Source organism: Nonomuraea spiralis (assembly GCF_014648435.1).
Lineage (GTDB): Bacteria > Actinomycetota > Actinomycetes > Streptosporangiales > Streptosporangiaceae > Nonomuraea > Nonomuraea spiralis.
The window spans coordinates 1-43,935 of the sequence record NZ_BMRC01000053.1; the positions used below are offsets into that span (position 1 = coordinate 1).

Here is a 43,935-nt window from a genome sequence, read left to right on the forward strand (position 1 = left end):
CTTGGTTTGCGCCTTCGAAGGATCACGCGATGGCCGTCATCATTTCACGACGACACACCTGTTGACCAGGTCAAACTCGTACACCACTCCCGTGGACGCAACCGTCAGCTCCGCCGCCTGCTCGTCGCTTCCTAGCAGGGACGCGGCGTCGCTCTCCTGGCAGCCGTCCTCCGCGAGCAGCTTGGAGTATGACGCGAAGATCTCGTCCGGAACAACGCCCATCAGTAGGCGCTGTGCGTTGATCTGATTCTGCCCGTCCACTGACACCACCAGACAGAGGGTAGTGGCTCTGATGCTTAGCGTGATGGTCCTTCGTGGGCCGTGTCGAGGGTGAGTGGTTCCGCGCGATGGTGGGTTTTCACTGCCGCGTACTGCGGGCCCAGAGTCCCTCTGTGCAAGGCGTTCCCGTGACCCTGGACGCCCCGCCCCTGGTCAGTAGGCGCCGTGAGGAGTTTCAGGCTCCCCGATCCGATGCCGCGCGCGATCTGATCAGTGTGAACGCTCAAGAGCGGCAAGGGAGGCAGCATGCGACGGCAGTTCGTTAGAGAGGCGGCGAGGGCACTGGCTGGACGATCGTGGGCGATACGTAGCCTGTCTGGACCACTGGTGGCGTTCGGCCCATTCGGCTCGCGCGACCGTACGGCGCACCAACCCACCGATGCCTGCCTTGATCCAGGGGCGGTTCCCCTCCCTGCGACACCTACCGGCGGCATGGACCCGGGCCGTAGCGCCCTGAGCACTCCCGCGTCAGAACAGACCAACAGGTCAATGGCCGTTCTGCACAACCCGACGGCCGACCGTCGCGGCCTGGTCCGCCTTGTGGGCCAGTGCGCCATCGAAGGGGGCAACCGTGCGGCGGGTGGTTGGGGAACCGACACCTGGGCCCTTCTCGGTCTGCTCGCCGAGCACCGCTCCTCTCTGCTCACCAAGGCTGCTGCCGGCAACAAGCTCTGGCCCCAAGCCGAGGCGCCGAATGACCGGTTCGCCGGCCTTCTGAAGGCGACGCGCGCCAAGATGCGCGAGGCGCTTGGGATGCCCGGCAACTACGGGCGGATCGTCATCCAGTTCATAGGTGGCACCGGGTATCGGATCAACCGCGACCTTTACACCTGCGACGTCTGGCAGATCCGCGACCTTCTCGCCACCGCGGCTCGTGCCAAGGGTCCGGAGAAGGCCACCGCGCTGATCGCCGCCGCCGACCTCTATGCCGGCCCCTACCTCCCCGACGTACCGCATGGCTGGGCGCGAAACGCGGCAGATGCTCTGAACCGTGCCGTCGTCCAAGCCCTCGCCCAACTCGCCGACCTGGAGGAGCAGCCCGAAGTCGAGATCGGTTATCTCGAACGCGCCACCGAACTCGACCGCGTTGCTGAGCACCTGTACCGCAGGCGAATGGAGGTCTACGCCCGCGTTGGCAGGCCCCAAGCCATTCATTACTGCTATGACGAGCTACATGAACAGCTGCGTGCCCGAGACAGAAAGCCGTCCTCGCAAACGGAGCAGCTCTACCGCAGGATCACTGACTTCGCATGAGCAGTCGAACCTCTAAATTACTGTTGTCGACGACTTGACGAGAGCTGCTGAGGTGATTCCTTATATAGGCCGTGCGCACACGCGCACGGCCATGGTCACGCAGAACTGAAAGGGGTGCGCTCATCATGCGTTTATTACGGTTTGAGCCGACGGAATCGCGGAGGTAAGTAGTCCCGGCGGCTCTGGGGCCCTCGCTGCCTGCGTCGTTGACGGGCGCAGGCATCGGAGGGAGGCGGGCTCGCAGTCGTGTATGCCGCAGTACGCGGCTGCGAGGCCGTTCCTGGGCTGCCCGATCTGGGTGTGCACTCTGCCTGAGCCAGACCACGCCGACCTCCGCGAAGAGTGGGACCAACCGGCTGCTATCCGGCTGGTCCCACCCCCTCAGACTACGGGCAAGCCGGCCGTGAGAAGGCTCGCTTCTGGAGGCGGGAAGCCCTCGTTACGCGAACTTTGCGCTCAGTTGCTCGGGCCCGCCGGTCGGTGTGCCGATCGCCCTTCCGTTCGGCCCGCCGCCTTGACTGGCACCCCTGCGTTGGTGGGCGCGCGCAGGCGGATGGGGCTGCACGGGCTACCGGTGGCTCGCCCGACTCGCCTTACGAGTCGAGAACTCGCCATGGAGTGAACCCGGTTGTTCTGATGCTGGTAATTCAATTTGGATAATCCCCTATCGCTCCACTCCTGGCTTCTGGCTTGATAATTCATGCTCGGCGCTGCGCGCTGCCCCATTGTGCTGCGCGGCTGGGCTCAGGAGTCGTTAGCGATTCATCGCCCGATCGGGCGATCGTGAGCCTATTGTTTTTTGGCTAACACGCCGCCGGATCGGCTTGCTTTGCGTTCTAGGTCGAGAAATAGTCGTTGTGTACGAACGAATTTGGCCCAGGGTAATTCTGGGGCCGTACCACAAATCAAGGGAGAAATGAATGACGGCGACCACAGGGCCCGAGCTGACCGGCACTTCGGCCGAGTTTCGTCCTGAAGGCACAGCGGCCAAGGTATGGGCGGCCCTGACCGTCACTCCGGCGGCATCCGTCACGATGATCGCTGAGGCTGCTGGTGTCTCGCGGCCGACCGCGGCCAAAGCCCTCGCGGCGTTCGCCGAGGCAGGCCACGCCATCCGTACCCCCGGTGGGCGCTCCGAGGAAGGCCGAGCCCTACCGGACACGTGGGCTCCGATCGTCGCTGACGACGTGTGTGATCAGGATGGCATCGTCCTTCCGGAACCCGACATGGCTGCGGACCCCGAGATCCCGGCGGCCTCAGACACCACCGACTCAGCCACTCAAGGTGCTTCGACCACCGCCATGTCCCTCCCGGACGCCATGCGCATCCTTGAACAGGAGGCCGATCGCCGTGCGGCTGCTGAGGCCGAGTTGGCCCGCGCCCAGGCCGAGGAGGAAGCCCGTCGCCAGCAGGCGGCTGAGACCTTGGCCAAGGCCCGCGTGATCGAAGACACGCGGCGCGCCCTGACCGACCTTCTCAATGCCGTCACCACCACCTACGCGGCCCTCTTGTCCGACGACGGGGCGGCATTCACCACGGGCCTGGAGGCCATCTACAGCGGTACTGCAGACGTACGAAAGGCCGCTCGCACTACCCAGCCCAAGACCAGCGCTGGGTGGGGTTCCTCGCGGAGCGGTGACCGCAGCGCGTCCCGGCCCCTGCGCCCGGACGTCGCAGCCCACCTGATGAAGCACCCCAGCTTGGCATTCACCGCCAATGAGATCGCGAAGGTGCTCGGCCGTTCCTCCGGGGCAGTCGCGAACGCCCTGGACACCCTCGCCCGCAACGGCGAGGCCGAACTCGTCAGTGAGCGCCCCAACCGCTTCCGCGCAACCAATCCCCAGGACGCCTAGTCAGCGGCCCTGGCATGAAAGGAGAAATCATGTCCGATGAGATGTTCACCCTCCTGGGGTGGGCATGGGATGTAGACCTGGCCAAACGCTTGGCCCGACGCCACCCAGTACGCCCGGCTGCTATCCGGACGTTGACCGGCGTCAAGGACCTCATCCGCATCGACCCCAACCACGCCACGACGGTTGACCTGACCAAACCCATCCTGGTCGTTCCGCTGCCGTGCGCACTGCCTCCCGGCAACCGCCTGGTGATCGACGGCTGGCACCGCATACACCGCGCCCTCGACCTGGGCATGGAGAAGCTGCCCGCGATCCTTCTGGATCCGGCCGACGAGCGGACGTGCCGCCTTCGGGGTGGCGACATCTGACACACAGCGAATGGGGAGGGCGGGTTGGCCGCGGCCGACCCGCCCTCCCCATGCCTGCATCGCCACCCATGGGACGTCCCGGTCTACTCCGGCGGAGTCGTGGTTTCCCTGCTCGTCGGTGGCGGTCGTGCCGTCGCCGCCTTGCTCCGGGCCCGAGCAGCAGCCGGCGCGCAGCCCCAGCACTACTGGTGCAGGGGTGTTATTCCGACCGTGCGCTATTCCCCTCATAGTTGATCGCTTGGCTGACGGCGGGAGGTTCCCTCCGGAGCGAAGGTGAAGCCATCTGTGAAGCGTGTGCCGCCGGTGCGTATCGCCAAGAGCGCCGGTTCGGCGTGGACGGGGACCGATTCGCTGCTGGGCGGGGAAGCGAAGCCGTTCCAGAGGTGGAAGCAGATCAGCGGGTCCTCGGGACGGTCGGTGGAGTAGGCCAGAGTCTTGGGGAAGTTGGGGTTGGTGCCTCCGAAGAGGACCGACGGCGGCCCGAACGTCGTGTAGACCTCGCTGAGGAACCGATCTTGAGCGCACCAGGACTTGCTGGTGCGAAATATCTCGTCGTACTCCGCCAAGGAGAGCGTCCGATCCAGTTCCAACCAGCCCTGCCGGTGGGCGATCTCGGCATAGACCGACGACACCGCACCCTCATGATCATCGCCCCAGAGCAGTCGAAACGCTCCGCGCACCCCCGTGGAGGGGAAGCATTCTCGCGTCCGGAGTTGCTCCAGTTCTTCTCGCCAGGCCGCCTCGCGGTCGTCGGCGAAGGCCGTCGCGTCCATATAGAGCCTCAGCGCGATCTCGCCGCCATACATCCCTGGTCGGCGTAGGGCGAGGTTCAGCTGGGTCAGGAGGTAATGGTGAACCTCCTGAACTGTTCGCCTGCTTTCACGTGGCATATCGATCATCGCCCTGCTTCTTTCTGCTCGGCGGTGCGTTCGGCGAGGTAGTCAGTCCAGTCCTTGCGGGCGTAGGTGACCCAGCGGACAGCGGTGTTGATGTGAAGGCCGAGGAGGTCGGCGAGGATCGCGGCGGGCAGGTCGGAGGCGAGGGCTGCGAGGGCTCCGTTACGGGCAGGGCAAGCACTGATGCCATGGCGGTTGAGCAGGTTGGTGAGCTGATGAGGTCGATGGGCTGTCCGGGGACCCGACCGGGGAACAGCCAGCGCGGGCCGGTCGGGCAGTGGGATTGTGCTGGACGGCGGTGTCAGGGCCGGGAGGCGCCCGTAGGTTGTCCGGCGCGGCAGGGGGCGCGCCAATAGAGGCAGATGGGAAGTCGGCTCTGCGCATCCAACACCACTCGATCGCCCAGAGGCTCTCCGAGCCGAACGACGCCCTCGCCGGATTTTCCAACACCTGCGCATAGGAGCCCGCCGTCGGGAATGTGCTCATGAACCTCGATTCCGAGGACCACGACATCGGGCCGCTCGTCCGAATGCAGGCGGACGGTCAGCGGCTTCCGGCCGAGGCAAGCGCCATACTGGTAGTTCACCCGCAGCGTGCGTTCGTCGAGCACCTGGAAGCCGGTGATGTCGTAGGGCCGGTCGTCGCCGACGGCGTCCTCGATGGTGCCGAGCGTTGCCTGGTCGACCGCGAGGTGATCGATGGGGCCGGGCAGGTTCGAGAAGTACAGCCGCCACGCTGGGACGGTGGCCATGCCGCGCAGAGTCCGCAGGCGCATGGTCGTGAACGTGGCAGAGGTCATCTTGTACGCCTGATCGTCTTGGGCTGAGGCCTCGGACGGGAAGGGGGAAAGCGCGACCAGCGCCTGGCGTGCGCTGATCACAGGCACCTGCATGGTGGAGCCATCATCCCAGCCGATCCGCGCCTCCTTCGGAGTGGCGGGGAGCGGGCCGGCCACGGCGAAGCCGAACTCCTCATCCCTCGAGATCTTCTTCTTCACGTTCTGCTTCATCTGGCTCAGGTCGCCTGTCGGGACAAAGCCGTTACGCCAGATCTCCGCCGCGCCGCTGGTCCGCCAGGTCCAGACGGCGCGGGCGGCATAGTCGTCGAACGTGAGCCTTCTAGGGAGGAGGAGGTCGCCTCTGGCAAGCGCGGTCACTGCAAGTAATGTCACCAGTAATCGCAGCATCCGAAGAGCTTAGGACGTACGCGTCGAGCTCGGACGGCCATAACCGATGATGTCCTCGCGTTCGGTGTAGCGGCTGATTCGGACGCGTAGGCCGGTGCGAGGGGCCTCGATCATGTGATGTGCGTCGAGGACGAGGCCGACGTGTCCGGGGCGGTTGGGACCTCCGTCGAAGCCTTGGAAGAACACGAGGTCTCCCGAGGCCTGATGACCGGGGGGAACGTGGACGAGAGCCTGCCATTGTTCGACTGTGGTGCGCGGGATGGTGGTTCCGGCCTGATGCCAGGCGTAACGGATGAGACCCGAGCAATCGAAGCCGACCTTCGCGCCTTGTCCGAGCCCCCGGGTAGGACCGTCGAGTCCGCCGCCCCCGTACGAGTACGGGGTGCCAAGCCACCGGGACGCCGCCGCTACCGCTGCCGAGCCGCGCCCCGCTCCGCTGATTGTCAGTGGCGCGCAGGCATGGCTTGCCGCGACCGTGGCGGTCTGCTGGTGGAGATTGTCGGTGGGTGCGGACGTACCGCAGAAAGCGCTCGGAGCGTCGTAACCCGGTAGCAGGGTTGCGATAACGCTGATGAGGACGGCGATCAGGGCGAGCGCCCCGATGGCCGTGGCCGTGATGACCGGCATCACGCAGTGATGCGGTCAGTGGTGCCCCATGCGCCCCGTAGGGCGATCAGGCGGCGGCGGGGATCGGTTGATCCCGCTGGCAGCCACACGGGCCCGGCGGGGCCATCAGCGGCCGTCGGGGGCGTGTGTACGGCCGTGGCGACGGGCACGTTCGGGGCCATCAGGAGCTTGCGGAAGTTGGCTTCGCGGGTGGGGTTCGGGAGCCAGAAGAGCACGGGCGTGGTGATGCCGGTTGCTTCGGCCAGGGCGGCGTACCCGTCGAGTTTGGCCAGGACGCGGGACAGCGACTCGGTACCGGTGTCGTACTCCAGGAAGAAGTCGATCGTGTCCGGCTGGCCGGTTGAAGTGGGCTCGGTCCAGCGGCCGAAGGCGTCGGGCCGGGCGAGGTCGCCCCACAGGGCGGTGCATCGGCGTTCGGGCCACCATTCGGCGACTTCGGATTCGTCACTTTGGCGGCGGGCCGTGGCGTGCAGTTGGGCGAAGAACTCGTTCACGCCTATCTGGTGAGTCAGCCGGGACGAGAAGGCAATCGCGCCGGCCGAATCGGGGCGGTAGCGGAGCTCAGCGGGAGTAATGCCGCGCTGGGCGGCCAGATGATGGGCGCCGGTGGTGCCGAGAATCCAGTGCCAGGGGCGGCTTCCGGTGCGGGCCCAGGGGCGGAAGCGGTCCAGGGCACGAAGTTCGTAGAGGTCCAGGAGGCGGTGGCGGGCGCGGTGGATGCTGGGGAAGAAGATGGCGGTGAGTTGGTCGGTGGTGAGGACGCGGTGTTCCCAGACGGCGTCGAGGATCTCGGCATCTCGTGGGGTGAGTCGTTCGGCGAGGTCGGCGACGAGGGCCTGACTGACGCGGGTGCGCTGGTGCCGGGAAGGCAGTAGCCGGCGGGGTGAGTTCGGTCGGGTCATTGAGTGCCCTCCTCATGGGCTCGGCGTGGGTCGGTCGAGATTCGGAGCTTCGGTTTGCTCGCCGCGGTGGTCTCGGGACGGGCGAATGCGGCCCGGGAGGCGGCTCGGACGGCTTCCTGACGGCCGGGGATGAGGTCGGGGAGGGGACGGGTGCGGAAGGTGAACGCCGGTGACGGGCCTCCTTTGCCGGTGATGACTCGTCCGGCGGCTTGGTACGCGCCCAGGTGGGACAGGTCATGCGCGGTGAGTACAGGACCGACGTGGCGAGCGAGATCGTGGGCGTCTTCCGGGGAGGCGGTGAAGTAGACCTTGTTGCGCGCGTCGGCGGAGACGGCTTCGCGGAGGTCTCTGGGGAGCTGGGACAGGTGCTGGTGGGCGAGCGTGAGTGAGAAGCGGTACGCGCGTGCCTCGGCCAGGAGGTCACTCACGGAGATGGGCATGTTGAGGAAGTTCTGGGCCTCGTCGATGTAGGCGGCGGCATCTCGGCGTTTGTGCTCTGGCAGGCGGACTCGGGGAGTGATGGCCTGCCAGGTGTGGGCGAGGAGGAGTGAGCCGAAGAGGCGCGCGGCGTCCTCGCCGAGGACACCCTTGGGAAGTCGGGCGAGGACCAGGCCGCCGGTGTCCAAGGTGCGGGCCAGGTCGAATGTGGAGGTTCCGCCGGACAGGGCGTCGCGGACGAACGGGCGTAGGAGGACGGCCCGGAGTTTGTTCATGACAGGGCTGATCACCGAGGCGCGGGCGGCGGGTGACAGCTCGTCGTACGCGGACCAGAAGCCTCGCAGCAGTTCGTCGTTGAGCTGGCCGACGATCCGGGCGCGGAACGGGGTGTCGGTGAGGAGCTTGGGGACGTCGGTGAGCGTCGCGCGGTTGCGCTGTGTCCGTACGAGAGTGAGGCAGGCCGAACGCATGAGGTCGTCCAGGCGCGGTCCCCAGGACGAGGCGAAACAGCGATGGAAGATCGTGACGATGGAGTCGACGGCGAACGCCGGGTCCGGTCCGGCGAGGACGTTGAAGCAGGGCGGATTGCCGGGTTCGGCCGGGTCGAAGAGGACCGTCCGCTTGATGGCGCGTTCGGGTAGGCGGTCGAGTACGTCGTCGATCAAGTCACCTTTGGGATCGATGACGAGGGCGCCTCGGCCGGCGTGGGCGTCGGAGAGGATGAGGTTGGCCAGGAAGGTGGACTTGCCGACACCGGTCTGTCCGAGGACATGCAGGTGCTGGCGCGCCGAGGCCACGGTGACCCCCACAGGGCGCGGGTGGCCGGTCTCGGCATCACCCAGGACCCGGACGTCCTGGCCGTACGTGGGGACATCGGGCGCGGGCGGGATGGGCCGTGCTCCGGCTCGGGCGATGCCGGGGGCGGCCTGGTCGTAGGGCAGGTGGGCGAGCGCGGCCAGCTCGTCAACGGCCAGGAGGTAGCCGGAGTTCATGCGGCGGTTGGACATGCGGCCGGGGAAGTCGAGGCCTCGTAGGCGGCGCAAGTACTGGTGGCCGGAGGCATAGAGCGCGAGGGTGGCGGCGATCTCGTGGGCGCGACCACGGAGGCGGTCCCGGGCCTCGGGTCGATCACTTGTGACCGCGTAGGAGATCTGGACGGCGAAGCGCAGCTGATTCGCCTTGGCGAGGATGGCGCGGATCTCCTCGGCACGCTCGGGGAACATCCGAGACAACTCACCGGGCCGGGCACGGTTGAGGCCGCCGGGTGTGATGAGGTCGAACAAGTCAGTCCGGAGGCTGCTGGACCTGCCGTTCCTCAGCGCGGAAGCGGCGCGGTGAGCGGCTGACAGCCGCCGCCCAGTCACCGGGCGGACCAGAAGTTGGACGGCGGCGTGCTCACCTTGACGCAGCCCCGACAAAGCCCCGAGGAGTGCGCGCAGCGGATCATTGCGATGCGCGGTCGTGAGCGGATAGTGGTCGGGCCGAGCCAGCACCATCCGGCCCCGGGCAGCCGTGGCACCGCGCGGGATGGGAGGGGCAGCCGGGCGCGTGGTCGCAGTCGCGCCAGGCCAGGCCGACCGGATCGCCTTCTCCACCAGCCCAGACGGTACGAGCCCCGGAACCCACAACTGCACCCGAACGCTGGCAGCATCAGCCACGTACTCCCAGGCCAGATGAGGCTGGCCGAACAGGAGGCGCTTCCAGCGCGGCGCGGTCAGCCCCATCACCTGTGACCACCAGGCAGCCGCGCTACCGGACTCGACCTGCGGCGGTACCGCGATCTCGACCAGCCGAGCGTTACGGGCAAAGCGCGCGTTGCGCCATCGCCAGAGGATGGCTTCGGCCGTGCTGAGAGCGGCTGCACCACCGATCACGGCTCCCCAGGGCGCTGGATCAGGGATCACTCGGCCGGGTCCGTGGTAGCGAGCGCATGCTCAGATGCACTGGCGACAGCAACGAAAGCGGCACGATCTCCGACGCCCCCGCAGACCAGACCCTCACCCTGGCCGGCCGACAGCAGGAAGAGCCGTTCTCCTTCCGTGAGGTCGAAGGCATCGGCGATCTCGTCGATGGCCTGCGGGGCCTGCCGCAGCAGGACCTGCGTACTGGCGTTGGAGACGACGGCCTTGCCGAGGTCGGAGCCGAGCAGGTCGGCGGCATCCTGTGTGACGACGGCGAGGCCGGCCCAGTGCTTGCGGGCGGATTTGGCGAGTCGGTAGAGGAACCTCGCGCCTTCGTTCTCGCGCATGAGTGTCCATGCCTCGTCGACCACGACCACGCGGCGGCGCCGGTCAGCGGGGTTGGACACGCGCCGCCAGATCGTGTCGAGTGCCAGGAGCATCCCGACCGGCCGGGTTTCTTCGGGCAGGTCCCGCAGGGAGAACACGATGAGGTGGCCGTCCGGTCGAGTGGTGGTCGGACCGGCGAACAAGCTCCGGTAGGAACCGGACACGTACGGGGTGAGCCGCGCGGCCAGCTCGGACGCCTCCGGCGCGTCGGTGGCGTCCAGCATCGTCACCAGGTCAGCGAGCAGCGGCGCAGGGCGCTTCCACGTGTGCTGGTCTGAGGTGATGCCATGGGCCGCGTACGTGGCGATCACCGCCCTGTCCAATACGGCCTTCGTCGCGGCAGTGAGCGGTTCGCCGAGCATGGTCGCGACAAGGGTTTGGATGAACATCGCGCGCCGGTCGAGAGCGTCGCCTTCTGCGGAGGCGGGCAGGTCGAACGGGTTGAAGCACACGCCTGGCGTGCCAAGACCGAGGATGGTTCCTCCGACGGCGTCCGACAGGCGGCGGTATTCGTCCTCGGGATCGACGACGCATACCTCGACCTGGTGGAACAGCAGCCGCAGCACTTCCAGCTTGGTGAAGTACGACTTGCCCGCCCCCGACCGGGCGATCGTCACGGAGTTGTAGTTGTCGTGGGCGAACCGGTCCCACAGCACGACTCCAGAGGAGTAGACGTTCAGCCCGAACAACACCGGCGTCTCGCCGAGCCGGGGCCGCAGATCCGGTGAGGCGAACGGGAAGGCCGCCGCGAGCGCCGAGGTGTCGAAGGTCCGGCGCGTCTTCAGCGTGTCGGTGCCCAGTGGAAGCGTGGCGGTCCATCCCTGCATCGCCCGGAACGTCGTCGGGTGCGCGTCGAGCAAAAGCGAGGCCGCCAGCGCTTTGACGTGTTGGACCTCCGCCTCCAGCTCATCGGCATCCGCGGCGTGAACGGTGAGGTAGAGGCCGACACGGAATAGGCGTCCGTGCCCCCGCGCGAGGGAGGCGGCCAGCTCAGCGGCATCGTCGGCAGCGGCCTCAGCCGCGAAGTCCGGCGTCCGGGCGCCCGCGGAGGCGGACGCCAGGCGGGCGAGCTGTCGGCGTAGACGCTGGGCGGCGATCAGCGGAGGTACCGGCTCGATGTGCAGGGACACGTCGAGGTGACCCGGATAGCCGGTCAGCGGTTCGAGCCAGCCCGCGCCGACCTCTCGTGGGTATCCCGCGATCGCGAACGACGCGCACACCCCGTCCGTGAACTCGACCGAGCGGGCGTTGATCTTCAACGATGACGGGCCGGGCAAGGCGGGGCTGGTGGTGCGGGCCTCAGTGTCGCCGGCGAGTCGGGGGAACCTCATCGAGTCTCTTCTCCAAGGGTGATCGGCTCATCGGGGCGGGCGGTCCCGACCGGTTCCGGACGACGCGGCGACAGTGACCGTACGAGCACGTCGCGAGCGTCATCGGCGCCCATGACCGAGGCGTGAACACCGAGGCCGAGGAGGAAGCGCACGGTTTCCTCGGCGCGGCGAGTCACGATGGCCGCCGAGCTGTCTCGCCGGGACTTTCGCATCCACCTGGGTGGCTGCTCGGCGTCCTGGTGGCGAACCACGATCAGGACATCGCGGGTCAGCAGATCTCGGGTGGTGCTCAGCTCGGTGAGGAACTCGGCATGCTGGCGGGCCGCCTGCTCAAGCGCGGGATCGGCCAGACGCTCGGCCGCACCGTCGATCACGTCAGCGAGATCGGACAGGTCAACCGGACGCGCCTGCAGAAGGATCTGCACGGGCGCGTCCAGCGAGTTCAGCCACCCTGCGAACACTCCGACCAGCGCCGCTTGCTCCTCACCCGTCCGCAGCCCGAACGCCACGGTCCCGGCTCGGACGACCGCCGCGGTTCCGCCTTCGGCCAGCTCCATGACGCCGTCCTCGCGGATCGCCCGGACAGGGAGCCGCAGCGCGCCGGGCAGGCGGCCTCGGACTCGGCACCAGGCCGGCGGCGGGAAGACTCCTTCCTCGGTGGTGACCAGCTTGCGATCCCGCCGCAGGTAAGCGAAGGCGTGGAGGATGAGCCGGTCGAGACTGAGCCCATCTCGCCTGCCGAGTGCCAACGCACACCCGCAGGCGACCACCGGCAGGACGATCGCGACGAGCACCGGGACGGGTAGCCGGTCGCCGGCCATGAGGTACACCCAGGCCGCCAGCACGCCGGTCGCCGCCAGGATCGCGACTTGCCGAACCGTCAGGTTCGCGAAGAGCTTGTCCGGCATCTCCACATCGGCCGGGATCTTCGCGACCAGCCGTTCTTTACTTGCGTGGCGCACGACGTGCCGCCCTTCTTTGCAGACGAGGTGCTTGGAGCCGCAACGCGACTTGTGACAGGCGCTGAGGCGACCGAGGGGGTGCAGACGGCGCGGCACCATTCGGCGGCCGGTTGCGGCGGACGATAGGTCGGTGATGCCGTTGCGGCTGCGGATGGCCATCGGGCAGTGGGTTCCCAGCGTCCCTATCCGGCCCGTAGGGACGCGCAGGGCGCGAACGATGAACCCGCGCGTTTCCATCCCCACCCCTGCCACCCGTAGCCATCCCCGGCGGACGACGCGGATGCCGTGGCAACCCCGAACGTGGCCCGCCCGCGTTCGGCCCCCGCCTACCGGGACCACCGCCCGGACCTCCACCAGGAGGACCACTGGGCCCACCTCCACCGCTGTTGGGCGGAGCAGGCGGCTTCGGCGGCTTAGGACGACGCGTCGGGCGGACCGCACCGAACCTCCCACCGAGCAGCATGTTCAGCCCGCGATAGACGACCAGGGACTTCACCAGCCGTGAGAGCGTCCGAGGCATGCTCGCCTGCCAAATCGTCCGCGCCACCCATCCAGGGATCTTGAGCAATACGAACAGCAGACATATGGCCATGAGCAGGTCGGTCATGTCCGCCCCGCTCGGGATCCAGAACGAATCGTCGTCGGCCGGGTTGGCGGAGAACAGCAGTTGGAGCGCGGTGACCAGCACGAGCGACTGGCAGATCTGAATGGCCAGCAGCCCGGTGAACGCCCGCCACCACAGCCGAGCGAGCCCCTCGGTGACCGGCAGCGCATGCAGGATCAACGCAAGAGGCGCCGCCACGATCACGACCATGGTGAGTGCGAGCCGGAGGATGTAGGTGAACAGCACGCCGACCGCCAGGACGACCACCACAAGCGCCACGATCGCGAAGAACACGCCCTTGAGGACGATCCCCGTGAGGACCGCTCTCTTGATCGCGTCGAACACCAACGTCGGATCGATCCGGCCGGCTCCGTCGGACAGGAACGCCTGACTCAGCCCGTTCGCCAGAGTGATCGCGTACTTGATCGCGATCAGGCTCAGATTCGCGGCGAGGGACGCCCACACGAGGCGTGGCAACAGCGCCCGTGCCGAGAGCCCACCAGGCAGTGCCTGCCCGACCATGACCATCAAGCCCGCGACCGTCACGAGCAGCACGAAGCACGTGTTCGCGATCGTCCGTGACAGTTCCCACGACAGCCTGACGCGCGCCATCTCCTGGGAGTCCAGGTCCGGTGTGGCCAGCACTGTCGATTCGAGCATCTCGAAGACCGGCTTGGTCGCGGACTCCACGAGGTGCGTGAACCATTCGTCCACCGCCTGCCGGGTCTTGCACGCCACATCGATGAGGCCACAGTCCGGTGCCGGCGTAGAGGAAGGCGTTGGTACAGGTGTCGGAGGTGTGGCAACTGCGGGCCCGCTGAGCAGCGCCGAGACGAGCGCCCCACCGACAGCCAGCAGAGCGAACAACCCGAACGCTCTGAGGCGAGTGAGGGCCGCCACGTCAGGCCCCTACGATCCGCTGAAGAAGCTCCACCAGGACCGGGGCGAGCATCGCCACTCCGAACCCGAGCGCTCCGTAGCGCAGCGTCTTCTTGGCGGCCTCGACTTCCGCGGGGTCCCCGCCAGCCAGGATGTAGCGGACCCCGCCGATGGTGAAGAACAGCGTGGCCAGGCCGACGAGCAGCCCGATCACCACGTTCCTCAGGTTGGTGATGACCTGGTCGAGCGAGGCGGAGGCCAGCTTGGTCATCGCCTCGGCGACCCCCGGCACGACCACAGCGGCCGCCAGGCAGCCGACTGTCCAGAGCGCTGAAGCGGCACCCAGTCGGGCCCAGCTCGTACCTGCTGGAACCCGGAAGAAGAACAACGGACAAGGACGAGACGGCTTCATGACATGGCTCCCCGAGACGTGAGGTCCTGAGCTGGCAGCCAGTCGTGATCACAGGCCCGGAGCAGGCCGGGATGGGTGTCCTCCTTCAAAGGACGATGGGCTCGATGGGAACGGGCAACCGCCCCCCGGAACCCCGCCCCGAGCCGTGATCACGGCTGACATGGATGAATCACCGACTCAGCCAGCGAGTTTGGAGGCCAGTCCGTCACAACTGACCGAGACTTGACCCTCCTCGATCGCCCGCGCCAGCCGCGCCTCTGCCGCCCGCCGCCGCTTGTAGAGCCGATCCGCCGGCACCCCCAAGCGCCCCGCGTACGCCCGCAACGCCTGGCCCTCCAAGCGCGTCGCGTTGATCAGTTTCGCCTCGTCCGGGGTGACGACACGGCATCGGACGGCCTCAGCGAGCACCATGAACGGCTCCGTGTCCAGAGCCACTGGTTCCGGCAACTCGGCGCAGATCTGGATGGAGGCGAGCTCACGCGCCCGAGCCCGAAGCGCGCCCTTCCTCGCCCACAGCAGCAGCCGGGGCAGGATGTTCGGCCGGTCGAGATCGATCCGGCGAAGCTGCGCGACGAAGTGCGTCACCATCTCCGAGACGATGTCGTCGACCACGTGCGCCGGGCAGCCATGCGACGTCCGCGAAGCGAGGTTCTTCAGCCCCGGCATCGCCACCCCTACGCATCCGATCACCCACGCCGGACCGTCGTCTCGCGAGCGTCGTACGAGATGCGCCCAGACGCTGTCCTTCAGCTCATCGCTGGCCTGTGGCGCGAGCAGCAGCTCCTTCAGTTCGCCAAGATCGAGCAGGCACTGGGGTGCTCCATGCCCGATGAAACTGCCATCTACTGAGAGCGGATTCGGACCGATGATCAGAAGCCTGAACGCCCTATCGGCTGCGCTCAGGGCGTTCTCGTTGAAGTTCTTCGTTGTGGTGCTGCCATGTAGATCGATGGCCATGGTTTCTCCCCAGGAGGCCCGGTCGGATCGGTCGATCCAGGTCTCGATCACCAGATGGGAAGAACTCGGATCGCCAAGGGGAGAAGCGGGGGCGCCGAGGACCTACCTTGGTCGCTCCCATTTGCCAGCTGACCTGCGGCGATAGGCATTTCCTGCAGTGACGCGCAAGGAGCGTGCCAATCTCTCCAACCCGCAGATGACCTGCTGGGACGTGCTCTGGTGTACGAGCCCGTCAAAGTTCTCGCCAAGCCGTCGCACGTATGGCCGAGGTCCTGTGCAGGGAGGGCAGTCGGTGTGTCGCCGAAGTGGATCACGGTTGCGTGAGTGCGCTGTGTATCAGGTCGGCGAGCGACGCCCCCTGACCCGATCAACTCGCAGACCTGCTGCGCCACCTGCTCGAGTCGTTCGGCGACACCCCACCTCGTACGAGCTGACGGCGGGCGCCCTCAACAAGACCGCCATGTGACTTCCGGGGCCGTCGCCAACCGCTTCGACAGGCTCGCCGACAAGGACCCGTTCGAACGGCTGCCCGACGTCGGGGGTTGGCGCTCGATCCGCGTCAGGCTCACGGAACACGGCCTGACCGCGATCGACGGCGCCCCACATGGAGAACGAGGTCCGCCTGCTGATCGCACTGAGTGCGAGCGAGCCTAAATGCCGTGCGGGAGCCGAATGGCCTCACCGATCGCGGTGGCGCCTCTGGGCCCATGGGGACGAAGCGGGGTGGTTGATGCACGATCACAACGTGCAGAGAGGCTGGGGGATCGACGGCCGTTCCAATCAGCGCTGATCAAGCAGTGTTTCAGTACATGGGAACGGGTGACCGTCGCGGGTCACCGTAGATGAGCGAGAACGAAGGGTCGCGGTCGAAGGGTTCGCGGGCTGCGGAAAGGCGGTTGGTGCCGCTCTCGGTGTGGCTGTGTTCCGACACCGCACCCAGAACGTCGAAGGCCAAGGAGAGCCCGTGCGCAACCGACGCGGTATGCGGTTGGCATCATCGGGCCGTTGGGCTGGAACTGGCGCGGCATCTGATCGACGCCTGTACCCGTCCGGGTGGGGTTGTCACGGACGTCTTCACGATAAGCGAGACGGTGCTGGTGGCAGCTGCGGAGATGGGGCGGCTGGGGATTGGGTGTGTTCCGCGTCTCCCGGTTGCGCAGCACCTTGTCGGCCGTCTGCGACAGGAGCTTTCGGCTGCCCAGCGGGCGGGGGTAAGGCTGCGCCCGCACGGGCCGCACGAGCTTCGGGATGCGTTGCTCGGTTTCGCGGGCCGGGTTGAGTTGCTGATCGCGGCGCTTCCGCCCTATCCGGGCTCCGGACAGCCGGTCAATCCGGCGTTGGTTACGTGTCCGCTGTGCAGGGCGGAGCGATCGACGCTCAGCGCGCCGCAACTGGGCCGGTTCCTGGAGGACGCGCGGCACGTTCTCGCTCCGGGTGGTCACTTGGCAGTGATCACGACTGCGCGGCATGAGCGGGGCAGGCTGGTGGACCTTGCGCCAGGGATTATCCGGCGCGCAGCAGGGGCTGGCCTCGCCTATATCCAGCACGTCATCGCGGTGCGAGTCCCGGTCGAGGGAGACGCGCTCGTCGTTCAGCCTGGTCCCGCGGAGCTGGCGCAGCTCCGTCATGCTCAGTCTGCCGAGCTACCGCCGGTCGCGTCGGTGCACGCGGATGTTCTCCTGTTCACTCGCACAGGCTGAGGTGGTCCGATGAACGAGAACGTTCTGCCGTCGGTGCTGGCCACAGGCCAGTTGCAGTCGCGGGTGCAGCGGCGTGGGCGATACGTCGCGGAGTCGATGAGGCATCCGGGCAAGATGCTGCCGTCGATCGCATCTCAGGTCATCTCGGCGTTCACCGAGCCGGGGGAGCTGGTGGTGGATCCGATGTGCGGGATCGGGACCACCTTGGTAGAGGCGGTGCATCTGGGGCGACACGCGGCAGGGATGGAGTACGAATCGGACTTCGCCGGTCTCACCGCCGCCAACGTTCAGCATGCTCGTTCTCAAGGGGCTACGGGGTATGGCCGGGTGGCCTGCGGGGACGCGCGGAACATCGCGACCGTGTTCGGGGACCTACGAGGCTTGGCCGCGCTGGTCCTGACCTCTCCGCCCTACGGCGTGCGGACGCACGGCCATGTCCGCTGCGGTAGCCGCGAGGACGGCGGGCCGGTGAAGAAGTTGAACCACCGGTACTCCACGGACAAGGGCAACCTTGCTCACCAGCCGTTGCCACAGCTGATGGAGGGCTTCGGACAGATCCTCGCTGGATGTGGGGAACTACTGCGGCCCGGTGGAATCGTCGCGATCACGATCCGTCCGATCCGGGTCGGTGGGCGGCTCGTTGACCTCCCCGGTCAGGTCATCGAGACAGCAGAAGCTGCTGGCCTTCAACTCACATACCGCTTGGTGGCGCTGCTGTGTGGTCTGCGTAGTGGTCGGCTGATCAACCGGGCGTCGTTCTTCCAGATGCTGGAGGCGTGGAGGAGCCAGGAGAAAGGCCAACCGGTGTTTGCCGCGGCTCACGAGGACCTCCTCATTCTCCGCATCCGGGGGGAGCTCTCCTGCTCTCGCCCACAGTCGCCTACGCAGACCGAATAGCTGCATAAGACGCAAGGAGGCGCAGGGTGGCGGAGGTGCGCCATCACGTGTTCTCAAGCTTCATGCCGTCAAACTTGGGAGCGTTCTTTCCTTGAAAAGGAAATTCGGCCTAGGTTTGCCCTTTCGCATCCTATGTGTAGTGGGCGAAAGGCGTAATCGCGCAAGTGGTCTCGGCGAGGCGCCATGACCATAGACATGGCGGCAGTCTCACTTGACGGTGAGACCGGAGGTGCGGGTCCATGTCACGTGCCCAACAGTCTGAGACACCCGCTATTCCAAGCGATCGCCACGACTGTCGGGGCAGCAGGAGGAGTGTGCCGTCGGTCAAGCATTTTCAGGGAGGTTCCATGAATGGCGGCCGGTTCCCTCACCAAACGCCATTCCGGTACCTAATTCGCATGTAGCGATATCAAGCCATACAGCGCCTATATGTAGCGGCCCCGACCTGGCCACACATCCGCCAAGACGTTCGCCAGGCCGAGGGCCATCCCACCCCAGATCAATGGAGAGGATGGATTCATTTTGCACCACCTTGCCCGCTCCCGCGCCCCAATCGCGGTGACCGATCGCCTCGACGACCCCGTAGACGGCGGTTGCGCTGATCAGAAAACCGATGCGACGCTCTGGACCTGGGCGTATCCCTCAACGGCGGTGTCGATGACGTCGGCTTCACGACGTGCGAACTCTTTCACCGCGACGAACTCAGCCAACGATGGCGTAGCACCCACTCAGGGCGGCAACGCCTTGCGCCACTCAAGTCTCAACCAGCCTCACCGCACCAATACGCCCCGCTCTTCTTGGGGCGGTGACCGATGAGCAGGTGCGACGAACTGCTGACCGTCACTCAAGTCCTCAAGGAACTGGGCGGTGTTTCCCGCCGCACTTTCTACCGCTGGCGTCAACTCGGCCGAGCGCCGGTGTGCATCCAACTCCCCAATCTGGAACTTCGCGTCTGGCGGAGCGACCTCAAGGCCTGGATCGAGTCACGGCGGGAGGTGGCATGAAGACCACCTACGACGTGAGGCTTGGTGGCATTCAGCAGCGCTCCAACCAGGGTACGCCCGCCTACATCGCCCGATGGCGCATCGCCGGCAAGGACAAGTCGAAGAGCTTTCGGACCAGAGGTCTGGCCATTGCGTTCATGTCGGATCTGCGGCAAGCGACCAAGATAGGGGAGGAGTTCGACATCGCTACCGGCCTACCGGTATCGATGTTGGCGCGCGAGTCCACCGGCCCTTCCTTCCTGCGGTTCGCCCAGTCCTATGTCTTCCAGCGCTGGAACACATCGGCGGCTCGAACACGAGAAACGGACGCGTATGCGCTCCTGACGCTGGTCCCCGCCCTGGTGACAAATGCCCCTCGCCGTCCCGCAACCGAAGCGCTGCGAGAGGTGCTCCGGAACCACGCGCTCCTCCCACAGAACCGACGCCTGGAGCTCACCGCGGCGCAAGCCGCAACCCTGGCCTGGCTGGAACGCGCTTCTCTGCCGCTGGCAGCTCTGGGTGAGCCGCACGTTCTACGTTCAGCCCTGGAGGCAATCTCGGTCACCTTCGCCGGGTCCCCGGCGGGGGCGAATACGGTGCGTCGCAAGCGCGCCGTCCTCCATCACCTACTTGAGCACGCGGTAGAGCAGAAGGTGTTTGACAGCAATCCGATGGACGGCATCAAATGGACCGCACCCAAAGCCGTCACGCTCATCGATCCTCGAACGGTGGTTAATCCTGCCCAGGCGCGACAGCTCCTCGACGCCGTCTCCAAGGTAGGACGCAACCGGGGCGCACGACTCAAGGCACTATTCGCCTGCATCTACTACGCAGCACTCCGGCCGGAGGAGGCAGCGGACCTGCGACAGAGGAACTGCACGTTGCCCGAATCTGGCTGGGGCCTGATCGTCCTGGAGAAGGCACGGCCCCAGGGCACGAAGCGCTGGACCAACTCCGGCGAGACCCACGAATCCCGAAACCTGAAGCATCGAGCAGACAAGGAGACACGAGAGATACCGATCCCACCCGTCCTCGTCGCCATCCTTCGCGAGCACATCACCGAGTACGGCACGGCCAAGGACGGCAGGATCTTCCACACGAGCACGGGCGGCACCTACTCCAGCTCGGCGCACTCCTACGTCTGGCAGGAAGCCCGCAAACTCGTCCTCAGCGCTGAACAGACCACCTCGTCCCTGGCGGGTCGACCATACGATCTTCGGCATGCGGCGGTCTCGCTGTGGCTGAACGCAGGCGTACCTGCTGTCGAAGTCGCCAAGCGCGCCGGCCACAGCGTGGATGTCCTACTTCGGGTGTACGCGAAGTGCATAGACGGCCAGCAGGAGCACATCAACTCGAAGATCGCTGATGTGCTGATCGATTAGGTCATTGGAGCGACGACGGCCCCAGCCACGTTGGGGCCGTCTCTTCGCGCTTGGTGTTCGTCGATCGTCGGAGGCCTCTACGGCCAGCCTGCGCTAACTCGCCATCGGCGCCCTACGCCTGACCAGTGCCGGCAACATCACCCGAGCATCCTCCGCTTCTCCCACGATGTCACCCGAGCCCTTACCGCCCTCGACCTCGCATGATCGAGAAACAGGACAAAACTCCACTATGCCAGAGCCTTGGCTGGTAGTCCCTGCAGAGCTCAGCGGTGGATTGTTGCCTCTGACGTATGAACGAAAGGCGGCCGCTAGTCGATCCTCTGGCGCAGCGCCCTCCAGGTAGCCAGTTCCCTATCTTGCGCAACGGCAAAGAGGAGACGGCCTTCAGCTGCGATATCCAAAGGATCGATGGCGTTCTCTTCGAGGCTGGATGCGTATGCTTGTCGAATCCGCGTCAATGCGTCGCCACCGGGCGCTTGCTGGAAGATGCCGACGAAGATTGAACGCCCGCCTGCTCCTAGGGGTGACCATGCTCCGCGGATAGGGATATCCGCGAGATAGCGATCATCGGGGGAAGGGTTTGGGGCGCTCCAAAAAAGTGGATCTTCGTAGAATTGAATCGGGGTTGGCGCTGTAAGCGAATTAGCTATTATGTTCCATTCGTGCCGAAATTCTAGCGAATCCATGGCGCGAGGCGACCGAATGGGATGTTCTTGTCGCGCCTCTTCGAAGTATGGGTACTGGTCCAGGGGTTCCTGTGGTATGAGTTCGACATCCTTCGTCGGATCAGTGTGATACAGATTCACGAAGGTTTTGTCCTCGAGAATCGAGGCCCAGCTTAACGCTAGAGAGGTGCTCCCATACTCGCTGGTAGACGCCCACTCGTGCAGCTTCTTAAGAAACTTCCGCACCTCTTTAGTGGTCTGTCCCGAGCCGTTCCTTCTCCCCTTGGCTTCGCCGACCATTTCGCGGTAATCTGGCAAATTTATCAATAGATCTGGCCTGGAGTTACCGCCCTTCGGTCCTCGGGGAGTGGTAGCAGGCATAAGATCGAAGTGCTTGATCTGCAGCGGCTTGATCTTATCCTGAATGATCAAGCTCTCTAGACTTGCGGTCAGCAGCCCTAGTCCTGCGGCTGTTATGATGAACGACTTGATGTGCAGCGATGAACAGTCGAATGCCCTTGTTCTGTGTAGCGCGTATCTTCCGTTCTTCTGCGTATTGTCGAGTGCTGTCGCAAGTAGCTGGGCCTCAAGCCTCAAGGAGTCAAATGATCCGTAATGGCTTCCAGCGATGGAAGCGAGTCCGTTGACTAGTACGACACGGGCCAGACTTACTGCCAAGTCGATGGTTTCGCTAGGGGGGCCGACGGTATCCGAACCGTTTGGGGAAGGTGTCCATTCATGTCTGGCGAACTTGACTATTCCCATAGTGGGGAATGCTATCGCGAAACCTTGAGCTCTGGCATCCTTTGCTCGAGACGACCTACGCGTCGTCTGATGCGCTGCGGGCCACAGTTGACGGTATAAGCGCTGACTCCCGGACGGCTGCGTTGAGCTAATGCGGCAAATGTGCCAATTATTCTATTTCTCGAAGACGGGGTCGTCCTGTTCGCGGGAGGATTCTCGTGCTTCGACGGGGCTGGCTCAGGACGAAGGCCGCTACGTCTCTGGCAATGTCCAACTCGTCCGTTCATTAGGTGGTGGCCTCTGGGCGGCCACTTCTGCGGCGCCCTCTGTGGTGACCCGTTCGACGGGTAGCTGCGGCGAGCGTAGGAGCCTTCGCGCTTCACGGTGGCGACCAGTCTCTCGCTGCGCAGCACCCCGAGCGTCTGCCTGACGGCAACGCAGCAGGCATGAGATCTGGTACTCGACAAGAGCTTTTTGTCGATCTGACAAAAAGCTATGGTGTACCCATGGCCGACGACCCATGGCAGCCGCCTCTCATCCTGCTCGCGGTCGACCTGGTGATCCTCACCCTGCGCGACGCGCATCTGCATGTCCTGCTTGTCGAACGTGGTGTTGACCCTTTCCTCGGGGTGCTCGCCCTGCCGGGCGGCTTCCTGCGCGACGAGCATGAGCACATTGAGGCGGCGGCGCGACGCGAGCTGGCCGAGGAGGCGGGTCTGTACGACGTACATCTGGAGTCCTTGGGTGTGTACGGTGAGCCGGGCCGCGACCCGCGCGGCCGCGTCGTGTCCGTCGCCTACCTGGCCATCGCGCCCCGCCTGCCGGACCCGGTCGCCGGCACCGACGCCGCCCACGCCTCCTGGACACCAGTGGACGACGCCTTGGCCCATGCCACGAAACTGGCGTTCGACCATCGCCGCATCCTCACCGACGGGGTCGAGCGCGCGCGGGGCAAGCTGGAGTACACCGCCCTGGCCACCGCATTCTGCGCCGAGACCTTCACCATCTCCGAGCTTCAGCAGGTGTACGAAGCGGTCTGGGGCGTCCAGCTCGATCCCCGCAATTTCTACCGCAAGGTCCAGGGCGCCCGCGGCTTCATCGTCGCCGACGGCCCGATGCGCAAGACCCCGAACGGGCGGCCCGCCCGGCTCTTCAAGGCGGGTCCGGTCCACGAACTCAATCCCCCGATGACTCGACCTTAGGAGGTCGGTGATCATGATTGTGATCCTCACCGCGCTGGATCTGGAATATCAGGCCGTCCGCAGACACCTGACTGACCCGCAGGTACACCGCCACACCGCTGGCACCCGCTTCGAGGTCGGCCGCCTTGCGAACGGCAGCCACCGGGTGGCGCTGGGCCTGGTCGGCAAGGGCAACCATCCCTCGGCGGTGATCACCGAGCGGGCGATTGCCGAGTTCTCGCCGTCGGCGCTGCTGTTCGTGGGGGTCGCCGGGTCCCTCTGGCCCGGCGTCGATCTGGGCGACGTGGTGGTGGCCACGCACGTGTACGCCTATCACGGCGGCACCAGCGAGGACGACGGGCTCAAAGCCCGTCCGCGCGCCTGGGAGATCGCCCATGAGATCGATCAGATCGCGCGCCACCTTCACCGCATCGAGACCTGGACCCGCCACCTGCCCGCGGGCGCGGCCGTGCCCGCGGTGCTGTTCGGGCCGATCGCGGCAGGCGAGGTAGTACAGGATTCTTCGATCTCCGCACACGCCCAATGGGTGCGCCATACCTACAATGACGCGCTCGCGATCGAGATGGAGTCGGCCGGCGTAGCGCAGGCCACCCATCACAACAGGTCTTTGCCTATGGCCGTGGTGCGGGGCATCAGCGACCGCGCCGACGGCACCAAGACCTCGACCGACGGCTTGAACTGGCAACCGAAGGCGGCCGCCAATGCCGCAGCCTTCGCTGTTGCCCTGGCCCAGGAACTGGCCGCGGAGCACGAGAACCATCCGGCGAGCAAGGCGAGAGAGGCGAACGGCATGACCGACAACATGAAGAACATCGCCCGCGACAACGCCCGGGTGGGCGTGCAGGCCGGGCACATCCACGGCAACGTCACCGTCGGCCACCAGCCCGCGCCCCAGGCAGCCGACCCGGCCGCTCAGCTCACCGAGCTACGCGATCGGCTCGCCAGGGCGCACAAGGCCCAGGTCGTCGACGAGGACACGTTCACCGCGGCGGAGGGGGAGATCGCCGTCGCCGCCGAATCGTTGTCGGAGAGCACCAAGGAGGGCAGGAACAAGGCGCTGATCGCGCTCAAGAAGCTCCGCGGGCTGCTCGCGGACGTGGCGGAGCTGGCGGCGCACGTATCGGCCATCATCGCGGCGATCCGGGGCGTCCTGTGAACGATCCCCGCTCCGGCCCGACGAACCTCGCGCAAGATTCGGCGAACGTCGCCGTCCAGGCGGAAGCCATCCATGGACCGGTCAATGTCTACCAGGTCGCGGCGGCCCTGTCACCTGAGAAGACTTTCGAGGTCGGCCTTAACTGCCTGCGTGCCGGGATGGCTCAGGAGGCACGCCGGCAAATTTGCGACGCCGTGGTCATGCACAACTATGTCAACGGCCGCTCCTGCTTCTACCTGTTGCTGGCCCTGCTCAGCGGCCGCACCCTGCAGCAGGTGCCGCCGAACGAGATCGCCATGCTGCGCTGCGTGCGCGGGGCCGTCAAGGACGACGACGAATGGGTCGACGCGATCAAGCTGATCGACCATCTCCTGATGTCCCGTCCTCAGGAGGGCGGGGCTGGCGGCCTGGAGCAGGAATTCGAGAAGCTGACCGACAAGCAGCGCAACGACGTCCTGCAGCACATGGAGATGTTCCTGGACAGCTCCGCCGAGGACGCTCTCTGGGCGCGCGCCTTCGACGCGGCCAGGAAGGACAGCTTCGCGAGGGACCGGCTGGGTCGGGCCTGGAAGTTCTTCCAGCCGGAACCCATTGGCGCACGCGTACGGCCGGCAGGTCCGGTCGTCGTCGGACCTGGTACCTGGACCGGAGCCGCGGCGACCACCACGCTTGCCCTGGTGACCGTCAATTTCGTCGGCGCCACGGCATGGCAGCACGACGGGACGGCGGCGCTGTCCGCCCTGCTGGCTCTCGCGGCCGGCTGTTACGTGAGCGTGCGCAGCGGCGTGGAGTGGCGGTGCAGGAAGATGCGCCGCCAGGCGAAGGACCGCGAGGTTCTCCGCGGGCCGGCCACCACCATCCGCGGCGACGGGTTCGCGAGCAAGATCGACAGGCAATTCAACCACTATTTCGCGCTGTACACCCCGCCCGACGCGGACAGGGCTCGCTGGCTCTCGGAAACGGCGGGCGTCCGCCGGGCCCTGCGCGACGAGGTCGTCACCATATACCGGGAGAGCACGGTCAACGCCAAGCGCGTCGGCTGGCTCACCAGATACCTGGTCGCCGACGTCGCGCGGCGCTGGCAGGCGGGCAAGCTGTGGGACTACCGTAGGGAGTTGCGCGTCCCCTTGTCCGTGAAAGCGATGTGCGTGCTCACCTCGATCGCGGCAGCCGCGGCAGGCGCCTTCCTGGTCTGGAGCGGCGCGCACGTCAGGCTGTTGCCCGTGTCGCTGGCCGCTATCACCGGCCTGGCCTCGGTCTGGTTCGCGGCTCGCTTCTGGTTGCGCATCGCCGCGGAGTACAGGCGCCACTCCGCCGACAAGGCGGAGAAGGAACGTTTGCTAGCTGGCCGCCAGGCGGCTTTCGAGCGGTGGAAGCGCAAACTCGCCGACAGACCGGACGATCTGGAAATGGCCCGCTGGCTAGAGTGCGACCGCAAGGCGCTGATGGAGCACGCGATGACCATCTACAGACTGAAACGCCAGGACGTCCTCGCCCATGCCTTCATCGAGGCACCCGCCACGCCCTCCTACGCCAGGGCGCGCGTCGAGGACGGGCCATGGCGCTATTCGAAATACAAGATCTTGCTTTTCCTGCTCACCAAGGACGGTGTGCGGCAGTTGACTGTGCACCTCGACTTCCAGAAGGCCACAACCCGCAGTCGGGCACGCACCAACTATCGCTACGACGCGTTCACTTCGGTGCAGGTGGCCGAGACCGACAACGGGGAGAACGTCTTCGAGCTGACGCTGACCAACGGCGATCCGATCAAGGTCAAGGTGACGGATCCGCCTACGGAGGTCACCGAGATCGAGGACAAGGATCCACAGGGCGCGTCCCAGGTGACCCTCGGTACGGCGGGACTCGGCAATGCCCTGCACGTCCTGGAGGGGGTCGCCGCCGAGGGCAAGGAATGGATCGCCTTCGAACGCCAACGCGAGAAGGCCCCCCTCGCAGAGGTCAGCAAGGCCGTGAATGCCATCTTCGCCTGACGAGCCATGCCCGATCGGTGACCCACTGCCGTTGATCGCTTGGACGACGTAGTTCAGCGTTGAACGCGACAAACCAACAGCAGCACGATAGAAGGCACACAGAGTTCCTGGGTGCGATGATGCGGGTTGTGGTGATCAACCCGTTTACCAGGAGCTTTCGCATGCCGCCGCCGGGACACCGAATCGCGATCACGCTGGGACCAGGGCAGCCGCTGTGGAGCCTGAAAGGGGCGATTTACCGGGGGCGTGTTTTTTGGACTCGGGTTTCGACGTAGGCGGTGCTGACAGGGTTGCTCCACTTCCAGATCGCTCCTGCGGCGTTGAGCTTGCGTGCCATCTTGCCGATCAGTTGATCTTCCTCGGCCGCGCTGAGTCGCTCGCCTGAGATGAGCTGGGTGTACCGCACGGTGTCGACGATGGCCGACTTCACCCGCTCGTGCGCCAGGTAGATGTCGAGATCCTGCTCCCACCCCTGCGTGTACTGGGCCGGCATGTTCCTCACCCAGTCGTCGAGTACAGCCTGGCGCTCGTCGTCGTAGTAGCTCATCTTGTGGAAGTGGACAGCAAGTTCGTAGACAGGGTCGCCCCACAGAGCGAGTTCCCAGTCGAGGAACACGACGTGTCCGTCACGGAAGATCATGTTCTTTCGGTGGACGTCGGCGTGGACGAGTGTGAATGGCCGTGGCGTGAGTTCGGGCCAGCGCGCGAGCACCGGCGTCAGCGGGTTTTCAGGGATGCCGAGTGCGGTGAACAGCGGCTGATAGGACTCGTGGAAGGTGTCGTAGACCTGTGCGGTCACGTCGGACAGTCGCGTGGCGAAGGCGGGCGGGTCGGCGTCAACCGGCCATGACGGCGGCAGCTCTGGCAGTTGATCCAGTGGAACCATGGTGAGCTGGACGAACAGCTCGACGACGTCTCCCAGTACGGCAGGTGGCACGCGGCTCCCCCGCGGAGCGAGGCTGTCGAGGACGTCTCCGGCGATGAACTCGTGAACCTGGAAAGGGGGCTCCTGCGACACATGCAGCAGCTTCGGGACATGGGTGACATGCGGTGCAAGGGCAGCGAGGACGTCCTGCTCAGGCCAGATCCGAAGATCCATGGTGTCGGCCCCGGCGATCGGGATGCGGACGATGACCGGCCCGCTCGGGGTGTCGACTCGGACGTTGTCGTTGTAGAAGCCGCTGGCGCCGTTTCTGGCTTGGACAGCCGTGTTGTATAGGTTGAGCATCACGTACGCAGCCCCCGCAGGTGATTGTTCATCCGTGTCTCCAACGCCTCCAGTGTGTCCAATGGCTCGATGTTGTTCCGGGCCTGCTGGGCAGCCGCGCTGATCGTGTCGTCGGTGCGTTGGAGCATGCTGAGCAGGTATTCGGCCGTCATGAGTAATGTCGGATAGACCTCGACAGCCACCAACTCGTCCACCGCCCACCGGAGCGAGGCCATGGCCTGATCGGCCTGTCCGAGGCGGACATGGAGGCTGGCTCGGACGAGTTCCGCCCTGGCGCGACCGGACCGGTAGCCAGCCTTCTCCAAAGTGTGGCAAGCGTGATCCAGAGATGTGCGGGCGTCGTCGAAGTGCCCGATGGTCAGCTGGGCCTGGCCTAGAGCGGTGAACGCCTTGCCGGCCTCGTGCAGAGCGCCGAGGTCGTTGTTGGCCTCGACCGCTTCGCGCGCGACCGCGATGGCCGAGACCGGATCCGTCCAAGCGAGAAGTTCGGCGAAGTTGGTCTTGATCAGCGCTGCCCCGACAACGGTTCCCGCTTGGCGGTAGCGCATCTCCGCGTCGCGGAGATGCCGCTCCGCCCTCTCGAAGTCGTAGTTGAAGCGGGACGCCAGGTGAAGCAGCCGGGCCAGGTCTCCCCGAAGGATGTGGGCGTCCTCAGGACTGCTGGCGGTCACCTCGTCAGCCAGGAGGAACGCCCGGCGGAATCTGCCCTGGGCCATGTGGAGATCCGCGCTCCACAGACCTGCAGGGTGGCGTTCCGGACCCTCGCGCCCCTCCCAGACGCTCGCGTAGATGTGCAGCGCCTCGGCAGTCTGCCCACCGATGCGCCGCCCGTGCCCTGCGGCGACGGCGAGACGCGCACCCGCCCGGCTCGGTAGAGACCACGATCGTTCCGACGTCAACGTGTTGATCGTCTCGGCATCCCCCAGCAGGACCGCCGCCTCGGCCGCCAGGCACCGCGCTGTCTGGTCCAGAGCCTCGTCGGGTTCGCTCTGCTCGAGGAAATCCCTCAGATCGGCGACCAGGCCGGATACCCCTTGCGCTCCGCCCAGGGCGGCGATCCGGTCGGCGTAGTCCAGCAGCTGATCGCTGGACAGGACCTTGGCGCCGAGGCCGTGGTAGGCCGCTTCTCGGAGCGCCGTGGGGGCGTCGGTGCCGTGAGCGCGCTCGTTCCACAGGTCGTGCAGCACCCTGTGGGCCTCCTGTCTGATCGCAGTCGACAGCCGCCCGCACAGAACACTGGTGATGAGCTGATGCAACTGGAACCGCGATTCCGGTGCGGGATACACGAAGGAATACGACGTCAGCCTCTCCCACGCGATCTGCCCAGCGGGAAGATGGAAGGCCTGCGCCAGCCGGGTGAACAGCTCGAAGTCAAAGGTACGCGCGACGCTCAGTAGCTCCAGGTAACGGCGCTCGTCCGGATCGACGTGTTGAAGGAAGCGCTGCATGATCTCGTCCTGGGAGACCACCTGCCGTCTGCTTTCGCTGTCAACGGCGAGGTGCAGGTAGAACGGCACGCCGACGCTCGCCTTTGCGATCACCTGTTGCATGCGAGGATCGGTGACGCCGCCGTCGGTCAGCAACTCCATCCGCGCGTCCATGGGGAGTCCCTCCAACGGGAGCTGGCGGATGATTCGCTCCCATTCCGGGGCGTATTGATGCCAGGGGAGCGGCTCTCTGCTCGCGATGACAACGAGGCCACGGTCAAGCTGGGCCACCAGATCTCTCAGCCACACATCCGAGGCGGCTTGCCCGAGCGCATCGTAGGCGTCGATGACGACGAGGTACGGCCTGTCCTTGCGGCCGATGCGCAAGTCCTCGGCGAACAGATAGGTGACAGCGTCGACCAGGTCGGAGCCGGGAAGCTGGTCGAGCTGACCGAGCGTCTCATCGGTTCGTAGGTGACGCCGTCGCTTGCGGGCGTCAGCTCCCCGGTCCAGCAGCTTGATCAGCCCTACCGCGGTGGCGAACACCGGGACGCCGGAGGTGGCGTCCAGCACCTCTGTGAGGACCTCGCTGGACTCGATGAAGGGGAGCTCCCGGCGGCTCAGCCCGAGATGCGGATGCAGCCGCTGCCACAGCACCGCATAGGCGATGTCGTACCGGTCGAACCGTACGCCCTGGCGGCCGAACTGCATACGCAGCACGGCCAAGGCGTCCTCTTGCTGGCGGTGCGCAGGAACCTGGAGATCCAACGTTGCCACCATGCAGCTGCCCTGGGCTCGCTGCTCGAACTCTCGCAGTAGGCGGGACTTTCCTATCCCGCCGACACCGGTGACGTTCAAGACGCGCGGCCCGTCGCCGACCTTCTCGAGCTCTTCGTCGAAGATCGCTCGTTGATCTTCCCGGTTGACGAAACGGCGATGCAGCGCCGCAACGCGACGGAATCGAGGCTCGAGAGCCATTCGACCTCTTCCTATGAGCAGCGATCAACTTGCGGCACGATCTCGACTCGCGTGCCGAGAGTGTGGTGGCACATACACCTCCGCCACTCCGGTCGGAGCGGCCGGTAGAAACGCAGATGCCCATCAAAGATCGACGCATCGCCCGAGGTCAACGAGATCGTGAATAGGGACACCCGAAAGAGGCTCGGGCAGGATCCGTCACGCGAACGACGCCGGGGTTAATTGGCTTATTTCATCATTCGCGTCGTGTGCGGCGAGTGAGTGTGTATAAACGTTCTTGGTAAGTTATCAATTGGTTGTCCTGCGTTTGCTCGCCGACTCTGCGGGTGATCGGCTACCGCGACGCCTTGTACGAGGCGGTGGGGCTGGCGAAGGCCGAGACAGTGACCCGGACGTTGTGCAGTCTTGGGCGGGCTATCGGCGCCGAACTGACCTCGATCGAGAGCCAGGAACGACGCGCGGACGAGGACCGGCGGCTGCTTGCCGGAGAACGGCACGCACGGTTCGAGGCGGCGGGGGCTGGGAACGGAGCGAGGTACCTGCTCGATTGCTATTGGGACAGCACACTTGACGGGGAAGCCACGAAGGCCCAGGCCCTACCGGTAGGAGAAGCCGCCGCGCCGGCCCTACACGAGCTTCGGGGAGCTCGTCAGCCGTTGCTCTCCGCGCGAATGTTGCTGTGTCGTATGGGGTGGAGGTCTTGGCCACGGTGATGTGCATGAGCATGGTCACCGCAATGGGGCTCTGCCGGCGTCAGGGGGTGGCGGAGGGCTCGGGGGTTCCGTTGGGCCAGAGGCAGGTGGAGGTGGCGCCAAGGCTGAGCACATCATCGGCTGCCAAGCTGATGGTGATGAGAAAGTCGTCAGGGCGGGAGTGTCCATAGAGCTGCAGGCCGTTCTCGTGCTCGACCGCAATGTAGTGGCCCTGCTTCTGCCAGTACGCCTTCACCTCGGCGACCACCTCCTTGAGTGCATCCTCGGCTTTGGGCAGCCCGCGCAGGTAATACGAGCGACTGACCTCGATCCGGTCTTCGGAGCCGCCGTCCTGTGGGTCGAGGCAGAGGCCGTCGTTGAGGCTGGGCTGATACAGGTCCAGTTGGGGCTTGGGATGGATGACGCCGGCGGTCCCGTTGATGAGCTGCTCGATCCGGGTGAGTGCCTGTGCTTTGGTGATCGTGGGCTTGTTGGCCGATGGATTCATGGATCCTCCCAGGGCTCCGCCGGGAGCGCACCCGGCGACGAGAACCATTGCCGCGGTGATCAATCTGACGGCGCGGAACATCTAGTCTCCCGTCGGCGTGGGTGAAGACTGCGGAGTGGGCGACGGTGGGGACACCGGTTCTGAAGAAGGGCGTGGCAGCGGTGGCGGCGTCAGATGGGGTGTCGGATGCGGGGCCTGTTTCGGCGTTGGCAACTTCGATACTCGATCGTACTGGCCGTTGATTATGAATCCCATGTTCTCCAGGGAAGCCGAGCGCTGAGCCCAGTAACCAGAGTGTGCCGCGATGTCGTAGCCGGTGAAACCGGCCGGCGTGGGACGGACGAGGAAGCGGTTGGCGCCGAAGGCGATGTTACTGGGGTCGGTCCCAAAGGGGCCCGCACCATTCGGGAACCAGGGGGTGAGCAGGCCTGAGATGGGATTCCGCCCGCCGCTGAGTGGGAGATGTCCGAGGTCGGCGACGGGGTCCTGGGGTGACTCGCCCACCCAGACTTGCTTGACTCCGAGATCGCTCGCCCGCGCTGCCATCGTCCCGGGGCTTCCCACCAGAATGAGCTGGTCGGCGAACGTCCCTTTCCTCGCTTGCGCGGCCATGCCGGTCACCACGCTGCCGTAGCTGTGGCCCAGTACGGTGAATCGTGGTGTGCCGGTCGGCTGGTGGCTGCTGTGGAGACCGTCGAGGAAGCTGGCCAGTGGGCCTGCCCCGGCTTGGGCGAGGTAGGGCGATGCCACGGAGGTTTTGGCCCGGAGAATTCCCGCGTCGAGTTGTGGTGCCTCGTAGCCGAGCCAGATGATCGAAGCGATCTTCGTGTGGGAGGGGGCAGAAATGTTGGCCTGGTCCCACAGGGTTGCGGCGCGGGTCGCGTCACCGCCGATCCCCTCCAGTGTGGTGCCGGTGCCCGGTACGGAGGTGACAACGGAGTCGGCCTTGTCGGGGTCGCCGAAGGAGATGGCGGTCTTGCCGAGTCCGCCCAGTTCGAGGTGGAGCAGGAGTGCCGGCGGGCGGCCGTTGACTCCGCCCATGGCCAGGCTCTTCTCGACGGCCTGGATCTGTCGTTGTTCCGCTTCCAGCGCATTGATATCCAGGCTTATGTGGGACTGTCGCGCCCCTTGCTTCATGCGCTGCTCCAGCTGCCTCAGTTCCGCCAACTGCTTGGCAATGGCGTCCTTGCGTAAGCCCAGGTAGGCGCGGTTTGCGCTGTCGCGGGTGGCGGCGGGTACGCCGTTGAGTGAGCCGATCAGCTGTGGTGAGGCGTTGATGAGCCGCTGGCGGGCGGCCGGGTCGAGGAGCTGCCACCAGGAGTTGACCCGGGAGGCGAGGGTCGGGTCCTTGCCGTCGTTCTGCGCTGCTACCACCTTCTCCAGCGCCGAGGGGTCGCCGGCCGCTGCGGCGGTCAGAACGGTGCCGAGGCCGCTCGGGTCGGAGGCAGAGCCGCCGAAGAGCCCGAAGCCAACCACGGCCGCGTTGGCCATGTCGCCGTCGGGACGCTGCTGGAGTACGGTCAGCCGCCTGCGCAGGTCGGTGGCCTGATCGGCTGCCCAGGCGCCTACTCCCGTGACCTGTTGAGCCGGCGCGACGCTGACGCCTGCAGAAGCAAGCGCCCCGGAGAGCTGGCTTCCCGCGGCGGGGAGGTCATGTCCGGCGCGCTCCAGGTCGGCCACCATGCGGGTCATTGCCTCCACGTTCATCCCGGCGTATCCGCCGCCTGCGGACGTGGCGGCGGGGAGCGGGGTTGACAGCGACGGCGTGGTGGGGTGGCCGCCGAGGGCACGGATGCGCTCGGCGATCTGCGTTGCTGCAGTTTCGAAGGCCTGCTGGAGCTGGGTGCGCTGGTCGCGGGTGGCTTGCGTGAAGGGGCCCGCGCCGCCGCCGACCCAGGCGTGGGCCGCCATCTGGCGCATGCTGGAGTCGAGCGCGCTGATGTGATCGCCCGCCAGTCGCACCACGCGGCTGAGGGCTTCTTCTAAACCGGCTGTCTCGCCTCCCACAAATCCGACGATGTCACGCTTTGCCGATGCTCGTCCGCGCGATATGCGGAGTCGTTATGGGAAGCGCGCCGAAGTCTCCTTGAACGTGTGATGCTAATTGCAAGCTGCGAGAGTCCGATTGGAAGTGGGTACCGCGCTCAATCTCAGTCGGTTTGTCCACCTTACGATTGCCCACCAACGCTGACGGCCCTCGCCGTGACTACTGGAAGGCTTCCCTGACTGAGCTTCGATGCACCGAGTCGATTCGGGCGTGATAGCCGTGAAATGAGAGGAGGCGCTTCCCGACCTGGGATGATGGAGCCTTTCACCCTGAGTACTTAGATCGTTCTACACTGGTCGACCGTGGACTGGATCGAGCGGATCGCGGGAATCCGGCGCTGGACCAGAGGCGGCGAGCGCGCACCGCACAAGCCTCTCCTCCTCTTATACGCTCTGGGCAGCTTCCAACAGCACGGCAACCGCCCCATTCCGTTCAGTGCCGCCGAGGCCGGGCTGAAGCAACTGCTCAAAGAGTACGGGCCACCCCGTGACACCAGCCCCGGCTATCCCTTCCACCATCTGACGAACGACGGCCTTTGGCTAGTCGACACCCGGCATGGGCCCGGCAGCCCCGGTCCGGAGCTGGGACGCCTGCGCAAGAGCGAGGCCACTGGCCGCCTGCACTCCGACCTGGCCCACGCGCTGTTAGTGGAGCGGGGCCTGCTGGCGCGGATCGCCCACTACCTCCTGGACGCCAACTTCGCCCCGTCCTTGCACGCGGACCTGTGCCTGCTGGCCGGCCTGGACCTGGAGACGGTCGAGACGGCCGGCGAGGTCGAAAAGGCGTCACGCCGTGACCCCGGCTTTCGTAGTCGGGTGCTCATGGCGTACGAGTACTGCTGCGCGTTCTGCTCCTACGACGGCTGGCTGGACGGCACGGCGGTGGGCCTGGACGCCGCGCATGTGCGCTGGTGGGCCTTCGACGGGCCCGACGACGTGGCGAACGGGCTGTGCCTGTGCGCGATCCACCACAAATTGTTCGACAAGGGCGTCCTCGGACTGACCGCGGAGCGCACCATCGCCGTCTCGGCCAGGTTCGTCGGCCGCTCGCAGTCTGCCCTGGACGTGGTGCTTTCCTTGGCAGGCCGGCCCGCCCGACCTCCCCAGCCCGGCCTGGACGAAGTCGAACAGGACCACATCGACTGGCACACCCAACAGGTGTTCCGCACGCCCGCCCGCGGCTGAGTCATCGGCTGTGGGGTCTGTAGCTCGGTGAACGTCTCGCCCATGCGCAAGTAGACCAGCACCAGCAGCGCCTGCCGGCGGGGTTCAGCCGCAGCCAGGCCGACCCGATCGCCTTACGATGGCGCCGGATCACCCCCGGCCACGTACTTCGGCGTCTGGGGCGACAAATCGACGGCGGCACGGTAAAACAACACCGGAAGCTCCTGGTTGCGACGGTGTGGATTGTGGTGATCAACCCGTCTATCAGGAACTTCTTCATGTCACCGGCCGAACACCGGCGTTGCGAGCATGCCGTGACCAGGACAGCCGCCACGGAACCTGAAAAGGTTCAGTGGTCCTCAGTCAGGTGCATTGCGCGTGAGAGTGCTTCCGACTGCTCGGCTGTGCCCAAGGTGTTAATAGCAGTAGAAAAAACTTTTAGCAAATCTTTGCGCCCGCTCTCGGTGAGGCTACTGACAAAGTCGGTCAGGACCTGAGCAATGACCACCCAGCGGGATTCCGGGTTCCATTCATTGACCCGCCGGACCATCTCGTCAATGTTCACGTCCTTCACCGACCCGCCGGCACGTTGCGGAACCTCGAGCAACGTGTACACGTAGGCGGACGCAGGATCGGCGAAAATCACCTCACGCAGGAAGTCCGCTCGCGCCTTGACTTGCCTGCGCGCGAGCTTATCTAGTTCTTGCTCATGCAGCAGTCTCTCTATCTGCTTGGCAGCGTGTATGGTTTCTTCGTCAGCCTTCAAGGTCACACTGGCCCGAAGAACTTCGAACCCTTCGCCCTGCACGGGCAACCGGCTGCGCAACATCGCATCGGTTTTCTCTTCAGCGTCCTGCGTGCGCAAGACACTCGTCTCTTTGACTGTTGCTGCCACGATTCCGCGAACTGTGTGTGCGATCATGCGTGGAGTGGCAGGCGCACCTGGCGCGAAGAGATCGCGCCGCCATTCGATACGGATGCGGACATCGAAAGCTAGCCCAGCGTTCACGGTATCCAGCCGGTCCATGAAGACACCGACCAACGTCGGCGCAGCTTCGGCCGTGCGTGAGCGCCGACGCAGGAACTCCATATCGGCTTATGGTTCCTCGTCGACAGCGTCCTGATCCAATTGTCGCTGCACTGATTCGCTCAAGTCGTTATCAAGCAGCTGGGAAAGCCGAGCGTACATCGTTTCTCGCTGCTCTCGTAGCGTCTGTTCACCCTCTTGCGACCACGCCACAACGTACGTGCGTAGGCGATCACGTCGCCGCTGGGATCCTTCCGGGCCGCCCGGTGCGACCGCCTGCCGCAAGGAGCCCAATATGGGTTCACCTAGCCTCTCGTCGCGGAGTGCGGCCGACATCCACAGCCGTACCGCGTCCTTGGCTTCTGCCGACTGCGCGGAGCCTGGCTCCTGATTGAGCAGCGTTGTCCAGCCGGTAGGCAACATGCCCATAGTGCGATCCCGCTCTTGCTCATCGCTGCTGTCCAGCAGGAGCGGCAGGGAAGGGTCGGTGGGGCTGGGGGCACTGGCGAGGGCGGCGAACGCCTGATGCCCACCGGTCCCCTCCTCGCCTGACTCACGGCACCAGTTCGTGATGAACTCCAGAAGCGCTTGACGCAGGTGAGCTTGGGCCCACAGCTTACGAACCGTCACTCGCAACGTAGCGGTTACCTGTGTGTCAGGGGGCGTGGCAGCCTTCTTCAGCCGTCGGAACGCCTTGACCGTGTGCACCTGACCGAAGTCGCTCGCGCATACGGCGATGACGGCCGTCTGTAGTGCCGGACGATCGCTCTTGGACCAGTTCAAGAGCATCTCGTGCAGGTAGGAGGACGTTTCTTGCGCCGCTGCGCTGGATAGCAACTCGACCAGGACGTTCCACATGCGCCTGGTTCGGCTCTCGGCCTGCGAGGTGTGCCAGGCGGCGGCCAGCGCGCTGAGGGGCTCCTGCCGCCGGTGGCGTACGGCCCAGCGAAGGGCGAAGGAGACGATGCGTTGTGCCAGCGCCTCGCGCTCCTGCTGGCTGAGGCCTTCCAGCGCCTCCTGGCGGTCTTTGATGGGAGCTTCGGCAAGCCATGTGAGGAATGGCCGCCTAGCCAGGGGGCGGTCGGTCCAGAAGTACTCCAGGACCGCGTCATCCCACCCGGGCCTGACGAAAGTGATCGTCCCCTTCTCAGTTACTTCGCCTTCTACCGTGTCGAGCAGTTCGATGATCCCGGGTGAGGACTGTCCGCTGGTTGAGAGCTCTGCCTTCTCCTTGAACGTGGTGCTGAGGGCTGCGGCGCTGGCGTACACGTTCGCGACGGGAGCGCCGCGGAGCACGGACGCGGCGAGAAGGAAGTTACGTTCGACGCTTGTCCGTCCTTCTGCCCTGTGCCATTCGAGGAGCTTGCCTCTCCAGTTGCGGCGAGCCTCGGTCACTTCGGTCACCAGCTTATGGAATTCGGCACGTCCTTCATCGGTGTCAGCCTGATAGTTGGGCTGCTCCAACGAATAACCGAGCGTTCTCCTGTGCGCCGACATGATGAGGTCGACGATCTGCAGAGTGTCCGTGGGAGTCCCGCCGCGCAGGAGCTTTTGAATCTCTGCATTACTGAGCCAACGCTGGCGGGGGAGGTTCGGCTCTTCGGCGGCCAGCCAACTCGCGGCGATCTCGGACGGAGCCACGATGCTGACTGCGGGTGCGACCCCCTCGGGAGCACCCATGCTGATACGACGCCATTGCTGCGGGTAAGTGAGCACAACAAGCCGATTGTCCAGGCTTCTCAGCTCATTCGTAAGAGTGTGGATTCGGCTGCCGAACTGCGGCGAAACCTGGTACTCCGACTCCTCCTCATCGGCTGGCAGCACCAGCAGAAAACCCTGGTTCTTCTCGTGCGGTAGCCTCCGGATAGGAAAGTCGCTTGCTCCACCGTATCGGAGCGTCCGCGCCTGGCTAGTCAACCCTTCGACTTGGAGACGAGCCAGCAGAGCGTAGGCGAGAGTGGTACGGCCCGCATTCGGCGGAAGGTTCAGCACAAGTACGGAGCCCGGGTCGCGCAGATGATTGAACAGATCGTCGAAGTTATCCGGTTCAGCGAATACCGCCGTTACCGCCGTGAGAAGGGGCTGCTCGATCTCATCATGATCCACCGGGTGCTCGACGACCTGCTTCACGGCGATCATTTCGCCGTAGTTGTACAAGGCGTGTTGGCGGAATCCAGTAAGGAGATCACGGATGTCTGGGTCCAGGTGAAGTCCTTCGAGATGTGGCGAATCGACCATGTGACCTTCCCCCCACGAAATCTTGAAGTCACCATACGACGCAGATCTTGAAGTGGGTAGACCGCTCCAGGAATCTGTGCCGTCCTCGCTGGCGGGTTAGCATCGCGGTAGTCAGGAAGTCTCAGGAGGCGACGTGAGTAGTCGGTGGAGGCCTGGACTGATCGCGGGCGGGTCAGTGCTATGTGGTGTCACCGCGGGTGTGCTGACGAATCTGGTGACAAGCGCATGGAGCTGGGCGCTGGCCGCGGCCCTGGCGGTGACGGTGGTCTGCTGGATCGTGCTGGAGATCGTCAGAGCCGGTCAGGCAAGCGCAACGAGTCCGGTGACCGTGACGCAGAAGGTGCGGCGAGTCGCGGGCCGCCTCCTCGGCATACGAGGCGATGCCAGCGGCGTTGTGCGGCAACGCATCGGCACGGTGACCGAAAACGGGGAAGTCGTCGGGTACGAAGGTAACCACAACGGCGGAGCCGGGGAGAGGGAGACGCGGTGAGGCTAAGCGATCTACCGTCGGAGACTTTGACACGCGGGGGCCAGGACCTGAGTACCTTCGCCCTGGAAGTTCTTCGGGCCCAGGGGCGAGAAGAAGTCGAGGTGCTGCTTCCTAAGGCCGCAGTCGTTGCCGGGGCGCCGCGCCGTGTCCTGCTGTTGGGTGCTGACGTTGAGATCGCTCGCGCTACGCTCCGGAGCCTGCGTAGCGCTGTGCGCGATGCGCTTGAAATCCACGAGCGGCACCAGCTCTCCTCTGCCGAGGAGGCCGACTTCGCCGTGCTTGTCGATTCTTTGCGCCGGATTTTGGAGGGATTGTTCAAGCAGCCGCTCGCCTTTCTCGGGGAGGAGCGGGAGGGGGCCACGACGCTGACCGTCAAGCAGACCGTCAACCACGTTCGAGGAACTCTCACAGGCATTCGGGCGCCTTGGGCGCGTGGGCTCGCTGGGGGAGTCGAACAGAAGATCAAGGTCATCGAGCATGGTGGGAGTGTCGTCGGGATCGACCTCACTCCTTGAGTCCCGCTCTTGAGAGAGCCCACGACTGATCACAGCCGACATCGGCGTTGCCGCAGGCAGGGCCTGCTCCTTCTGGGACAGGGCGGTATTGCCGACCCTCCGAATACGCCGCCGCCCGGCATGGCTGCCGATTACGGTAGCTGCTGGAGAGTCGCCGTGGCGCGGTTTCAGAAGTCAACGCAGGAAAGAATGCGTTACCGCCTGGCCGGGTGCGGCGCCAGGAAGTCCGGCCCCGCTTCCCCGCCGCGGGTGTGCCGGGCGGTGAAGTCCCTCGTCGATCTGGTCAGTCCGTCACCCGATCTTCATCTATGCGTTGCAATACACCTCGAAACCGGCATTCGCGATCTCGCGGAGATAGACCTCGGTACTGGCCAGGAGTTCCATCTGCTTACGGCTGGCTCTGGTCTGGCTCAGGCCAGGTTGCGCGATGGCGATGGTGAGGTGCGGCTTACGAGTCCTGGCCGTCTCCCGCAAGCGGACGAGTCTTTCGGAGGTGCCGGCCTCGATGCTGCTGTGACCGTATTTCCTCTGCCTGGTCCGGGCGCGGTTGATCAGGGTGTTCAGCATGGCGGTAATGTCGCGGCGGTAGGCGGCTGACTTGTTGGCCTGGCCGCACACCTCGTAGAGGTCTTCTACCCGTGCGCCTGCCTGCGGCTCCGATGAGTACTTGCAGTGCACAAGCAGGATGTGCAGCTCGCGCTCCGTCTCGCGGAGAGCGACGATGTCGGCAACCTCGCCGGAGCCGTCGTCATCGACGACCACGTCCCAGGGGCCACGCGCCAAGACCACTTGGATCATCCGTGCCTGGATGGAGTCGGCGTCGCGGGTGCGTCCCTGGGACTCCTTGGTGATGTCGATGCCCGTCCAGTCCGGTACTTGAAGCCGGGCGGAATCGAAGGGTGGGATGTCGCGTACGGGATGCAGGAGGCGGGCGGGCGCGCAGACAAGGGTGTCGTTCTCGAAGAGGACCTGGAGCACAGTGTCGCGGCGAGCGAAGAACTCGGTAGCGGAGAGGTCGCGGCGGGACGTGGAGATCATCACTTCGCCGTCGCCCGCGGCTCTGACCCGCATCAGGCCGTCTTCGATGAAGATGGCGTAGGGCACCTGCCAGGCAGGCGTGCGGATGACGAAGTGGACGGCTTCGTCTGGGACGTGCGGTGTCACCTCCAGCTCGGCTTCCAGGAAGGAATAGGAGACGCCGCCGTAGGAGAGCTGGACGGAGTCCTCATTACGGGCCAGGAGGGCCAGCGGCCACTCCACAGCCAGGACGGTCAGCTCCGGCCAGTCTTCGAGGTCCTCGGGCTGGATGAAGTTGTCCATAACATGGGCGATGTTGATGCTGTCGTCGAGCAGCTTGCGCCCCATCTCATCGCACCAGTCGACCCAGTGCTTGAGCGACTCGGCGGTTCGGCGGCTCCAGATCCGGCCCTTGAGCGAGGCTCCGACGCTTGTGCGGACGCCGGCGGCGAACCCGGTCGCGAAGATATTGGTCTGAGCCTTGGTGTGCTTCTCAGCATCGGCGAAGCCCTCCGCGACGTCGGCTCCGACGTGCATGGAGAAGCGCCGGTTACGGTTCCTGACGTCCAGGACGCCGACGTTCGTGGGCACGAGCCGGTCGATGCCGCCCATGACGCGGTAGACCCGCTTGCCGGTGATGCGGTCCGCGGTCTGCCCGCACACGGCCGTGGCCAGGTCCTCGTGGAGGCTGTCGTTGTTGGTGCTGTTGATGTACAGCAGGCCGTGGGCTTCGTCCCAGTACATGACGTAAAGGTGGTGAACGACTTCTTCCACAGCGGGAAGCTGGCCCCACTGGATGGGAGCCTGCTCCTGGGTGACGAACCAGAGCACACGATCGCGCCTGTTGACGGCGATGGGGTAGGTGAGCAGATTCTCCTCGGGGAAGACCTGGTAGACGTTCGTCGGGGTCCAGTCCTGGCAGCCGGTTCTGTACGCCACCGCGCTCATCTTCGGCAGCACCGACTTGATGGACACCTCTTCCGGCCCGGAGCCGAATGCGGCCTCGAAGTCGCTGGCGTCCTCCTGCTCGCCGACGGCCTGCTGGGACAGGTCGCGGACGATGAGGTTCCAGTCGGCATCCTCCGCATAAAGCTGACGAAGCTGCTCGTCGAAGGGTGCGTCGGATCGTGAAGCCACCACGGTCGCGTTGCCCACCGTCGTTGAGGACACGCGGGCGAAACGGCCGATGAACTGCAGCGTGATACCGAGGCTCTTGTGCGTGTCGTGGAGTGCCGCGACCTTGAGCTGCGGCAGGTCGAAACCTTCTCCCAGCATCCCCACGCAGATGATCGCGCGCGAGTGGCGTTGATCGAGCGCGTCGAGGGCGGCCTTGGCCTTCCTGCCGCTGAGCTTGCTGTGGATGACCACGGGGCTGAGGTCCGGCGCGAGCTCCTCGTACAGGTTCAGCAGCTCAATGGCCCGATTGATCGAGCTGGTCCGCGCCATGAGGAGGTGATCGCGGCCGGTGTCGAGGTCGGTGCGCAGGCACGACAGGGCGCGTTCGGCGATGTCCCTGTCCGGGTCGTCGAAGCTCAGCACGGAGATGTAGTCGATGCCGGCGAAATATCCATGAGCCTGCGCTTCGCGCAGCGGGAAGGCGTAAACAACTCGTCCGCCAAGGGGGCGCCCGTCCGTCCGGAAGGGGGTGGCGGTGAACTGAACGACGGGCCGGCCGTCGAAGGCGTCGCGGATCTCGCTCCAGGTTCTGGCCGCCACGTGGTGCGCCTCGTCGATGAACAGGTGGCTGAACTCGGCCAGGAAGATAGTCCGGACGTCTTCGGGGAAGCCCGAAAGGGCGGCGGGGGTAGTGACCACCACGTTGCACGCCTGCGCGAAGGAGCGGGCGCTGTCGCCCGACTCGAAGTGGTGCTCCACGCGGCCTACCACAGGGCGTTCGAACGGGCCGGTGACGATGCCCAGTTCAGGCAGGATGCCAAGGGTCTCGAACTTGCCCGCGGTCTGACCGCGCAGCACGTCGGAGGGTACGAGGACCAGCAGGCGCTTCGGGCGCGCGGCTGCGTAGATCGCCACCATAGTGTCGGTCTTGCCCGTGCCGGTGGGCATCACGACCGTTGCCGGGTGCTGGCTTCCGGTGGTCCAGTGGGCGAAGACGGCCAGGAGAGCGCCGGTCTGGGGTGCACGCAACCCTCGCGGGCTCTGCGCGTCGAGGCCGGGCAGGTGAAAGGCTCCCTCGAGAGATGCCCTTACTTCGGCTGGAGCGTGCGCCGCGGCGGGACCGCCCCAGGCGAACCGCTCCTTTTTCCGGATGAGGTGCACGTATTCCGGGGTGGGACTTTTGATGACAGGCCAGCGCTGGTCCTCCGCGACCGCCCATACTGACTGGTTCTCATTGACAAGACGGGCCTTGCGTGGTGGACAAAGGAGCTGGCGTGCGATGTTCTTGTCCACTTTGATCGAATCGGACCATCGAGAAGGCAATTCGATCGATAGCCCCTCGACGTCAACGTCGTGTTCCATGTGCCTCCCGCGAGACGCACCAACGGGCGCATCCCCCTCAGGAGCACCACTTGTTGACCCAGATGATAGGCCCGCACGTGCATGATCACGACTTGGGCGACTTCTCCAGCTAAATGATCAATGCAGGTTGAGCTAGCATTTCCAGACATATTCCACGTTATGGCTGAAATGGGGTCAGGCTAAGTTCGGCGTAGGACGGCCCAGCTACTCCAGCCGCCCTCAGTCTGCACATCCCCAAGTCCTCAGTCACCGAGGCCAGCGTCCGTCCCGGATCGGGCAGATACAACGCGAAGGCGTCCGCCTTAACTCCGGCGAGTACGACTCATCGCCACGGGGAACTCAGAATCAGAGTCGAGCCGCTGCGTGGCGAGCGCTTTGCCTGGTACGCCTGCTCACGGACGATGATGAGGCTCTACGGCTTGCCGGCGCGGCGATGGAACTCGCTGCTGACATCCACACGCTGGCAACCTTCGAGGAACTGGATAAGCGCATGGGCGAGGTTCGGCAGGCTGTCGACAGGTTCATTGAAAGGGCCGCATCGCTGTTACGTTAGGCGACACTTGTTGGCGTCGGAAGAGACCTCGGACAGGACATTTCCGACGACCTCCTCAAGCAGCCCTGCGGGGTCGCTGACCGGCTGCGAGCCGACGGTGGCATGCGCCTGATGAACGCTCACATCGGTGTCAGCCTTAGGTTGAACGGCGCCAGACTGAATCGCCGCGCCGGTGCGGCATTGAGCGGCGGTGGGTTGGCTGTGAACGGCGGCGTCTGGTGAATGGAAGGGTTCGCGGCCACTGGCGAGATCCGCTCGGTCGGCGCTCGGCTGGATGCGAACCGGTGCCTGACGGGCGCGGACCTGCGTAACGAGGATGGTCCTTGCCTGACACTCGACCGCGCGTCCATCGGCTCTCTCAAGGCTTCGGGCGTGACCGTGGTCGTCGGCCGGATCAGTCTCGCCGGCACCACGGTCAGCGGCGGCATTCTCCTGGAGGGCGCGTACCTGGACAACAGCCGCGACAGCTGTCTGCTTGTCGAGAGGTCTACCTTCCGAGGGCCACAGCGGCTGCGCTACCTGCAGGCCCGCGGTGAGGTGCGCATCAGCAACAGCCGTACCTTCGGCCGAGTCCTGCTCGGCGACGCCGTACTCGACAACCCGGGTGCCGTTGCGCTGCGCTTCACGCGTAACGAGGTCGGCTCGGACGTGGTGTGCGGCGGCATGACGGTCCATGGTGAAGGCCGCTTCGTCGGCACCCAGATCACGCTCGGCCTGGACCTTGAGGGCGCAGTGCTTGCTAATCCCGGTGCTGCGCTCGACGCGCGTGGGCTGCAAGCCGCCGAGCTTGCCCTGCTGCCCGGGCGCGATGTTGATGGGACTGTCATCCTCGAACGTGTCCGGGTGGGTTTGCTGCGCGATGATCCTGGGCGTTGGCCCCGTCCGCTGCGCGTTAACGGGCTGACGTACACGGTGCTGGAGTCGCGGTGTTCCGCGCATGATCGGGCGCTGCTCGGTCGGGTGTGGGGCCTTCTGCAGGACGTCACGGTCCGCTTCGGCTACAAGCCGTGGCGGGCAGCCACCTGGCCCGTTGTCCTGTTGGCCATCGGCGGTGTCGTCTACTCGGTGTCGCCGCCGCCTCCGCTGAAGCCGGGCGAGTCGCCGCACTTCAACGCCTGGTTTTGCTTGCAACTACCGACCGCACTTGTTCGTGAGTGGCGACCGCACCCCGAGCTTCAGCGAAGTTGATGGTTGCCAGTTCTGACCGCACCCCGACGGCAGGCGGCAATGGATCGCTGACCTGGGCTCACGACGGCCAGCCGGATCAGTCCGGGAGCGGCCATACCGAGCTGCCCGGTGGCGGCAATGCGATTACCTAGCGTGATTTGCGTCCAAGGTAGACGCGCGCGTAGCCGCCGTTCGGCGCTCATCCTCTAGCCTTCATGATGCCCTCGCGGAGTGTTCGAGATCGGACATTATGGGCGGGTGCTGCGCTACGTACTGTTGCGCGACGCCCTTCGGAACCTCAGTCTTGAGCCCTCGGCAGGATGTCGTGCGGTGAAGCATCTGGGCCGCACGGGATCGGATCCGCTGCAAGGATGACGGCCGTGCGCCGCTACGAGACGAGTATGTACGACAGCAACCGCTGGGACGGCTTCGAGCTCCGCCCCGGCGACAT

General features: G+C 65.5%; 33 protein-coding genes. 14 read left to right on the forward strand and 19 right to left on the reverse strand.

Features of this window, described 5'->3' with window-relative positions:
• Positions 1 to 39: 39 nt before the first annotated feature.
• Complete coding sequence (locus IEZ27_RS51450) at positions 40 to 270, reverse strand: hypothetical protein (protein WP_189653980.1); 231 nt, start codon at positions 268 to 270, stop codon at positions 40 to 42.
• Positions 271 to 768: 498 nt separating this feature from the next.
• On the opposite strand from IEZ27_RS51450, the gene IEZ27_RS51455 reads away from it, so the two are divergent.
• From IEZ27_RS51455 to IEZ27_RS51465, 3 genes are all read left to right on the forward strand, one after another.
• The gene (locus tag IEZ27_RS51455) at positions 769 to 1,533 is read left to right on the forward strand and encodes an AfsR/SARP family transcriptional regulator (protein WP_189653981.1); all 765 of its coding nucleotides are present in this window, start codon (positions 769 to 771) and stop codon (positions 1,531 to 1,533) included.
• Between the two features lie 920 nt (positions 1,534 to 2,453).
• The gene (locus IEZ27_RS51460; RefSeq protein WP_189653982.1) at positions 2,454 to 3,386 is read left to right on the forward strand and encodes a helix-turn-helix domain-containing protein; all 933 of its coding nucleotides are present in this window, start codon (positions 2,454 to 2,456) and stop codon (positions 3,384 to 3,386) included.
• A gap of 29 nt (positions 3,387 to 3,415) precedes the next feature.
• Complete coding sequence (locus IEZ27_RS51465; RefSeq protein ID WP_189653983.1) at positions 3,416 to 3,754, forward strand: hypothetical protein; 339 nt, start codon at positions 3,416 to 3,418, stop codon at positions 3,752 to 3,754.
• 224 nt (positions 3,755 to 3,978) lie between these two features.
• Here the strand turns inward: IEZ27_RS51465 and IEZ27_RS51470 are convergent, their stop codons facing one another.
• From IEZ27_RS51470 to IEZ27_RS51515, 10 genes are all read right to left on the reverse strand, one after another.
• Positions 3,979 to 4,653, reverse strand: coding sequence for a hypothetical protein (locus IEZ27_RS51470; protein ID WP_189653984.1), 675 nt, complete (start codon positions 4,651 to 4,653; stop codon positions 3,979 to 3,981).
• Between the two features lie 298 nt (positions 4,654 to 4,951).
• On the reverse strand, positions 4,952 to 5,836 hold the full coding sequence (locus IEZ27_RS51475) for a hypothetical protein (RefSeq protein ID WP_189653985.1): 885 nt from the start codon (positions 5,834 to 5,836) through the stop codon (positions 4,952 to 4,954).
• A 9-nt stretch (positions 5,837 to 5,845) separates the two neighbouring features.
• Complete coding sequence (locus IEZ27_RS51480) at positions 5,846 to 6,463, reverse strand: C40 family peptidase (protein WP_189653986.1); 618 nt, start codon at positions 6,461 to 6,463, stop codon at positions 5,846 to 5,848.
• Complete coding sequence (locus IEZ27_RS51485) at positions 6,463 to 7,365, reverse strand: replication-relaxation family protein (protein WP_189653987.1); 903 nt, start codon at positions 7,363 to 7,365, stop codon at positions 6,463 to 6,465. The genes IEZ27_RS51480 and IEZ27_RS51485 overlap by 1 nt, the downstream gene beginning before the upstream one ends.
• Positions 7,362 to 9,707, reverse strand: a complete 2,346-nt coding sequence (locus IEZ27_RS51490) for a helicase HerA domain-containing protein (protein WP_189653988.1) — start codon at positions 9,705 to 9,707, stop codon at positions 7,362 to 7,364. The genes IEZ27_RS51485 and IEZ27_RS51490 overlap by 4 nt, the downstream gene beginning before the upstream one ends.
• A complete protein-coding gene (locus IEZ27_RS51495) occupies positions 9,704 to 11,350 on the reverse strand; it encodes a VirB4 family type IV secretion system protein (RefSeq protein WP_229825116.1) in 1,647 nt (548 codons plus the stop codon). Before IEZ27_RS51495 ends, IEZ27_RS51490 begins: the two co-directional genes overlap by 4 nt.
• Before the next feature lie 68 nt (positions 11,351 to 11,418).
• Positions 11,419 to 12,384 (reverse strand): PrgI family mobile element protein, encoded by a 966-nt coding sequence (locus IEZ27_RS51500; protein ID WP_189653990.1) that lies wholly within the window; start codon positions 12,382 to 12,384, stop codon positions 11,419 to 11,421.
• The gene (locus IEZ27_RS51505; RefSeq protein ID WP_189653991.1) at positions 12,368 to 13,702 is read right to left on the reverse strand and encodes a proline-rich domain-containing protein; all 1,335 of its coding nucleotides are present in this window, start codon (positions 13,700 to 13,702) and stop codon (positions 12,368 to 12,370) included. The genes IEZ27_RS51500 and IEZ27_RS51505 overlap by 17 nt, the downstream gene beginning before the upstream one ends.
• Positions 13,703 to 13,889: 187 nt before the next feature.
• Complete coding sequence (locus tag IEZ27_RS51510) at positions 13,890 to 14,159, reverse strand: pilin (protein ID WP_189653992.1); 270 nt, start codon at positions 14,157 to 14,159, stop codon at positions 13,890 to 13,892.
• 297 nt (positions 14,160 to 14,456) lie between these two features.
• Entirely contained in the window at positions 14,457 to 15,287 is an 831-nt protein-coding gene (locus IEZ27_RS51515) for a hypothetical protein (protein ID WP_189653993.1), read from the reverse strand.
• 791 nt (positions 15,288 to 16,078) lie between these two features.
• Here IEZ27_RS51515 and IEZ27_RS51520 point away from each other — a divergent pair.
• The 4 genes from IEZ27_RS51520 to IEZ27_RS51535 all read left to right on the forward strand — a co-directional run bounded on the left by IEZ27_RS51520 (position 16,079) and on the right by IEZ27_RS51535 (position 20,198).
• Positions 16,079 to 16,936 (forward strand): DNA methyltransferase, encoded by an 858-nt coding sequence (locus IEZ27_RS51520; protein WP_189653994.1) that lies wholly within the window; start codon positions 16,079 to 16,081, stop codon positions 16,934 to 16,936.
• 9 nt (positions 16,937 to 16,945) lie between these two features.
• The gene (locus IEZ27_RS51525; protein ID WP_189653995.1) at positions 16,946 to 17,833 is read left to right on the forward strand and encodes a TRM11 family SAM-dependent methyltransferase; all 888 of its coding nucleotides are present in this window, start codon (positions 16,946 to 16,948) and stop codon (positions 17,831 to 17,833) included.
• Positions 17,834 to 18,645: 812 nt separating this feature from the next.
• Positions 18,646 to 18,837: a helix-turn-helix transcriptional regulator gene (locus tag IEZ27_RS51530; RefSeq protein ID WP_189653996.1), complete on the forward strand. Its 192-nt coding sequence runs from the start codon at positions 18,646 to 18,648 to the stop codon at positions 18,835 to 18,837.
• Positions 18,834 to 20,198, forward strand: coding sequence for a tyrosine-type recombinase/integrase (locus IEZ27_RS51535; RefSeq protein WP_189653997.1), 1,365 nt, complete (start codon positions 18,834 to 18,836; stop codon positions 20,196 to 20,198). The genes IEZ27_RS51530 and IEZ27_RS51535 overlap by 4 nt, the downstream gene beginning before the upstream one ends.
• Before the next feature lie 308 nt (positions 20,199 to 20,506).
• On the opposite strand, the gene IEZ27_RS51540 is transcribed toward IEZ27_RS51535, so the two are convergent.
• Complete coding sequence (locus IEZ27_RS51540; protein ID WP_189653998.1) at positions 20,507 to 21,628, reverse strand: hypothetical protein; 1,122 nt, start codon at positions 21,626 to 21,628, stop codon at positions 20,507 to 20,509.
• 485 nt (positions 21,629 to 22,113) lie between these two features.
• On the opposite strand from IEZ27_RS51540, the gene IEZ27_RS51545 reads away from it, so the two are divergent.
• Genes IEZ27_RS51545 through IEZ27_RS51555 form a run of 3 tightly spaced genes read left to right on the forward strand, consistent with a single transcriptional unit; the run spans position 22,114 to position 25,956 of the window.
• Positions 22,114 to 22,809, forward strand: coding sequence for an NUDIX hydrolase (locus IEZ27_RS51545; RefSeq protein WP_189653999.1), 696 nt, complete (start codon positions 22,114 to 22,116; stop codon positions 22,807 to 22,809).
• A gap of 13 nt (positions 22,810 to 22,822) precedes the next feature.
• Positions 22,823 to 23,965 (forward strand): 5'-methylthioadenosine/S-adenosylhomocysteine nucleosidase family protein, encoded by a 1,143-nt coding sequence (locus tag IEZ27_RS51550; RefSeq protein WP_189654011.1) that lies wholly within the window; start codon positions 22,823 to 22,825, stop codon positions 23,963 to 23,965.
• A complete protein-coding gene (locus IEZ27_RS51555; RefSeq protein WP_189654000.1) occupies positions 23,962 to 25,956 on the forward strand; it encodes a hypothetical protein in 1,995 nt (664 codons plus the stop codon). Before IEZ27_RS51550 ends, IEZ27_RS51555 begins: the two co-directional genes overlap by 4 nt.
• A gap of 235 nt (positions 25,957 to 26,191) precedes the next feature.
• Here the strand turns inward: IEZ27_RS51555 and IEZ27_RS51560 are convergent, their stop codons facing one another.
• The 4 genes from IEZ27_RS51560 to IEZ27_RS51575 form a co-directional block, all read right to left on the reverse strand.
• Positions 26,192 to 27,184: an aminoglycoside phosphotransferase family protein gene (locus IEZ27_RS51560; protein ID WP_229825118.1), complete on the reverse strand. Its 993-nt coding sequence runs from the start codon at positions 27,182 to 27,184 to the stop codon at positions 26,192 to 26,194.
• A complete protein-coding gene (locus IEZ27_RS51565; RefSeq protein ID WP_189654002.1) occupies positions 27,184 to 29,589 on the reverse strand; it encodes an AAA family ATPase in 2,406 nt (801 codons plus the stop codon). Before IEZ27_RS51565 ends, IEZ27_RS51560 begins: the two co-directional genes overlap by 1 nt.
• Positions 29,590 to 30,342: 753 nt before the next feature.
• Positions 30,343 to 30,870, reverse strand: a complete 528-nt coding sequence (locus IEZ27_RS51570) for a hypothetical protein (protein WP_189654003.1) — start codon at positions 30,868 to 30,870, stop codon at positions 30,343 to 30,345.
• Positions 30,871 to 32,796 carry an alpha/beta hydrolase gene (locus tag IEZ27_RS51575; RefSeq protein WP_229825117.1) on the reverse strand — a complete coding sequence of 642 codons (1,926 nt, stop codon included), beginning with the start codon at positions 32,794 to 32,796 and terminating at the stop codon, positions 30,871 to 30,873.
• 342 nt (positions 32,797 to 33,138) lie between these two features.
• Here IEZ27_RS51575 and IEZ27_RS51580 point away from each other — a divergent pair, with 342 nt between their 5' ends.
• The gene (locus IEZ27_RS51580) at positions 33,139 to 34,020 is read left to right on the forward strand and encodes a phosphorothioated DNA-binding restriction endonuclease (RefSeq protein WP_189654004.1); all 882 of its coding nucleotides are present in this window, start codon (positions 33,139 to 33,141) and stop codon (positions 34,018 to 34,020) included.
• Between the two features lie 328 nt (positions 34,021 to 34,348).
• On the opposite strand, the gene IEZ27_RS51585 is transcribed toward IEZ27_RS51580, so the two are convergent.
• The gene (locus IEZ27_RS51585; protein ID WP_189654005.1) at positions 34,349 to 35,089 is read right to left on the reverse strand and encodes a hypothetical protein; all 741 of its coding nucleotides are present in this window, start codon (positions 35,087 to 35,089) and stop codon (positions 34,349 to 34,351) included.
• Between the two features lie 6 nt (positions 35,090 to 35,095).
• Complete coding sequence (locus IEZ27_RS51590; RefSeq protein WP_189654006.1) at positions 35,096 to 37,264, reverse strand: hypothetical protein; 2,169 nt, start codon at positions 37,262 to 37,264, stop codon at positions 35,096 to 35,098.
• Positions 37,265 to 37,463: 199 nt separating this feature from the next.
• Here IEZ27_RS51590 and IEZ27_RS51595 point away from each other — a divergent pair, with 199 nt between their 5' ends.
• Both IEZ27_RS51595 and IEZ27_RS51600 read left to right on the forward strand, forming a co-directional pair.
• Complete coding sequence (locus IEZ27_RS51595; RefSeq protein WP_189654007.1) at positions 37,464 to 37,754, forward strand: hypothetical protein; 291 nt, start codon at positions 37,464 to 37,466, stop codon at positions 37,752 to 37,754.
• 101 nt (positions 37,755 to 37,855) lie between these two features.
• Entirely contained in the window at positions 37,856 to 38,269 is a 414-nt protein-coding gene (locus tag IEZ27_RS51600; protein WP_189654008.1) for a hypothetical protein, read from the forward strand.
• A 306-nt stretch (positions 38,270 to 38,575) separates the two neighbouring features.
• Here the strand turns inward: IEZ27_RS51600 and IEZ27_RS51605 are convergent, their stop codons facing one another.
• On the reverse strand, positions 38,576 to 41,764 hold the full coding sequence (locus IEZ27_RS51605; RefSeq protein WP_189654009.1) for a DEAD/DEAH box helicase: 3,189 nt from the start codon (positions 41,762 to 41,764) through the stop codon (positions 38,576 to 38,578).
• 775 nt (positions 41,765 to 42,539) lie between these two features.
• Here IEZ27_RS51605 and IEZ27_RS51610 point away from each other — a divergent pair.
• Positions 42,540 to 43,505, forward strand: coding sequence for a hypothetical protein (locus IEZ27_RS51610; RefSeq protein ID WP_189654010.1), 966 nt, complete (start codon positions 42,540 to 42,542; stop codon positions 43,503 to 43,505).
• Positions 43,506 to 43,935 lie beyond the last annotated feature (430 nt).

Excerpts from the sequence above, each read along its gene's own strand:
- IEZ27_RS51565 (WP_189654002.1), bottom strand. The coding sequence starts at position 29,589 with ATGGCTCTCGAGCCTCGATTCCGTCGCGTTGCGGCGCTGCATCGCCGT.
- IEZ27_RS51465 (WP_189653983.1), top strand. The coding sequence starts at position 3,416 with ATGTCCGATGAGATGTTCACCCTCCTGGGGTGGGCATGGGATGTAGAC.
- IEZ27_RS51605 (WP_189654009.1), bottom strand. The coding sequence starts at position 41,764 with ATGGAACACGACGTTGACGTCGAGGGGCTATCGATCGAATTGCCTTCT.
- IEZ27_RS51475 (WP_189653985.1), bottom strand. The coding sequence starts at position 5,836 with ATGCTGCGATTACTGGTGACATTACTTGCAGTGACCGCGCTTGCCAGA.
- IEZ27_RS51535 (WP_189653997.1), top strand. The coding sequence starts at position 18,834 with ATGAAGACCACCTACGACGTGAGGCTTGGTGGCATTCAGCAGCGCTCC.
- IEZ27_RS51610 (WP_189654010.1), top strand. The coding sequence starts at position 42,540 with ATGGAAGGGTTCGCGGCCACTGGCGAGATCCGCTCGGTCGGCGCTCGG.
- IEZ27_RS51530 (WP_189653996.1), top strand. The coding sequence starts at position 18,646 with ATGAGCAGGTGCGACGAACTGCTGACCGTCACTCAAGTCCTCAAGGAA.
- IEZ27_RS51540 (WP_189653998.1), bottom strand. The coding sequence starts at position 21,628 with ATGGGAATAGTCAAGTTCGCCAGACATGAATGGACACCTTCCCCAAAC.
- IEZ27_RS51455 (WP_189653981.1), top strand. The coding sequence starts at position 769 with ATGGCCGTTCTGCACAACCCGACGGCCGACCGTCGCGGCCTGGTCCGC.
- IEZ27_RS51570 (WP_189654003.1), bottom strand. The coding sequence starts at position 30,870 with ATGTTCCGCGCCGTCAGATTGATCACCGCGGCAATGGTTCTCGTCGCC.
- IEZ27_RS51560 (WP_229825118.1), bottom strand. The coding sequence starts at position 27,184 with ATGCTCAACCTATACAACACGGCTGTCCAAGCCAGAAACGGCGCCAGC.
- IEZ27_RS51585 (WP_189654005.1), bottom strand. The coding sequence starts at position 35,089 with ATGGAGTTCCTGCGTCGGCGCTCACGCACGGCCGAAGCTGCGCCGACG.
- IEZ27_RS51480 (WP_189653986.1), bottom strand. The coding sequence starts at position 6,463 with ATGCCGGTCATCACGGCCACGGCCATCGGGGCGCTCGCCCTGATCGCC.
- IEZ27_RS51470 (WP_189653984.1), bottom strand. The coding sequence starts at position 4,653 with ATGATCGATATGCCACGTGAAAGCAGGCGAACAGTTCAGGAGGTTCAC.
- IEZ27_RS51545 (WP_189653999.1), top strand. The coding sequence starts at position 22,114 with ATGGCCGACGACCCATGGCAGCCGCCTCTCATCCTGCTCGCGGTCGAC.
- IEZ27_RS51485 (WP_189653987.1), bottom strand. The coding sequence starts at position 7,365 with ATGACCCGACCGAACTCACCCCGCCGGCTACTGCCTTCCCGGCACCAG.
- IEZ27_RS51460 (WP_189653982.1), top strand. The coding sequence starts at position 2,454 with ATGACGGCGACCACAGGGCCCGAGCTGACCGGCACTTCGGCCGAGTTT.
- IEZ27_RS51590 (WP_189654006.1), bottom strand. The coding sequence starts at position 37,264 with ATGGTCGATTCGCCACATCTCGAAGGACTTCACCTGGACCCAGACATC.
- IEZ27_RS51520 (WP_189653994.1), top strand. The coding sequence starts at position 16,079 with ATGAGCGAGAACGAAGGGTCGCGGTCGAAGGGTTCGCGGGCTGCGGAA.
- IEZ27_RS51525 (WP_189653995.1), top strand. The coding sequence starts at position 16,946 with ATGAACGAGAACGTTCTGCCGTCGGTGCTGGCCACAGGCCAGTTGCAG.
- IEZ27_RS51550 (WP_189654011.1), top strand. The coding sequence starts at position 22,823 with ATGATTGTGATCCTCACCGCGCTGGATCTGGAATATCAGGCCGTCCGC.